Genomic DNA, 57,671 nt, shown 5'->3' with positions numbered 1-57,671 from the left:
GATCGCCGGGGGTGATTCGGCCGATGGCTTCCACGGCGGTCGCTTCGATCACCAGCATGGCGGCGCCGGACAGCGCCATGTTGCCGAGATGGATCATGTGCCAATCGGTGGCGCGCCCGTCCTCAGCGGAATACTGGCACATCGGCGCAATGACGATGCGATTGGGCAGGGTGAGGTCACGCAGCTTGAAGGGGGAAAACAGGGTGCTCATGCAAATTCCAGGGTGGGAGGACCGAATTGCCATGCGCGGGAACGCCGGCCTGCCTGTCCGAGATTGGAACTCGGGGCGCAAAACACAAGATGCCCGCCAAAAGCGACCTCGGCATTGTGCAAAGACGGCGGCTTTCGACAAACACTTTCTTGAAAAGCAAAAGGCACCCCGGTTGCCCGGAGCGCCTCTCGATCTCGTTCGTTCTGCGCCGCAGCGCCTATAACTTAGTACGGGCAGACGACCCGGCCCCAGCGACGGCTGAAATAGCAGCCCGGCGCCACAAAGCGCGGCCCACCGTAGAAGCCATAGCCACGACCGCGGCCCCAGCCGCCGCCACGACCCCAGCCACCACCGCGGCCACGACCTCCGCCGCCCCAGCCACGACCGCCGCCGCCGCGACCACCACCACGGGCCTCGGCCGAGGTGCTGCTCGTGGTGAGCAACACGGTGGACGCGCCGATCAGACCGACACAGTAGACCGACACAAGCGCCAACGCTGCCAGACAGCGGGTCACGATGTTATGGCGCGTCGTTTTGGTTTGAGCCATTCTTAGGATCTCCCATTCTGCAGAAGCACGGCTTTAAAATGCTTCCGGCCTCGAATCGTTCAGCGAGCAATTCTTGATTCACACGAGTGCTGAAACCAGAATAGTAATATGGCCATCACAAGGCGTGCACGGATCAACGGCGTCAGAATAGGGTCAAGCTCGAACGCCGGTCAAGTTGCCGGCAACGCTGTCATTACGGACGAATACGCACCTTCACTCATCACCTCGCTTTTGACCTTCTGCCGTTCATCTTCTCTTCATATTGCCTCGCACTATGCTGATCGCTACGCCTCGCAACTGCGAATATGCGGTCCGTCCCACCCACCGCGTCTGCGTCAGCAGCTCGATCCCATCGTTCGTCCCTTCCCGCGAATTGTCAGAAGCTGATTCATGCCCAAACCCAGCTACATCCTCGGTCTCAACACCTATGATCACGACGTCAGCGCCTGCCTGCTGCGCGACGGCGCACTGGCCTATGCGATCGAGAAGGAGCGGATTACCCGCGAGAAACATGCGACGGGGTTCTACAAGGAAGTGATCGACTATGTTCTCGCGGCGGAAGGCATTACGCTGGACGACGTCGCGCTGGTGGTGAGCAATTGCTACATCCTGCCGGTTCCGGAGATGGAAGACCGCCTGATTTATCAGGACATGCCGGGCTTTCTGCCCGAATATGAACGGCAGGACGCCAGCGTCCATCCCCTGTTCCGCTCGCGTAGCGGCAAGGTCAAAACGATCTCGCATCATCTGGCGCACGCCTATAGCGCGTTTGCCGTCTGCCCCTTCGAAGAGGGGGCGATCATGATCGTCGACGGCGTCGGCAGCTATCGCTCCGATGTGATGGAGGCCTATCCCGGCGACGAGCCAGGCTCGAAGCTCGCCCGGGAATCGGAGAGCTATTACACATTCAAGGGCACGCAGCTCGATTGCCTGAAGAAAGTCTGGATGGAGCCGGATCGCGGCTTTCTCAGCGACGAATTCTACAACATGCCGGGCCTCGGGGCGCTCTACAGCCGGGCCTCGACCTATGTGTTCGGCGACTGGAACAAGTGCGGCGAGCTGATGGGGCTCGCGCCCTATGGTCGTCGCGACCAAGTCAAGCCACTGATGGACATCACCGACAACGTGCTCAGCGTGCCGCGCTGGACCCCCGAATATAACCAGCCCTATATCGCCGATAGCGACGGCAAGTGGGACACCCATCCCTCCATGCGGCATTGGGAAGATCTCGCCTGGCGTGTGCAGGACGACACAGAGAAGGTGCTGCTTGCGCGCGCGCGCTGGCTGCGCGAGACAACCGGCGCGAAGAACCTCTGCATTGCTGGCGGCGTCGCACTGAACTGCGTCGCCAATGGCCGCATCGCCCGCGAAGCCGGTTTCGATAATGTCTGGATTCAGCCCGCCGCCGGCGATAACGGCATCGCCATTGGCTGCGCCTATTACGGCCTGCTCGAGGTACAGAAGCAGCCGCGCTCCTATGTGATGACCCACTCTTACACCGGCCGCGCCTATACAGATCGCGACGTCGAGGCTGCGACGCAACGCACGCTCGTCAAGGCGCAGACCAGTGCGGTGCGCAGCGACAATATCTGCCACGACACCGCCAGGCTGCTCGCCGACCAGAAAGTGATCGGCTGGTTTCAGGGGCGCTCGGAATACGGCCCCCGCGCGCTCGGCAACCGTAGCATCATCGCCGATCCGCGTCGGCCGGAGATGAAGGACATCCTCAATTCACGCGTCAAGCATCGTCAGCCGTTCCGGCCATTCGCGCCGATTGTGCTCGCTGAGCGCGCCAGAGAGATTTTCGAAGGCGATCAGGATTCGCCGTTTATGCTGATCGCCGCCCCGGTGCGACCCGAATGGCGCGAGAAGATTCCGGCCATCGTGCACATCGATGGCACGGCGCGCATCCAGACCGTCACGGAAGACACCAATCCGGTGCTCTATCGGCTTCTGAAGGAATTCGATGCGCTCACCGGTGTGCCGGTGCTGCTCAACACGTCATTCAACGTGAAGGGCGAACCGATCGTCGAGACTCCGCGCGACGCCATGGCATGTTTCATCAATACCGGCATCGACCACCTGATCCTGCACGACACGCTGGTGTCGAAGACTTCAGCGCATCGTTTCATTGCCCCGCTGGTGCGGACCTATATGGATATCGCGGGGCTGGTATCGGCGACCACGAGGTAGAACCTTCGACATTCGCAGGGTGGGCAAAGCGCGCCGTGCCCGCCACCATCATCGGATGCGCTGTGGTGGGCATGGCGCAAGAGCGCCGTTGCCCACCCCACAAGCCATAATCAAGCTGCCCGCACCGCGTTCAGGAACTTGCTGACCTCATCCTTCAGCCGCGTGCTGTCCGGAGGACAGCGATTGCGCTGCAGCGAGAACCTGCGTCGAGGCAGACCCGGTCTCTGTCGCGCCACGCTGCACATCAACGATGTTTGACGAGACCTGCATCGTGCCCTGCGCCGCCTGTTGAACGTTGCGAGAAATCTCCTGGGTCGCGGCGCCCTGCTCTTCGACAGCCGAGGCAATCGTGGACGCGATCTCCGACATTTTGCCGATCGTGGTACCGATCTCGCGGATGGCCGAGACGGAATCGTCGGTCGCGGTCTGGATGCTTGCGATCTGCTGGCTGATCTCGCCCGTCGCCTTCGCGGTCTGCTCGGCGAGCGCCTTCACTTCCGACGCGACGACGGCGAAGCCGCGGCCGGCATCTCCCGCACGCGCCGCCTCGATGGTGGCATTGAGTGCCAGCAGGTTTGTCTGCCCCGCAATGCTGTTGATCAATTCGACCACAGCGCCGATCCGACCGGCAGCCTTCGACAGTTCGCCGACGCGATCGTTGGTCTTCTGCGCTTGATCCACCGCCTCATTGGCAATACGAGCGGATTCCTGCACCTGACGGCCGATTTCGCCGACCGACGACGCCATCTCTTCGGTGGCTGCGCATTCTTCATACTGTTTCGCGAACAGCGTGACATTGTCCTGATCGCGGCCGGCAAAGAACCGCCAATTCGCCATCTGAACCAGCAGGGTTTCTGATTGCAGCGTCGTCGCCCCCTGCGCAAATGGCGAACTGCGGGTCGAGAGCACCAGCTTCTTCAGGTCAGCCTGAAGCTTTTCACCTTCGGTAAGCAGCGCCTTGCGGCTATCGACCATCTCCTTGACGGTATTGCCGAGATCGACGCGCTTGCTCCGATCTTGCACGCCGCGAATCGCACTCGCAGCGCAAGAAGCACTTTCGGTTTTGATCATCGTCAGGTTGTGAGAACTTCGGGTTAATTTCGGCGGCGCAAGCGCTTCAGGATGGAACGACATTTTGTCGCGCGTGCCGTTGTGCAGCTCTTAAAGCAAACAGCCCGGATGCGATGATGCATCCGGGCTGTTTGATAGTTCTGTCTTGGTCGTCAGACGAGCGCGCGCAGTCGCGTGATAATCCTGGTCTATGCCGCGCGAACCGAATCTAGAAATTTACCGACCTCGCGCTTCAACCGCGCGCTTTCGCCGGACAACGATTGCGCGGCGGACAGCACCTGCGACGACGCCGAGCCGGTCTCGCTGGCGCCGCGCTGCACGTCGGTAATGTTCGACGTCACCTGCATCGTGCCCTGCGCCGCCTGTTGCACGTTGCGCGAGATTTCCTGCGTGGCCGCGCCCTGCTGTTCGACAGCAGATGCGATGGTCGAGGCTATCTCGGACATGCGGCCGATGGTGTCACCAATCTCCTTGATGGCGCCGACGGATTCCTGGGTCGCCGCCTGGATGCCGTTGATCTGATGGCTGATGTCGCCGGTCGCCTTGGCCGTCTGTTCGGCCAGTGCCTTCACTTCGGATGCGACGACCGCAAAGCCGCGGCCGGCATCGCCGGCACGCGCCGCTTCGATGGTGGCGTTGAGCGCCAGCAGGTTGGTCTGACCAGCAATGGTGTTGATGAGCTCGACCACGTCGCCGATCCGCGCCGCCGCCTTGGCGAGTTCTGCCACGCGATCATTGGTTTTCCGCGCCTGTGCAACGGCGGAGTTGGCGATATTCGCTGACTCCTGAACCTGCCGGCTGATCTCGTTCACCGACGACGACATCTCCTCGGTCGATGACGCCACCGCCTGCACATTGGTCGACGCTTCGTCGGAGGCCGCAGCTACCATGGCGGTGAGCTGCCGGGATTGTTCCGCAGTCGCGGTCAGTGCACCGGCCGACTCCTCGAGCTGGCTCGAGGCCGATGACACATTCTCGACGATGCTGCCGACAGCGCCCTCGAAATCGTCCGCGAGACGGATCATGTCCCTGCGGCGCTGGATCGCGGCCTGCTGGTCCTGTGTCAATTTGGCTTCGGCTTCCGCCTGAGCTTTCTCCTCCGCTTTCACCTTGAAGGTCTCGACCGCCCGCGCCATGTCGCCGACTTCGTCCTTGCGGGCGAGGCCAGGCAATACCACGCTGAAATCGCCGTCCGCGAGGCGCTTCATGCCTGCCGTCAGGCCCGACAACGGGCCGATGATGCCACGCGCGATCAGGAAGGCGATTGCGAGACCGACCAGGGTGGCAACGCCGGCCACGATCTGCTGCAGCATGCTCGTCGTCGACACGCGGTCACTGGTCGCGGCAACGGTTTGCGACTGCATCTGCTGGATGCTCGACTTGATGGTCTCGACCTTACCGATCGCCCTCACGATGCTCGGGCTAATCGACTTGTTGAAGATACTATCCGCCGTCTGCAGGCTGACGGCCGCTTTTTCGAATTGGGCGGCGTAATTCTTCAGGTTGCTGCGGATGGTGCCGAACAACGCACTGAGCGTCGGCGGCATCTGCATCTTCTCCATCTCGCCAATCTGCTGCTCGGCAATCCGGACGTGATCCTTAAAGGATTCGATATGCTTTTCGTCACGGCTGACGAAGAAGCGCCAATTCGCGATCTGCACCATCAGCGTGTCGGATTCGAGCTTGGTCGAACCCTGGCCATACATGGTGTTGCGCGTGCTGATCACCAGCTTGCGCAGGCTGGATGACAGCTTGTCACCGGCCTCCTGCAGCACTTCCCGGCCGGCGACCACCTGTTTGATCGCATCGCCGAGCGCCTGGCGCTGCGCCTTCACATCGGCCACGTCCTTCTCGATGGTGCGATAGGCTGCGCGGCGTTCTTCGGAACGGCTGCTCTTGATCACTGTGTCCAGGCTGGCGGTGACGCCGGCCAGACGCTTGTCGGCATCCACAAGCCCCGCTTCATCCTGATCGAAGGAATAGCGCAGGACAGCCCCGCGGATCGCATGCAGTTCGGAGGCGATCTCCGAGGCCCGAATCGTGTTGGACGACAGGATGCTCAGAGAATCGACCTGCGTTCCAACTTCCGTCATCTGCCAGACGGCAAAGCCCGAACTGGCGAGACCGAACAGGACCAGCGCACCGAACCCACCATAGAGGCGACCACGGATACGGAGATTGAGCAGCGACATCATTGGCTTCCTAGGTAGGATTTAATCTGGTCTCGGCGGCGGGCGCCGTCTTCGTTACTGCTTTCCCCATTGGGAGAAGCATGAATTTATGCAGCCCGGACGGAGTCCAGGAACTTGCCGACTTCGAGTTTGAGCCGCGCGCTTTCGCCGGACAACGATTGCGCGGCGGACAGCACCTGCGTCGAGGCCGACCCGGTCTCGCTGGCCCCGCGCTGCACATCGGTAATGTTCGACGTCACCTGCATCGTGCCCTGCGCCGCCTGTTGCACGTTGCGGGAGATTTCCTGCGTGGCCGCGCCCTGCTGCTCGACGGCAGATGCAATGGTCGAGGCTATCTCCGACATGCGGCCGATGGTGTCACCAATCTCCTTGATGGCGCCGACGGATTCCTGGGTCGCCGCCTGGATGCCGTTGATCTGATGGCTGATGTCGCCGGTCGCCTTGGCCGTCTGTTCGGCCAGCGCTTTTACTTCGGATGCAACGACCGCAAAGCCGCGGCCGGCATCGCCGGCGCGCGCCGCTTCGATGGTGGCGTTGAGCGCCAGCAAATTGGTCTGACCGGCAATGGTGTTGATGAGCTCGACCACGTCGCCGATCCGGGCCGCTGCCTTCGCGAGTTCTGCCACACGATCATTGGTCTTGCGCGCCTGTGCAACGGCGGAGTTGGCGATGTTCGCTGACTCCTGAACCTGCCGGCTGATCTCGTTGACCGACGACGACATCTCCTCAGTCGAAGACGCCACCGCCTGCACATTGGTCGACGCTTCGTCCGATGCGGCAGCCACGGTGGCCGTCAGTTCCTTGGCCTGTTCGGCCGTCGCCATCAGCGCGCCCGCGGCTTCCTCGAGTTGAGTCGATGCCGACGAGACATTGTCCACGATGTTGCCGACAGCGCGTTCGAATGTATCGGCGAGATCAACCATTTCACGCTTGCGCGACGCCGCAGCAAGACTGTCCTGATCGACGCGCGCCGCTGCCTCGTCGCGCGCCTTCTGTTCGGCATTGGCGCGAATGACCGTAACGGTCTTGGCAATATCGCCGATTTCGTCGCCGCGCTTGGCGCCAGGAATGACGACGTCAAGATCGCCAGCCGCCATCTTGCCCATGGCACCGTTCAGACGCGTCATCGGCCGTGCGACGCCGACGAAGGAGAACACCATGGTGCAGATCAGCACCAGCACGACTGCCAGTCCGAGCGCGAGATTGACCTGGCCGGAACGTGCCATTTCATCGGCAGCCTGCGCCCGGGCCTCTCCAACCGCAGCCTTGGCCGATGATACCGATTCCGCGGCCAGCTGGGACGCCGCCGCAGCAGTAGGGGTGATCCTGGTGCGGACAATATCGGTCTTCTGGTCGTTGTTGCTGATCGCTTCATCGGTGGCCGTCATGAACTTCTTCATGTCGGTACCGAGCTGGATCAAGCCGTTCTGCACGAGTTCGCTGTCCTCGAACACGCTGGCCTTGGCCAGTGCGTCGGTCAGCACCTTGGCCCGGGTGATAATCTGGCCCTTCTGCGTGACTTCATTCATCGATGCGTAGCGCCATGCGGCTGCCTGCACGGCATTGATGGCATTGTCCGCGATCTTGAGCTGTCCATCGACTTCGGGCCAGTTCGTCGCCTCCGTGACAGCGGTGGTAAGGCGCATCTGATCGAGATGGCGGTTCCAGTCGATCACCGCGACATTCCGGTTGCGATAGAGCTCGAGCAGTTTCTTCTGCAGACCGGCGATCTCGTCGGCAGCGGCGACATAGGTCGATGTCAGCGCCTTGATCTTCGCGAAATTGTCCTTGTATTCCGGCCTGGTCGCCAGCGCGGACGCGGCATCGATGATGCGGTCCTGCGCGGCCTTGGCGGCCCTGATCGCGGCAGCGTTCTTGTCGATTTCCGGCGTGGTGATGGCCATGCGCAGGGCCTGACTGGCGAGGCGCATGCCGCGCATCTGGCCCTCGGCCTCCAGCGCGCTGTCGGCGATCTTCTGCTGCACATCTGCCAGCCGATTGACCTCGGAGATCGCGGTCTCGGTTCTCATCTGGTTCGCCACGACGCCCACCGAGAGCAAGATGCCAACGAGACCGGCAAGACCCAATTTGTTGCCGACGCTGTTGAACTTGATCATGCGATGCACTTTCCAGTGAAGGGTCAAGGCAGGACGCGCGCAACATGGCTCGCGCAGTCTGACTCGAGTCGTGGGAAGACGATCAGAGAATTATGCGGGCAGAAACCGAGAGCGTGGCAACACGAGTTGTCCGTGAGGACAAAGACCCAATCACTCCGGTGGAGTTCAATCAGCGGACCAACAGGCCCTCGCCCTCACGGTTGAAGGATACCACTTCATTTCTGACACATTCGTTAATTGCCCCGTCACGCAGCATTCAAGAACCTGCATAAACTTGAGGCACCTGCACGACGCTGTATGCGTCAGTGCGAGAGGATCTTCGACAGGAAGTGCTGCGCCCGATCGCTGCGCGGATGGCCGAAGAAGTCTTCCTTCTGCGCGTCTTCGACGATCTCGCCGGCATCCATGAAGATGACGCGATTGGCGACCTTCTTGGCGAAGCCCATTTCGTGGGTCACGACCATCATGGTCATGCCTTCCTTGGCGAGTTCGACCATGACGTCGAGCACCTCGTTGATCATTTCGGGATCGAGCGCCGAGGTCGGCTCGTCGAACAGCATGCAGATCGGGTCCATCACCAGCGCGCGCGCGATGGCGACGCGCTGCTGCTGGCCGCCGGAGAGCTGGCCGGGATATTTCTGCGCATGCGCCGTCAGGCCGACGCGCTCCAGCATCTTCATGGCCTTGGCTTTCGCTGCATCTTCAGAGCGACCGAGCACGATGGTCTGGCCGAGACACAGGTTCTCGACGATCTTCAAATGCGGAAACAGTTCGAAGTGCTGAAACACCATGCCGACGCGCGAGCGCAGCTTCGGCAGATCCTTCTTCATCGTCGTGACATTCAGCCCGTCCACCATGATGGTGCCCTCCTGCACGGGCTCAAGCGCATTCACGGTCTTGATCAGCGTCGACTTCCCCGACCCCGACGGACCGCAGACGACAACGACCTCGCCCTTTTCGACACTCGTCGTGCAGCTCTTCAGCACCTGGAACTGCGGATTGTACCACTTGCTGACTTTCTCGATGGTGATCATGGGCATGATGAGCGACCGACAGTTGGAGGCAAAAACTGAAAGCGAAGTGACTAGCGGATGATGCTGATGCGCTTCTGCAAGCGCTTCACAAAGAACGAGGCAGTGAAGCAGATCAGGAAGTAGACGAGCGCCGCGAACAGATACATTTCTGTGAGACGACCGTCACGCTGCGCAACCTTGGACGCTGCGCCCAGAAAATCCGTGATCGACAGCACATAGACCAGCGATGTGTCCTGGAACAGCACGATGGTCTGGGTGAAGATCACCGGCAGCATGTTGCGGAACGCTTGCGGCAGCACGACGCGGCGCATCACCTCGCGATAGTTGAGCCCGATGGCGTAGCCCGCCATCACCTGCCCCCGCGGAACCGACTGGATACCGGCGCGCATGATCTCCGAGAAGTAGGCCGCTTCGAACAGCGTGAAGGTGACGATGGTCGAGGCATAGGCCCCGACCTGCACCGGCTGATCGGATCGGATGATCCACTGCCCGACATAGGGCATCAGGAAGTAGAACAGGAAGATCACCAGCACGAGCGGCAGCGAGCGCATCAGATTGACATAGCTCACGGCGAAGCCCGACAGCACGGCACTGGACGACAGCCGCATCATCGCGATCAAGGTGCCGAGGATGAGACCGAAGAAGGTCGCTATCGCCGTCAACGTGAGGGTAAACGCCATGCCCTGCTGAAACAGGTAGGGCAGGCTGCGCCAGATGACGTCGTAATCGAAATTGCTGAACATCGCTTATTTCCCCCCGTTGAAGCCGGGGATCGCCAGGCGCTTTTCGATGATGCGCATTCCGATCGTCACGACGGCACTGAGGACGAGATAGATGGCAGCGGCAGCCGAGAAGGCCTCGAACACCTGGAACGAGAATTCCTGCATGGACCGCGCCCGTGCCGTCAGTTCGAGCACGCCGATGGTCAGCGCCGGCGCCGTGTTCTTGATGGTGTTGAGGAATTCAGAGGTCAGCGGCGGGAAGATGATGCGATAGGCCAGCGGCAGCAGGATGTAGCGATAGGTCTGCCAGGTGGTGAGTCCGATCGCCGTGCCCGCCATGCGCTGGCCTTTCGGCAGTGCATTGATGCCGGCGGTGATCTGCGCGGCGACACGCGATGACATATAGAAGCCAAGCCCAAGCATCGCGGCAATGAACGGCCCGTTGCGCAGCTGCTTGATCCAGATTCCGAGATCGCCGGGCAGCAATTCGGGAACGACGAAGAACCAGATGAATAGCTGTACCAGCAGCGGAATGTTGCGGAACATCTCGATATAGGCATTGCCGACAAACACCGCCCAGCGCGCAGGCAGCGTACGCATGATGCCGATCAGAGAGCCCATCACAAAAGCGATGAACCAGGCGCTGAGTGCGAGCAGGATGGTGACCTGGAGCCCGCTCATCAGCGAGCCGAAATAGGTCCCCGTCGCGTCAGGCGTCTGGTCCCAGAAGATCCCCCAATTCCAGTTATAGTTCACGCCTTCACCCCCACGCGCCGTCCCACGCGAAAACCAGACAACTTCCGGCAAAAACCCATGCAATGGCCGGGCCATTGCTTGTTACCTCTCCCCGCAGGCGGGGAGAGGCAAGCAAGAGTTAATTGGCGGTGTAGGCGTCCGGATCCGGCGAATCCGACGGGCTGGCGAACGCCTTCTTCTGTTCGGCGCCCATCGGAACGTTCAGATTGAGGCCCTTCGGCGGGATCTTCTGCATGAACCACTTGTCATAGATCTTGGCGCCTTCCGGGCTCTTGTAGAGCTCGGCAGTGGCGGCATCGGCGACCTTCTTGAACGGGGCATCGTCCTTGCGCAGCATGATGCCGTAAGGCTCAGGCTTGGAGAATGCATCCTTGGAGATCACATAGGCGCTCGGATCGCGCGCGCCGGCGGCAAGGCTGGCGAGCAGGATGTCATCCATGACGAAGGCTACGGCGCGGTCGGTCTCGACCATCAGGAACGCTTCGGCATGGTCCTTGGCGGGAATGATGTTGATGCCGAGATTGCGGGCGGCATTGACCTCGGTGAGCTGCTTGATGTTGGTGGTGCCGGACGTCGAAACCACCGACTTGCCCTTCAGATCGTCGATCTTGTCGAGCTTGCTGGCCTTCTTCGAAACGAAGCGGCTGGCGGTCAGGAAGTGCGTATTGGTGAAGGACACCTGCTTCTGACGATCGGCATTGTTGGTGGTCGAGCCGCATTCGAGATCGACGGTGCCGTTGGCAATCAGCGGAATACGGGTGGCCGAGGTGACCGGGTTCAGCTTGATCTCGATCTTGTCGTTCTTCAGCTCTTTCTTCACCGCATCGACGATCTTGTAGCAGATGTCCATGGCGAAGCCGACGGGCTTCTGATTGTCGTCGAGATAGGAGAACGGCACCGAAGAATCGCGGAAGCCGATGGTGATGGCGCCGGTGTCCTTGATCTTCTTGAGCGTGCCGGTGAGCTCCTGAGCGCCCGCCTGCGTCGTGCAAACCGCCGCGGCGATCATGCTTCCCAACAGAAAAATTCGTTTCATAGTCCCTCTCCTCAACACAGTCCGATCTCACGCCGAACGACTCTCTTTCCGAGCGCCCTTGCGCGACCGCCCGGGATGCTTGCACAATCGGGGCCAAAACGGAATTGCCCGATCGGACGACAACAGTTTGTTCTGAGCTCCCGTTCCCCGTACAACCCGGTCATGAGCAACGCCCTGCACGCACTTTGTGACGCAGGCGCCGCGGGCGCCACGGAAAAGATTGATGATATCAGCCATCCCCGCCTGGTAATCGCTACCACGATCCTGGCCTCCAGCCTGGCCTTCATCGACGGATCGGTGGTGAATGTCGGACTTCCTGCCATTGCAGCGAGTTTTCAGGCCGATGCCGGCGACCTGCAATGGGTGATCAACGCTTATCTATTGCCGCTTAGTTCACTTCTTTTGCTCGGCGGTGCAGCAGGCGACCGCTTCGGTCGCCGCAGACTTCTGATCTGGGGCGTTGGCCTGTTTGCGCTGGCCTCGTTGGCCTGCGCTGTGGCGCCCAGCCTGCGCTTGCTGTTGGCCGCGCGTTTTCTGCAGGGAGTCAGCGCGGCGATGCTGATGCCGAACAGTCTGGCGATCCTCGGCCAGACATTTTCCGGCGAAGCCAAGGGGCGCGCCATCGGCATCTGGGCTGCCAGCGGTGCCGCAGCGGGCGCGCTCGGCCCTGTGCTGGGTGGATGGCTGATCGACATCGGCAGCTGGCATCTCATCTTTCTCATCAATGTGCCGATCGCCCTGGCGGCGATGGCGCTTGCCTGCCTTGGCATCCCCCGCGATCGACACGACGGCGATCAACCGCTCGACAGTTTCGGTGCCATCCTCGCGACTGCGGGACTTGGACTGACCACCTGGAGCCTGACCGAAGCTACGTCACATGATTGGGCGGGTTTCACGCCTGTCGTGCTTGCCGCAGGCCTCCTGCTCTTGCTTGTGTTCGTGCGGGTCGAAGGCCGCAAAGGTGAACGCGCAATGATGCCGCTTGCACTGTTCGGGTCCGCCAGCTTCGTCGGCCTGACACTGCTGACATTCCTGTTGTACGGCGCACTCGGTGGGCTGTTCGTCCTGATACCTTATCTCCTGATCGAAGCCGCCGGCTACACGGCGACACAGGCCGGTGCCGCGCTGCTGCCCTTGCCACTTGTCATCTCTTTGATATCACCGTTCGCCGGTTCGCTCGCGGCCAGAACCGGCCCACGGATCATGCTGACGCTGGGACCGGTGATTGTCGCGACGGGTTTTTTACTCGCGCTCCGCATCGGTTCCTACACCAGCTACTGGACCGGCGTTCTCCCCGCCATGATCGTCATCGCCATTGGCATGGCCGGCGCCGTTGCACCTCTGACCACGGCCGTACTGATGTCAGTCGATGCGCGTCACACGGGGTCTGCCTCCGGTTTCAACAGCGCGGTCGCACGCACTGGAGGCCTTGTGGTCACGGCGCTGATCGGATCGGTCATAGCGGCAAAGGGACCGGCGCTAATTAGCGCATTTGCAGCAGCGACGATCGGAGGTGCGGCGCTTTGTATCGCAGCAGCGCTCAGCGCATTCCTGCTGATAGCGGCGCGACCGCAGTCCTGAGAAACCACGCTACCTGCGAGCGGCTACCGCCTCGCCGAAAGCCTGAAAGAGCGTGCGATTGATCGGATTGATCTGCGGGTCATATTCCGCGTGCCATTGCACACCGAGCGCAAAGCTCGGTGCATCGGCAATGCGGATGGCCTCGATGGTACCGTCCTCGGCAACGCCCTCGATCACCACCCGCTTGCCGGGGATATCGATGCCCTGGCCATGCAGGGAATTCACCGTGATGGTCTCGCGGCCCAACAGGCTGGCAAAGGTGCCGTTGCTGGTCAGATGCACTTCGTGGCGATCGGCGAACACGACGGCCGGATCGGGATGGATCTCGCCACTCTCGAGCCTGGGCATACGATGATTGATACGGCCGGGAATCTCGCGGATCTCGGGATGCAGCGAACCGCCGAACGCTACGTTCATCTCTTGCAGTCCGCGACAGATGCCAAAGATCGGGACCCCGCGCGTGACACAGGCCTCGATCATGGCCAGCGCCACCGCATCACGGCCATTATCGTAGGGCTCGTGACGGACATGCGCTTCCATGCCGAATCGGGTCGGGTGGACGTTGGCCCGCGCGCCGGTGAGCAGGATGCCGTCGACCAGATCGAGCACCTGACCGACATCTGTGATGTCGGGGGTGCCGGCGAACATCATCGGCAGGGCATTGGCCACTTCGGCGACCGCACGAAGGTTGTTTTCTCCGACCGCCTGGACGGAGAACCTGTTCTCAATGCGATACGCGTTGCCGATCACGCCGATTACCGGCCGGGTCTTCGTTGGCATCAGCTTCCGGTCGAAAAGTCCTGGACCATTGAGCTATAGCCGAGTCACGGCGTGAACACGACTGGTTCCGAAACAAAACTGTCACGAAGCATGACATTTGAGAAAGAAACGCCTCTTCGAACCCATAAGGCGTCAATTCAGCGGTTTCGGAGAGGTCAGGCGGCGGTTTTAGATGGTGGGCGCGACAGGGATCGAACCTGTGACCCCTTCCATGTCAAGGAAGTGCTCTCCCGCTGAGCTACGCGCCCTAAGAACCGGTCGTTACGGGTGTGGGGTCTATAACGGGTCAAACCCGGACAAGCAAGGACGCCGGAGGGGCAATCCTTGCCTCATTTGCAGGAAAATCCAAGAAATTCGGCAAGGAAGCCAGCCGCCCTCAGGCCGCCAGCATCTTGTTCACTTCGCTGACCAATTCACGCAGGTGGACCGGCTTGGCCAGCACCTTGGCGTTTTTCGGCGCTTCGGAGTCCGAATTCAGCGCCACAGCCGCAAAGCCGGTGATGAACATGATCTTGATGTCGGGGTCGAGTTCGCTGGCGCGACGCGCCAGTTCGATCCCATCCATCTCCGGCATCACGATATCCGTCAGAAGCATTTCAAAGGGCTCCTCGCGGAGTCTCTGATAGGCCGACATCCCGTTATCGTGGTGCGACACCTGAAAACCGGCGTTTTCCAACGCCTTCACCAGGAAGCGGCGCATGTCGTTGTCGTCTTCGGCGAGAAGGATTTTGTGCATGGCGGTTGGACGTCGAACCCGAATGAGAGGACCTGTTCGCCCACTAAGCCCGAGGTCTGGTAAATTTCGGGTGAAGGTGATCAGCGCAGGCTGTGCATAAGCGTCTCAAGATGGTGCGCCAGAACGCCGTGAAACACAACAAATGAGCGCATTTCTCGTGATCGTCACGCCTGCGGAAGTTTTTAACTTGGCAGACCTGTTTCGGTTATCGACAATGCGGCCTCACAAAGCGCCGGTTTTCTGCCAGACTGGGCAAACCGAAGAACGTGGCTGCAGGGACGATGCGCGACGATGACCCAGTTTGACGGTGAGCTGTCGCCTCCCTTCGAGATCGTCGAGCCTGCCAACTGGCGCGCCCCGATCATTTTCAATTCCCCGCATTCCGGCTCGGTCTATCCGGCAGACTTCCTGAGCGCCTCCCGGATCGACGTGACGGCGCTGCGCCGCTCCGAAGATTCGTTCATGGACGAATTGATCGCCGGATTGAGCGATCGCGGCTTCCCGGTGGTCCGGGTGCATTTTCCGCGCTCCTATGTGGACGTTAATCGCGAGCCCTACGAGCTCGATCCGCGGATGTTCAACGGCCGGCTGCCCAGTTTTGCCAATACCCGCTCGATGCGAGTGGCCGGCGGCCTCGGCACGATTCCCCGGGTGGTCGGCGACGGTCAGGAGATCTACCGTGAGCGACTGGACGTCGATGACGCCCTCACCCGCATCGAGGCGCTGTACAAGCCGTACCACCGCGCCCTGCGCCGCCTGATCAACAAGGCGCACCAGACATTCGGCACGGTGATCCTGGTGGATTGCCACTCGATGCCCTCCATCGGAATTTCCCGCGAGGAGCCGCGCCGCCCGGACGTCGTCGTCGGTGACCGCTATGGCACGAGTTGCGCGAGCGTCCTTGCCGAAGTGGTCGAAGACACGTTCGGCGGCCTCGGCTATTCGCTGGGCCGTAACAAACCCTATGCCGGCGGCTTCATTACCGAGCATTACGGCAACCCGGCCAGCGGGCTGCACGCTATCCAGATCGAGCTGAACCGGGCGATCTATATGGATGAGCGCCGCCGCGAGAGGACCGCGCGCTTCGATCAGATTGCTGCCGATTTTACCGTCCTGGCGGATGCATTGGCCACGATCCCGCTGGACAGCCTCGGTCCATTCCAGGCCGCTGCCGAATAGGCCGGGCCCGAAAGCCCTGCCCGGACTCAAACCGTCAACTCAATCAGATGTGGTATTTTGGAACCGTGACCGCAGAGTCATAGGTGCTTATTTGCTGCGGCATATTGGCATTTATTGTCGGACGCAGAGATAGGGCGGGGTTTTACCGTCGGGATTCATACAACTTTAGGTTATTCCCACCAGCGTGATGCCGCGGATTGGAACCGCGCAACATGACAGGAGAGAATATGAAGAGCATGATCAGGAAATTCTGGTCGGACGAATCGGGAGCGACTGCGATCGAATACGGGCTGATTGCCGCCGGCATCTCGCTGGCCATCATTGCCGTCGTCAACGGCCTCGGCACAAACCTCAATGGCAAGTTCACCGAGATCAACTCGTCACTGAAGTAACCTTCGCGACGTGGACACCGGCTTGAGGTTCTCAGCCGAATAAGTCTTGCTTGATGACTGACGTCGTCATGGGCCCGAAGCTGTCGGGGTGCCAGACGACCAACAGGTCAGGTGACACAAGACAATCGCCGGCGACCACGTCGGGCCGCTTGATGCAAAAACTCCTCCGACAAGAAAAAAGGGCCGCTTGCGATAGCAAGCGGCCCAAGTCTAGGGAGGAAACGCCCAAGGAGGGCAGCGATAGCGCAAGCGCTACCGCACCGCAACAATATGCAGCCGCGACGCACCAAGTGCAAGAGTTTTCGGGCAAATTTCCATGCAAATTTCGCATGGTGATCGCACCGTTCAGGCATAGGCGTCATAATTTTGGTAAGCAAAATCAATATGATACAAAAACGACAGTAGATCTGACCTATTTATGAAATGATTTTATGTTCATTTCATTGTCCAATTTCTGATGTCGGACATCAGAAATCTTAGGGAAATCGCAACCCGATTCAGCGCTGTGGTTTAGGGGAATCGCAGAGGGAATTCGATCAGCGCAGATGCGGGTCGTTCTCCCGCCCTGTATAGGAAGCGACACGCGCCCATTCAGCCGCCGCAACAAAGGACCTCTCCGTGACGGTCATCGACTTCAACGCCTTCATTGGTCGCCTTGCGACCTCGTCGGGCGAGACCATCCTGCCGTTCTTTCGCACCTCGCTGAGCGTCGACAACAAGAACAGCGCCGATTTCGACCCGGTCACGGAAGCCGACCGCGCGGCCGAGGCGGTAATGCGCCGGCTGATCAAGGCCAACTTCCCGCAGCACGGTATTGTCGGCGAGGAATTCGGCACCGAGCGCGAAGACGCTGAATATGTCTGGGTCCTCGACCCGATCGACGGCACCAAATCCTTCATCTCCGGCTTTCCGATCTGGGGCACGCTGATTGCGCTGCTGCATCGGGGCACACCGGTCTATGGCATGATGCACCAGCCCTATATCGGCGAACGCTTCAGCGGTGACAGCGGCTCGGCGCGCTACCAGGGCGCCAACAACACCAGCCGCAAATTGGCCGTCCGGCGCTGCGCCTCGCTGACGGATGCGACGCTGTTCACCACCAGCCCGCGGCTGATGGGCGATGCCGATCGCGCGAAGTTTCACGACGTCGAAAAAGACGTCCGGCTGACGCGCTACGGCGGCGATTGCTATTCCTATTGCATGCTCGCCGCGGGCCATCTCGATCTCGTCATCGAGACCGAGCTGAAGCCCTACGATATCGCAGCGCTGATCCCGATCATCACCGGTGCCGGCGGCGTGGTGACCACCTGGGAGGGCAAGCCCGCGCAGAATGGCGGCCGCATCGTCGCTGCCGGCGACCCGCGCGTGCATGAGGCCGCGCTGAAGATCCTGAACGCCTGATCGGGCACTGCTACGCCCGCGCTGCGGTTCGCAAATGCTCGATCATCTGCTGCGCGGGACGGGATAACGTCTTCAGGCTGCGAAAGCAGATCGCCAGCTTGCGGTTCGCCCAGGGATCGCGAATCCGGATCAGCGCCAGCGCTGTTGACCGTGCGCAGCGCCGCGCGGCGACCTCCGGCACGATGGCGATCCCGACGCCCGCCGCCGCCATCTGGCACATCGCATCGAAATCCCGCATCTGTGCCCGATAGCGCAGCCGCGCGCCGAGCTGCGCCGCATATTTGCCGATGTGGTTCTGCAGCGCGGTCGCATTGGTCAGCCCGACAAAGTCGCGGTCGATGATCTCATGGAAATCGATGTGACGCCGGCCGGCCAGATCGCTGCGCGGCGCCGTCACCAGCATCAGGCGGTCTTCGTTGAAAGTGAAGCGTTCAAGGCTGTCCGGCAGCGTATGCTCGGCGGCGAAGCCGAAATCGGCGATGCCCGCGGCGATCGCCTGGGCGATATCGGCGCTCTCGCGCTCCTCGACCTCAAGACTGACATTGGGGTGCTCGCGCAGGAAACTTGCCAGCGCCTTCGGCAGATGTTCGGACAGACCCACTGTATTGGCCAGCATCGACACACTGGCCTTCATGCCATTGGCATAGGCGGCCATGTCGCCGCGCATGGTCTCGATATTCTGCAGGATGATGCGGGCGTGGCCGAGCAGGCTTTCGCCGGCGGTCGTCAGCGTGACGCCGCGTCGGCCCCGTTTCAGCAGCGGCACACCGACCGTCGCTTCCAGGCCCTTGATCCGGGCGCTTGCCGAGGCCAGCGCCAGATTGGCCGCATTTGCGCCGCCGGTGATGCTGCGCGCTTCGGCGACCGCCACGAAGAGTTTGAGATCGACCAGATCGGCATGCATCCTTGGCCCTCCAGCCTTCGCTACAGCCGAAGGCAATCTCCGTAACCTTCACATTGTGCCGGCCGCGCCGATCGGTCAATCTGCCGCACATGATCGATTCCATGCTCATTCTGATTGCTGCTGTTTTTGCGCTCGCCGGCTTCGTCAAAGGCGTCATCGGCCTCGGCCTGCCCACCGTGTCGATGGGCCTGCTGGCGGTGACCATGACGCCGGTGCAGGCGCTGACCATCGTCATCGTCCCCGCCATCGTCACCAATATCTGGCAGACCTTTGTCGGTCCCTATCTGCGCGACATCATCCGCCGGCTGTGGCCGCTGCTGCTCGGCACCGCGATCACCATCTGGCTGTGCGGCAGCCTGATGACCGGTCCCTATGCCAAATATGGTTCGATCGTGCTCGGCGTCCTGCTGGTGATCTATGCCGTGGTGACGCTGGTGAAATTCCAGTTCAAGACGCCACCGCAAAACGAGAAATGGGTCGGCGGCATCGCCGGCCTGCTGACCGGCGTGGTCTCCGCCGCCACCGGGGTGCAGGTCATTCCGTCGATGCCGTTCATGCAATCGATCGGCATGGAGAAGAACGAGCTGGTGCAGGCGCTCGGCCTGTACTTCACCGTCGCCACGATGGCTCAGGCCTTCAACCTCAGCAGCGCCGGCTTGCTCACCGCCGCCACGGCGGTGCCCGGCATCGTCGCGATGATCACCGCTTTTGCCGGCATGTTCATCGGTCAGGCGGTGCGCGATCGCATGGAGCCCGAGCAGTTCCGCCGCTGGTTCCTGATCGCGATGCTGCTGCTCGGCATCTATCTTGCCGTCACCGCGACCTTCACGGTGCTGAAGTAGGATGGGCAGAGCGCAGCGAAACCCATCCATCAAGAAACATGACAGTGATGGGTTTCGCGAAGACGCTCTACCGTCCTCCGCTTAACGCGCCTCCAGCATTGCCACGCGGATGCCGAGATAGATGAACACGCCACCCAGCGCGCGGTTGATCCAGACCATCGCCTGACTGGATTGCCGGACGCGGCTGGCGGCCTTGGCCGCGACAATGGCCGTGCCAAGCCCCCAGATCGTGCCCGTGCTGATGAAGATCAGCCCCAGTACGATGAAGGCCAGCGCCTTGCTGGGCGCATCCACGTCGACGAATTGCGGCAGGAAGGCGAGAAAGAACAGCGCCACTTTCGGGTTCAGCGCATTGGTGAAGACGCCCTGCCGGAACACCTGCCGCAGCGATAGCGGCGCCCTTTCGGCAAGGTCATCCGTCGCCACTGACGCCCGCGCCCGCAGCATCTGGAAGCCGGTATAGAGCAGATAGGCCGCGCCGATCCATTTGACCGCAGTGAAGGCGTAGGACGATGCCGCCAGCAACGCCGACAGTCCGACTGCCGCGGCGAACACATGGACCAGACATCCCGCACTGATCCCCAGTGCCCCCGCCACGCCGCCGCGCCAGCCCATCTGCACGCTGCGCCCGACGATATAGGCCGTGTCCGGTCCCGGCGTGATGTTGAGCAGGATGCCGGACAGGATGAAGAGCCAGAGGCCGTGGATACCGAGCATGCAGTGTCCTTCACTATTTGAACAGAGGCGTGCCCGGCACGAATGCGTCGAACGCCGCCCAGAACTGCTGCCGGTAGCGATTCTGCTCCTGCAGAATCTCGTGGCGGGAGCCGGCGATCACCAGATGCGAGCCGGCACGCAGATGATAGGCGAATTCCTCGATGGCCGGCGTCGACACCACCTGATCGCTGCTGGCAGCCAGCATCAGGATCGGCTGACGGATCTTCACGGGATAGCTGGCCTCGCGAAAGCCGTGCATCCCGCGGATCGCCGTATCGGCCCAGGCCACCGTGGGCGAGCCGATGCCGAGTGTCGGATCCTCTTCGAGAATCGCCGCATTGCGCGCATAGCGCACGGGATCGCTGGTCAGTTTGTTGTTGGGGAATGACGCGGTGCCGACCAGTTCGCCATTGCCGCCGGGAATGTAGTTGCCGCCCTGCCCGGTAAAGCGCATCACGCGCAGCAACAGGCGCGCCGGCAACGAGGTCGAGCGGCCGGGCAGATCGATCATCGGCGCCGACAGCACCATGCGGTCGAACCAGCGCTTGCCGGAATGCGCCACGCGCAGCATCACCGCGCCGCCCATCGAATGAGCCAGCGCGAAGTAAGGTGGCGGACAATCCGGCATCACCACCTGCTGCACGAAACTTTCGACGTCGATCTCGAAATCGGAGAAACTGCGCACATATCCCTTGCGGCCATCCCGCAACTGCCGAGACGAATGGCCCTGCCCGCGCCAGTCGATCATCGCCACCGCAAAACCGCGGTCGCGCAGGTCGCGCACGGTCTCGAAATACTTCTCGATATATTCGCCGCGCCCGCTGAACACGCAGACCGTGCCCTTGCGCCCGGTGGTCGGCGCCCAGCGCGCAAAGCGCAGGTCGACGCCGTCCGGCGTCTTGATGGTGCCGGACACGGCACCCTCGGGAACAGGGTTGGCGGGAATCGAGACAAGCGTCATGGCGGGGGACCGGCTAGGCGAAAAACGCGGGATTTCAAGGGCGGGAGACAGATCAGCGCGAATCTTTCGGCCCCCCTTGCGAGCCGCCAGACCCCTCCCATATCAGTTTCGTGCAGGCCTCTCTAGGCTGCATGACACGAAAGCCCGGCCCTATGGCGGGCGGGTTATTGCAACAGTCGCTCAATGGAGGACTACCGAATGCGTAGCTATGATCTCACCCCGTTTTATCGTTCCACCGTCGGCTTCGACCGCCTGTTCAATCTGCTGGATCAGACCACAGGTGACGCAGCGCCGGGCTATCCGCCCTATAATATCGAACGCACCGGCGAGAACGAATACCGCATCAGCGTAGCCGTTTCCGGCTTCGCGCAGAACGAGCTCTCCATCGTCGCGAAGGAAAATACGCTGACGATCAAGGGCGAGAAAGCCGCCAACGAAAACGGCAGCAAGGCCGAGGTACTCTATCGCGGCATTGCCGCCCGTGCCTTCGAACGCGCCTTCCAGCTTGCCGACTTCGTGCAGGTGAAGAACGCCTCGCTCGAGAACGGCCTGCTCCACGTGGATCTCGTTCGCGAGATTCCGGAAGCCAAGAAGCCACGCAGCATTCCGATTTCCACCAGCGCCGTCAGCGCGCCGCAGGTGGTCGACGGCTCGGCCGAGAAAGTCGCCGCGTAAGCGGGACTTTGTAAAGTAAGTGTAGCTGTATGCGAAACGCCCCGGAGCAATCCGGGGCGTTTTGTTATTTGACGATGGTTGCTTCCTGGTCCCTCCCCCGCTCTCGCGTGGGGAGGAAAGCCATTGGCTTCATCGCCGACTATTCCAGCCCCTGGGCAGGCGGCGGCGTTTCTGCAGCAGGCGGCGTCGCGGGCTTTGCTTCTATTGCCGGCGGAGCGACCGTCGGTGCGGCAGTGTCCTTCTTCTCGGGCGCAGCCGGTGTTGCCGGTGCGGTGCCGGACGTTTCCGGCGGTTTCGTCTCGGCCGGCTTCTGCTCCGTCACGGCCGACTGCTGCACCGGTGCTGCGGCCGGCGGCGTTTCGGGTGGCTTGACGGCGACGGGCCTGGTTTCGGCCGGAGCCACAGGCTTCGCCGGCGCCGCGACCGCGCGCACCGGCGGCCGCTTCGGCAGCGGCACGCTCGTTGCACGGCTGGCAACTTTCGGCGCGGGTGTTGCCGTCCCGGCCGTGAACGGCGGACGGCGATATTGCGGCAGGGTCGGTACTGCGCCCTGCGGGCCGTAACGTGTGTCGATTTCCTCGCTCATCCGGTCGCCCATGCGATAGGCCGGGATGAAGCGCAGGATGCGTCCACTCCGCGCATCGATCACCAGCCGGCCATCCTCGCCGTCGAGGTCGATGGCCGACACTGTGTAGATGAGGCCGCGCTGCTGGGGCATGCCGAGAGCGGAGAAGCCGGCTTCGCGCAGGATCGAATAGACCTCCCGCAGCGGCAGCACCGCCAGATCATAGCCGCGGCGCAAGACGCCATAGGGCCGCGGCTCCGCATATTCCACCGGCGGCATGGCCGCATAGGGACCGCCGACATCCGATACGCGCGCCACGGCGGCAACGTCGCCGCGCATCGGCGGCAGTGCCTGTGCCTGTGCAGCGCCACTCGCCAGCAACAGCCCGGCCGAGGCCAGACATCCCACAAGTACCTTCATTGCATGCTCCTTCGACGCCCCCGCGCCCGGAGTGTGTTCAGCACCCTGAACCTCACGCTCTCGTCCGTCCCGCCACAGCAACCAGCGCCGCCACAAGCGTTAACGGACAATGCGCAACCTCACCGCTGAATCCGGCAGCCCTTGGGCCAGCCTTTGGCCGGCCTTGGGCCGGATCACGGCACCACCCGCCTGAATGTGTCTTCGCGGCATGGACGATTTGGCATGCGTTGTTGCCATGCGACGACGGACTCACACGCGCTTGTGTGCTAGATAAAAATTTGGCAAAGTCTTGGTTAGGACAGCATCACTGTCGCAATTTTTGGTGGCAAATCCGGCACAGGGTTTGCAACATAAGCAGGCGTCGCGACCAAAAACACGCCTGCTACGACGCGAGCCGAATAAGGCAGGATCCTTATAGGCAAGACATGGGGCGGCCGCCGGGGACGACGGGCACCACCAGTCTGAATTCTGAAATCGAGGCGCGCTATGCGCGAGCGGTGACCCTTAGGGTTCCGCTTGCGCCAAAAGTGCGCCGACGAGGGTGGCAGAACCCCGGTTGGGGTTGAGAGGACGAAGATGAGCGGATCAGAGCACGAGCGCCAATTGATCGAAACCGGCACGCATTCGGCGGCCCCGGCTATCAAATCGGCTCACGTGAAAGACACCGCCATCAAACCGGAACTCCATACCTACCGTCCGCCGGCGCTGGGCCTCTATGACCCGTCGCAGGAGAAGGATGCCTGCGGCGTCGGCTTCATCGCCAACATCAAGGGTCACAAGTCGCATCAGATCGTGTCTGACGCGATCAACATCCTCTGCAACCTCGAACACCGGGGTGCGACCGGCGCGGATCCGCGTTTTGGCGACGGCGCCGGTATTCTGGTGCAGATCCCGCACAAGTTCTTCACGCGCAAGGCATCGGAACTCGGCTTCAGCCTGCCCGCGCCGGGCCAATACGCCATCGGCGCGCTGTTCATGCCGCGTGATACCGCGTGGCGGAAAGTTATTCAGGGCATCATCGGTGATCAGATCAAGGCCGAAGGCCTGAAGCTGCTCGGCTGGCGCGACGTGCCGACGGACAATTCGTCGCTCGGCGAGAGCGTGAAGCCAACCGAGCCCGCCAACATGCAGGTCTTCATCGGCATCGGCAAAGCCAAGATCGCCGACGAGGACGAGTTCGAGCGCCGTCTCTACATCCTCCGCAAGTCGATCTCGCAGGCGATCTATCAGCGCCGCGAGCGCGGCCTCGCGGGCTATTACCCGTGCTCTATGTCGTGCCGCACGATCATCTACAAGGGCATGTTCCTCGCCGACCAGCTCGGCAGCTACTATGCCGATCTGCACGAAGAGGACTTCGAAAGCGCGCTGGCGCTGGTGCATCAGCGCTTCTCGACCAACACGTTCCCAACCTGGTCGCTGGCGCATCCCTACCGCATGGTCGCGCATAACGGCGAAATCAACACGCTGCGCGGCAACGTCAACTGGATGGCGGCGCGTCAGGCCTCCATCGAGTCCGAGCTGTATGGCAAGGACATCAGCCGTCTGTGGCCGATCTCCTATGAAGGCCAGTCCGACACCGCCTGCTTCGATAACGCGCTCGAATTCCTGGTGCAGGGCGGCTACTCGCTGCCTCACGCCGTGATGATGATGATTCCGGAAGCCTGGGCCGGCAATCCCTTGATGGATGAGCAGCGCCGCGCCTTCTACGAATATCACGCCGCGATGATGGAACCGTGGGACGGTCCTGCCGCGCTCGCCTTCACCGACGGTCGCCAGATCGGCGCGACGCTGGACCGTAACGGTCTGCGCCCCGCACGTTATCTCGTCACCAAGGACGACCGCATCGTGATGGCGTCCGAAATGGGCGTGCTGGCAATTCCGGAAGAAGATATCGTCACCAAGTGGCGCCTGCAGCCCGGCAAGATGCTGCTGGTCGATCTCGTCCAGGGCCGTCTGATTCCCGATGACGAGATCAAGGCGACGCTGGCCGCAAGCCATCCGTACAGCGAGTGGCTCGAACACACCCAGATCGTTCTGGAAGAGCTGCCGGACGCGCCGGCCAAGGGCCAGCGCTCCAACCTGCCGCTGCTCGATCGCCAGCAGGCCTTCGGCTACACCCAGGAAGACGTCACCATCCTGCTGACGCCGATGGCGTCGCAGGGCGAGGAAGCGTCGGGCTCCATGGGCACCGACACGCCGATCTCGGCGCTGTCGAGCAAGCCGAAGCCGCTGTTCACATATTTCAAGCAGAACTTCGCGCAGGTGACCAACCCGCCGATCGATCCGATCCGCGAAGAGCTCGTCATGAGCCTCGTCTCGATCATCGGACCGCGGCCGAACCTGTTCGACCTGCAGGGCGTCGCCACCACCAAGCGCCTTGAAGTGCGTCAGCCGATCCTGACCGACCAGGATCTCGAAAAGATCCGCTCGATCACGGATGTCGCCGAGTCGCACTTCGTTTCGCGCACCCTCGACACCACCTTCCATGCCGGTTTCGGCGCGGCGGGCATGGAGCAGGTGCTGGACGAACTCTGCGCCCGCGCGGAAGCTGCCGTGCGCGAAGGCGTCAACATCATCATCCTGTCGGACCGCATGGCCGGCTCGGATCGCATTCCGATCCCGTCGCTGCTGGCCTGCGCCTCGGTGCATCACCACCTGATCCGCACGGGTTTGCGCACCTCGGTGGGCCTCGTCGTCGAATCCGGCGAACCGCGCGAAGTGCATCACTTCGCCTGCCTCGCCGGCTATGGCGCGGAAGCGATCAACCCGTATCTGGCCTTCGAATCCATCATCGCCATGAAGGACCGGCTGCCGGTGCAGCTCGACGACTATGAAATCGTCAAGCGCTTCATCAAGTCGATCGGCAAGGGCCTGCTCAAGGTCATGTCGAAGATGGGCATCTCGACCTACCAGTCCTATTGCGGCGCGCAGATCTTCGACGCCGTCGGCCTGCGTCAGGAATTCGTCACCAAGTACTTTACGGGCACCCACACCAAGATCGAAGGCGTCGGCCTCGCCGAAATCGCCGAGGAGACCGTGCGTCGCCACAACGAGGCGTTCGGCGAGATCCAGATCTACAAGACCGCCCTCGATGTCGGCGGCGAATACGCCTATCGCAGCCGTGGTGAAGACCATGCCTGGAACGCCGAGTCGGTATCGCTGCTGCAGCATGCCGTGCGCGGCAATTCGCAGGATCGCTACAGGGCCTTCGCCAAGATCCTCAACGAACAGTCCGAGCGTCTGCTGACACTGCGCGGGTTGTTCAAGATCAAGAGTGCCGAGGACGAGAAGCGCAAGCCTGTGCCGCTCGAGGAAGTCGAATCCGCCGCGGACATCGTCAAGCGCTTTGCGACCGGCGCCATGTCCTACGGTTCGATCTCGCGCGAGGCGCATACCACGCTGGCCATCGCCATGAACCGGATCGGCGGCAAGTCGAACACAGGCGAAGGCGGCGAGGAGTCGGATCGCTACAAGCCGATGCCGAATGGCGACAGCATGCGCTCCGCGATCAAGCAGGTCGCGTCGGGACGGTTCGGCGTCACCACGGAATATCTCGTCAATTCCGACATGATGCAGATCAAGATGGCGCAGGGCGCAAAGCCCGGCGAAGGCGGTCAGTTGCCCGGCCACAAGGTCGACGCGACGATTGCCGCCGTGCGCCACTCGACGCCGGGCGTCGGCCTGATCTCGCCGCCGCCGCATCACGACATCTATTCGATCGAAGACATCGCGCAGCTGATCTACGACCTCAAGAACGTCAATCCGACGGGTCAGGTCTCGGTCAAGCTGGTGTCGGAAATCGGCGTCGGCACGGTCGCCGCGGGCGTCGCCAAGGCGCGCGCGGATCATGTCACCATCGCCGGCTTCGAAGGCGGCACCGGCGCTTCGCCGCTGACCTCGATCAAGCATGCGGGTTCGCCGTGGGAAATCGGCCTCGCCGAAACCCATCAGACCCTGGTGCGCGAACGGCTGCGTAGCCGCATCATTGTCCAGGTCGACGGCGGCTTCCGCACCGGCCGTGACGTGGTCATCGGTGCGCTGCTGGGGGCCGATGAGTTCGGCTTCGCCACCGCGCCCTTGATTGCTGCTGGCTGCATCATGATGCGCAAGTGCCATCTCAACACCTGCCCGGTCGGCGTCGCCACCCAGGATCCCGTCCTGCGCAAGCGCTTCACCGGCCAGCCCGAGCACGTGATCAACTACTTCTTCTTCGTCGCCGAGGAAGTTCGCGAGATCATGGCGCAGCTCGGCTATCGCACCTTCGACGAGATGGTCGGCCAGGTGCAGATGCTCGACCAGTCGGCCCTCGTGTCGCACTGGAAGGCCAAGGGTCTCGACTTCTCCAAGCTGTTCGTGCGCCAGCCCGAACTGCCCGGCCAGAAGATCTATCACACCGAGGATCAGGACCATCACCTGGAAGCCGTGCTCGATCGCGAATTGATCAAGCAGGCGCAGCCCGCGCTCGACCGCGGCGCGCCGGTGAAGATCGACATCAAGATCAACAGCACCAACCGTTCGGCCGGCGCCATGCTGGCGGGCTCGGTGGCCAAGATCTACGGCCATGCCGGCCTGCCGGACGACACCATCAAGGTGTCGCTGAAGGGTACCGCCGGTCAGGCCTTCGGCGCCTGGCTGTGCAAGGGCATCACTTTCGATCTCGAAGGCGAAGGCAACGACTATGTCGGCAAGGGCCTCTCGGGCGGCAAGATCATCGTGCGTCCGCCGGCTCATTCCGCCATCGTTCCGGAAGAGTCGATCATCGTCGGCAACACCGTGATGTATGGCGCGATCGAGGGCGAATGCTACTTCCGCGGCGTCGCCGGCGAACGCTTCGCCGTGCGTAACTCCGGTGCGGTGGCCGTCGTCGAAGGCGCCGGCGATCACTGCTGCGAATACATGACCGGCGGCATCGTCGTGGTGCTGGGCAAGACCGGCCGTAACTTCGCGGCCGGCATGTCCGGCGGCGTGGCTTACGTGCTCGACGAAACCGGCGACTTCCCCAAGCTGTGCAACATGGCGATGGTCGAGCTCGAGCCCGTCCTCTCGGAAGAGATGATTGCCGAGAATACCTATCACCACTCCGGCGATCTCGAAGCCCATGGCAAGGTCGACGTGTTCGCCAACCTGCTCGACTCCGATATCGAGCGCCTGCATGTGCTGATCACGCGTCACGCGAAATATGCCGGCTCGGCCAAGGCCGCAATGATCCTCGCGGACTGGAAAACCTGGTTGCCGAAATTCCGCAAGGTGATGCCGGTCGAGTACCGCCGTGCGCTGCGCGAGTTGAAAGCGAAAGGCGCCGAGGCCGAACCGCAGATCGCGATCGGCGCCTAGGACACGGACTGAACCGCCGCCCAAAGGGCGGCGGGGATGGAGATCGAAACAAGCAAATCATCCTTCGAGGCGCGCCAATGCGTAACGCTCGGGATGATGGTGGGACAGACTGCAGAGGCGTCAGTTGTAATGGGCAAGATCACGGGTTTTCTGGAAATCGATCGTCACGACCGCAAATATGCGCCGGTTGCCGAGCGCCTGAAGGGCTATAGCGAGTTCGTCATTCCGCTCAGCGAGAAAGACACCCGCGATCAGGCCGCGCGCTGCATGAATTGCGGCATTCCCTATTGCCACGGCACCGGCTCGGTTCAGCCCGGCACGCCCGGCTGCCCGGTCAACAACCAGATCCCGGACTGGAACGACCTCGTCTATACCGGCAACTGGGAAGAAGCCTCGCGCAACCTGCACTCGACCAACAACTTCCCGGAATTCACCGGCCGCATCTGCCCGGCACCGTGCGAAGCGTCGTGCACGCTGAACATCGATGACAACCCGGTCACCATCAAGACCATCGAATGCGCCATCGTCGACAAGGCATGGGACAATGGCTGGCTGAAGCCGCAGGTCTCCGCCGTGAAGACCGGCCGCAAGGTCGCCGTGATCGGCTCAGGTCCCGCCGGCATGGCCTGCGCGCAGCAGCTCGCCCGTGCCGGACACGACGTCCATGTCTATGAGAAGTTCGCCAAGGCCGGCGGCTTGATGCGTTACGGCATTCCCGACTTCAAGATGGAAAAGCACATCATCGATCGGCGCGTCGCGCAGATGGAAGGTGAAGGCGTCACCTTCCATTACGGCAAGGCTGTTGGCGGTACGTCGCCCGGCGCCATCGATCCCGCCGAACTGCTCAAGGAATATGAGGCGATCGCGCTGACCGGCGGTGCCGAGCATGGCCGCGACCTGCCGATCCCCGGCCGCGAATTCGACGGCATCCATTTCGCGATGGATTTCCTGCCGCAGCAGAACCGCCGCGTCGCCAACGAGCCGCTCGGCGACGTGAAAGAGATTCTCGCCGGCGGCAAGCATGTCGTCGTCATCGGCGGCGGCGACACCGGCTCCGACTGCATCGGCACCTCGCTGCGTCAGGGCGCGCTGTCCGTGACCCAGCTCGAAATCATGCCGGCTCCGCCGGAGCATGAGAACAAGGGCCTGACCTGGCCGAACTGGCCGCTGAAGATGCGGACCTCATCGAGCCAGGCCGAAGGCGCCAAGCGCGAATTCGCCGTGCTGACGCAAAGCTTCGAAGGCGTGGACGGCAAGGTCACTAAGCTGAACTGCGTGCAGGTCGACGACAAGTTCAAGCCGATCCCCGGCTCGGAATTTTCGCTGCAGGCCGACCTCGTGCTGCTGGCGATGGGCTTCGTCCATCCCGTCCATGAAGGCATGCTGAAGACCCTCGGCGTCGACCTCGACCAGCGCGGTAACGTTCGCGCCGCGACGACCGACTTCGCGACCTCGCTGCCGAAGGTATTCTCCGCCGGCGACATGCGCCGCGGCCAGTCACTGGTGGTCTGGGCGATCCGTGAAGGTCGCCTGTGCGCCCGCGCCATCGATCAGGCGCTGATGGGAAGCACGACGCTGCCGAGGTAAGGGCATCAACATCGCCACAGTTTGAAGGGCTCCGCACTTATGTGTCGGAGCCCTTTTTCTTGTCGTCAGCCTCTGGCCCGGCGGCTCGAACTTCAATTGGTCAACAGACGCTCGATCGCCGAAGCAAGTGGCTTCTCGTCGCCATCGAAGCTCGCAATCATAGCCTCGAGCCATTCGTCCGGGTCAAGCTTCTCATGGTCGAAGTCATGACCAGCCTCTGCGGTCAACAGTGCCAGAAATGCGGACTGAGTACGGCCATTTCCCTCCCCAAAAGCATGAATGGCATTCAGTTCGCCGGGGCGCGGGACAGACGACGCGTGCGCGCATCATCCGGAACATGACGTCATCCAAAACAATACAAAGACTCGCACAGCGCGACCGGACGCGCGGCGCATCTCAGGGTGGGTAGCCAGCAACCTCCGGACACGCTAAGCGGATGTCGTCTCGCCGGTTCGTCCTTCCAAACGTGTTGTCTCTCCCCGCATGAAATTCCTGCTTCTTCCGCTCGGCCTCGTGGCGTTCGTCCCACAGGCCCATGCCAGCGATGCCCGCTTCATGGCGGCCCTCGGCAAGCTCGATCCCAAGACCCGGCTGGAACAGGTCTGCGACTTCGAGGCCATGCGCCGGATCAGCAAGGGCGGCCCGCGCGTCGAGCGCGCCAAATCCGACGCGCTGATACCGCCCCAGCATCTCGGCAATACGCTGATCGCCAAGGGCGGCGCCTATCGCGCAGGCGGCAAATGGATGCAGGTCGCCTTCACCTGCAAGGCGACGCCGGACCACAAGACGGTGCTGGATTTCACCTACAAGACGGGCACGGCGATTCCGCCGGCGAAATGGCAGTCTTTAGGGCTCTGGAAGTAATCCAGGCCGTCCGGCGTTCACCCTGCCTCTATCTTTTTGGTGGGACGCGTTTTTCTTCACGCGAACCGGAAGCCACTTCGCTCGAAAACGCTATGAAAGTTCCGGGATTTGCTTGACGTTAACGCCGGGCGGCGCTTGATGGCGGAATCGCGGCTGCCCGCTTGCGGCCCGAATCCGGTAGTATGTCCGTTGAATAGGTTCCTTGGGGAACCCGGGTCTGCGGACCCTGCGATTGCGGTCGAGGCGCATGTCACAGAAGCCCAATATGCCGAGATGGCGGATCGACCACTGGCGTGCCGAAAAGGGCACGCTGATGGTGCTCGCCGTGGCATTGGGCCTGCTGATCGGCATCGTGGCTCCCGCGTCGGCGCAATTTTTCGGTTTCGGCGGTCCGCAGCAACCGCCGCCGCGTCCGCAGCGCAATGTGCCGCAAGGCGGCGGTGGCGGCTTCGGCTGGTTCGGCGGCGGCAATGACAGTCCGTTTTTCGCGCCGTTCCAGCAACAACAGGCGCCGAAGCGGGCCGCTCCACGCGAGGACTATTCGCGCGCACCGTCGCCGGAAAAACGCGATGCCCCGGCCGAGCGCAACGTGCTGGTGCTCGGCGACAGCATGGCCGACTGGCTCGCTTACGGCCTCGAGGACGCCTATGCCGAACAGCCCGATATGGGCGTGATCCGCAAGCACAAGACCGTCTCCGGCCTGCTGCGCTATCAACCGAAGGGCGATCCTGCGGATTGGGCAGCGGCGGCCAAGGGCATTCTCGCCACCGAGAAGCCCGATGCCATCGTCGTCATGCTCGGCCTCAATGACCGTGTCGCGATCCGCGAGCCCGACAAGGCCGTCGAGAAGAAGAGCGCCAAGAAGGACGAAAAGAAAGACAGCGCCGCCGAAGTGAAGCCCGGCGACAAGCCGGCGGAACCGGAAGCTGACGATGCGGACATTCCCGATCCCGGCTCGATCGTCACCGAACGCGGCGCACGCACCGGCGGCATGGTCGATTTCCGCGACGAGCGCTGGGGCGAGCTCTACTCGAAGAAGATCGAGGAGATGATCAATGTCGTGAAGGCGAAGGGCGTGCCAGTACTGTGGGTCGGCCTGCCGGCGGTGCGCGGCACCAAGGCGACCTCCGACATGCTCTATCTCGACAACCTGTATCGCGACGCCGCGACCAAGGCTGGCATCACCTATGTCGATATCTGGGACGGCTTCGTCGATGAAGCCGGCCGCTTCCTGCAGCAGGGCCCGGATTTCGAAGGCCAGATCCGCCGACTGCGCTCGGCCGACGGCGTCTATTTCACCAAGGCCGGCGCCCGCAAGATGGCGCATTACGTCGAGCGCGAGATTACCCGCTTGCTCTCCGGCCGCTCCGCGCCGATCGCGCTGCCGAGCGAGCCTGCGACGCCCGACCTCAATGCCGTGCCCGGCGCGCCGCCGCCGCGTCCGCTGGCCGGGCCCATCGTGCCGCTCGTCGCCTCCTCCGTCGGCACCGATCAGCTGCTCGGCGGCCCCGGCGTCAAACCGGTGAGTGTCGATGCGCTGGTGGCACGCGTGCTGGTGAAGGGCGAGCCGCTCGCCGCACCCGCCGGCCGCGCCGATGACTTCGCCTGGCCGCGCCGCGAGATCGGCCGCGAACAGGCCAAGGGCGATGTGCCCGTGGCCGCGGTTACCCCGGCCACATCAGGCACCAGCGGCACAACTGCTGCGGCGACCGGACCGGATGGCGTTGTTCCCGTCACGGCGCCGCCGACCGCGCCGAAGAAAAAGCCGAAGCCCGTCATCGCCACCGAAACTCCGTCATCCTTCGGTAGCTTCTTCGGGTTCGACGAGCCGCGCCGCGCGCCCGTCCAGTTGGCGCCGCAGCGCCCCCGCCCGGCCCAGGCACCCGGTCCGCGCCCGCCGGTCAATGTCGGCCCCGCCGCCTCCGCCCCCTCCGGTTTCTTCACGCGCTAACCGCGCGAAAACCCAGCGATAAAAAAATCCCTCAGCCTTTTCAGGATGAGGGATTTTGCTCTTTGATATTTTCAAGAACGTTTTCTCGAACACGGCTGCTGATGCTTCTGCGGCGCCTGTTACTCAGCCGCGATACGCAATCAATAGCCGAAACGGTTCGGACGACGACGCGGTGGACGCGTCATCAGCATCGCCAGCGCAAAGCCGATACCGCCTGCGATCAGCAGCGAGCCCAGCGGATTGTCGCGGACCTTGTCGGAGATCGCCTGCGTGCCGTCGCGATAGACGTCGCTATCGAGCGCATCCTTGGCGTAGCTGGTGGCGGCTTCCGATGCATCGCGCACGGCGTCCTTCGCCTGACCGTACAGGTTCTGCACGGTGCCCGCCGCTTCGCGCGCGCGGCCCGAGGCTTCAGTCCGCTCGTCGCCCGTGGCTCGGCCGATCGCACCTTCAACCTTGCCGGCTGCATCCTTGGTTGCGCCCGCAATACGGTCCTTGTCCATGTCCATTACTCCGTGAGGAAATTCTCGCCGGTGTAATGCCTGAAGCCAGTACTGGTTCCGTCAGGATACGGATGCGATGATTTTAAAGAATCAAACCGCCATCGACGACCAGCGTGTGACCGCAAACATAGGATGACAGCGGCGACGCCAGGAACAATGCGGCGCCAGCCATATCGGCAGGCGTGCCGAGACGCTGTAGCGGGATCCGCGCAATCGCGCCTTCCAGCCGCTTCGGATTGGCGGTCGTGACCCTTGTCATCTTGGTGTCAACGAGCCCCGGCGCGATACCGTTGACGCGAATGCCGTCTTCCGACCATGCCTGCGCCAATGTACGCGTGAGGCCAACCGCACCGGTCTTCGACGCATTGTAGGATGGATTGCCCTTGGTAGCGTGATAGGCCGCGGTCGAGCTGACGATGATCAGGCGCCCGTTGCTTGCTTTCAGCTGCGCATGAAACTTCGTCGCGCAGCCCATCAGGCTCATCAGGTTGACTTCCATCACCTTGCGAAAGCCGTCCATTTCGAATTCGCCGCGGCGATAGATCACCGCACCCTGCGCGAGGATCAGCACATCGACCCGGTCGAGTTTCGGATCGAACGCCTCGATCGCCGATGCACTGCTGACATCCAGCTGGCTGTAGCCGAGCCCGTCGAGATCGGAGCCCTCATCGATGGAATAGTCGCTGGCCTTCGCGCGCGTACCGCACACATGCACGCGTGCACCGCGCGCACGAAACGCCTGCGCCATGCCGTTGCCGATGCCGCTGGATCCGCCGACGATCAGCACCTGCTGTCCGCTGAAATCGAGTTCGTTCATCCCTGATTGTCCTTCTTGATTTTATCAGCGCATGTTTGACCGCGCCGGCGATCAGTGCAAGCCTTCAATCAAGCCTCATCATGAAGGCGCACAATTCGGAGGAAGCCTTGTCGGATTTCAAACAGCTCAGCCGCTCGGTGCGCGGCCTCACGGTACTCGTCACCGGCGCCGCAAGCGGCATGGGTCGCGCGACGGCGCGCGTGTTCGGCGACGAAGGCGCCAATGTCGCCGTCACCGATATTTCGGCGGACGGGATTGCAGCAGTCGCGAGCGCGATCACATCAGGCGGCGGCAGCGCACGCGCCTGGACGCTCGACGTCGCCGATGCCGATCGCATCCGCACGGTAGTCAACGCCGTCGCCGGGCATTTCGGCGGCCTCGACATCATCGTCAACAATGCCGGCATCTCGGTGAACACTGGGATCGACCAGGACGGCTACGACGACGCGTGGGATCGCGCTATCGCCGTAATGCTGACCTCGCATCAACGCATCATCCGCGCCGCGCTGCCGCACCTGCGTAAATCACCCTCGCCGCGGATCGTGAATATTGCCTCGACCGAAGCGCTGGGGGCGACCGCATTGCACAGTCCGTATTCCGCAGCGAAAGCCGGCGTCACCGGACTTACGCGCTCGCTCGCGGTGGAGCTCGGCCGTGACGGCATCACGGTGAACTGCATCTGTCCCGGACCGATCACGACGGGGATCACCGAGCGCATCAGCGACGAGCACAAGGTGATCTTCGCCAAGCGCCGCACCGCGCTGCGGCGCTATGGCGATCCCGAAGAGGTCGCGCATGTCACGCTCAGCCTGTGCCTGCCGGCGGCGTCCTACGTCACCGGCGCGGTGATCCCTGTCGATGGCGGGCTGCTGGCACGCAATGCGTAACGGCATTTGCGCCGGTTGACTTCGCAGCTTTCGGGCGTAGCATTTTTCTCAAGCGGCACGGCAATGATCGAACGCCGCAATCGAATGGGTCAACCATTCCACACGGAGGAAATTTGCAATGCCCGTGACGATCCGCAAACTGCACCCCTTGTTCGTCGGCGAAGTGACCGGCGTGGATCTGACCAAGCCGGTCAGCCCCAACGACGCCGCAGCCATCGAGCGCGGCATGGATGACTACGCGGTCCTGATATTCCCGAAGCAGGATATCACCGACGAACAGCAGCTCGCTTTCGCGCAAAATTTCGGCGAGCGCGAGAATCGAAAAGGCGGCTCCCTCACCAAGAAGGAAGACTACCGGCTGACATCGGGTCTCGCCGACGTGTCCAATCTCGGCAAGGACGGCAAACCGCTGCCGAAAGACAGCCGGGCGCACCTGTTCAACCTCGGCAACTGCCTATGGCATTCAGACAGCTCTTTCCGGCCAATCCCTGCAAAATTCTCGCTGCTGTCGGCGCGCGTGGTCAACCCGAAGGGCGGCAATACCGAATTCGCCGACATGCGCGCTGCCTATGATGCGCTCGACGATGATACCAAAGCCGAGATCGAGGACATGATCTGCGAACATTCGCTGATGACCTCGCGCGGTGCCCTTGGCTTTCTCGACTACACCGATGAAGAAAAGGAGATGTTCAAGCCGGTGCTGCAGCGACTGGTGCGCACGCATCCGGTGCACGGTCGCAAGTCGCTGTATCTGTCATCCCATGCCGGCGCGATTCAGGGCATGTCGGTTCCGGAAGCCCGCGTGCTGTTGCGCGATCTCAACGAGCACGCCACGCAGCCGCAATTCGTCTATGTCCACAAATGGACGCTGCATGATCTCGTGATGTGGGACAATCGCCAGACCATGCATCGCGTCCGCCGCTACGACCAGTCGCAGCCGCGCGACATGCGCCGCGCCACCGTCGCCGGCAATGCGCCGACCGTGGCGCAGCAGGCCGCGGAGTAGAGCCTGCTATCCAGGAAGCCCGGCTATAGCGCGTAGCCGAGCTTCCTCTGGCCGTCAGGTCGCAAGTGCTGACCCTTGTAGCGCGGTCACCCCATATCTTTGAGGCGGATGCTACACCTCCACTTTCGAACAAGCGATGCGCTGGTCAATCAACGTTGCCAGGGCGCTGTCGATCGCCGTCATCGGCAAACGAACTTCCGGACTGTCGATCAACCCACAGCGCCACAGCCAATGCTTCAATGGCGCGGGAGACGGTTCGGCAAACAGCAGGCGCGCGATGTCCGATAACTCCCGCCATTGCATGGAGGCCCGCAATGCGTCGCCGGACAAGATGATTGACCGCAGCGCGGCGAAGTCCCGGGTATGGACATGCGCCGAGGCCAGAATGCCGCCGTCACTGCCGCGGATCAAAGCACCATAGAATAGTGAGTCCTCACCAGTCAGCACGGCGAAGCCGGGCGGCCGCCGATGCAGCAATTCTACCGACTGCAGCGTATTCGCCGAACAATCCTTGACGCCAATAATGTTGGGACGTTCAGCCAGTCGCAGGATCGTCTCATTGTCGAGATTGACGCCTGTCCGGTAGGGAATGTTGTAGAGCATGATCGGTCGCGCGGTGCTATCGGCCAGTGCCCCAAAGTGCTGCAACAGGCCACGCTGCGACGGCCGCGAGTAGTATGGGCTGGCGATCAGGTAGCCGTCGACCGACCAGCTCGCGGTCCGCGCCATCACGGCGACAAGCCGGCGCGTGTCGCTGCCGGAGAGGCCGAGATAAAGCGGGCACCGCATGCCGAATTCATGCAACGCCTGCGCCGTCACGGTCACAAGCTGCGCAAGTTCGTCTTCGTCGATCGTCAATCCCTCGCCGGTAGTTGCGCCGAGAATCAGTCCGTCGATCGGCTTGTCAGCATAGTGGCGGATCAGCCGGCGCAGCGACGCCTCATCAAGAGCGCCATCGCGAAATGGCGTGACGAGAGGCAACCATAGACCGCTGGGCGGTCCGGAAGCGGCAAGCATAAGCGTGTCTCCTGTCTGGGCCGGCGACGGAGACGCATAAAAAAACCCCGTCGAAACCGGCGGGGTCATGGTGAATATGCGGAAGCTACATCAATCTATCGCGCACAAATCCCCGTCCCCCGAAGAGGCACGACGTTTGCTATTGAGACGAGCGGCGCGATTATTCATAACCTCAAAGTGCGCCTCTCGAACTACACTTGTCAAGCGCGAGCCAACACGCGCCATCAATTATCTGCCCCGCAGCCGGTCCAACATCTCCGACGAAGCGAACCCGTCGGCGGGCGCGCCGACGGAAGCCTGGAAACTACGCAAGGCTTCGCGGGTCTGGCCGCCGAACTGGCCGTCCGGTGTGCCCTTGTAGAAGCCGCGCTGTGCCAGCAGCTGCTGTAGCTCGAGCCGCTCGGCGCGGGACAGCACGCGCTCCTGACGCGGCCATGGCTGCACGAAGGGCGGACCGCCGCGCAACCGATCGGCGAAATGGCCGATGGCCATCGCGTAGGCTTCAGCCGGATTGTATTTCATGATGACGCGAAAATTCGTCAGCATCAGGAAGCCCGGCCCCTGCGCGCCGGCGGGTGCGAGCAGATAGGCCTTCTCCGCCATCTTCGGAAATGGCTGGTTGTTGGCCCGCTTGAGGCCGAGATGCTCCCATTGCGGCAGCGTCATCGCCTTGGCCTTGTCGGCCAGCATGTAGTTGAAGCCCTGCGGAACCACGACTTCGTAGCCCCAGGTCTGGCCGCTTTGCCAGCCATCCTTCTTCAGATTGTTGGCGGTCGAGAAAATCAGGTCGGTCGGATTGTCGACCACGTCGCGGCGGCCGTCGCCGTCACCGTCCACCGCGAAGCGCTTGAACGCGGTCGGCATGAACTGGGTCGGACCGAATGCGCCAGCCCACGAACCGCGCATTTGTTCGGGCCTCAAATCGCCACGATGCAGGATTTCCAGCGCGACCAAAAACTCGTCCTTGAAATAGGCCTGACGGCGACCAACACAGGCCAGCGTCGCTGTCGAACGCAGCACGCTGCGATCGCCGATCATCGTCGAGTAGTTGGACTCAATGCCCCAGATCGACGCAATGATGTAGCGATCGACGCCATAGGCCTTCTCGGCCGCATCGAAGATCGTCTTGTACTTCGCCAGCACCTCGCGGCCCTTGGCCATGCGGTTGTCGCTCACCAGGATGTCGAGATAGTCCCAGATCGCCTTGGTGAATTCCGGCTGCGAATCCATCAGATCCATGATTCGCAGATCCGGGGTCAGCCCGGCCGTGAAGCGCTGATAGCTGTCCTGCGAGATGCCACGGCGTGCGGCATCAGGCCACAGTCCGGCAATACAGTTGTCGAAGTTATTGGCAGCTTCGCGGATCGCCTGTGCGGTCATCAGCGGATGGCCGGATGCGCCATCCTCGCCGCTCCAAGGCTGCACACCCTGTGCTCCGGGCACGGCCGCCTGCGGCGGCGGATCCTGGGTCTGGGACGATCCCGTGAAGATGTTGTCGAACAGGCTGAAAGGGCCGCTCTTGCCTTGCGCCCGCGCCGCATCGGGCCATCCGCCCGCGAGCAAAACCACGCCCAAAGCCGCTACACCGCATGTCAGGCCACGCGCCATCTTCGTCGCAGATTTCATCATGATCCATCTCAAGAGGCCGGCCGGAATCCGGCCATGACTGTGCGATGACAGGAGGCCCGGTCGGGGTTTCCATCCGCTTAACACTATCCAATTTCAGCCACCCCGGCGAATGCGGCATCGGGCCCGACAGGATAATTGCAGACACGTAGCCCGACACCACACATCCGCCTTTGTTCCCGGTTGCAAACGGAACCAGCAAGCGCAATCTTCGTTTGCTAGCCTGCATCGTTCCCCTCCAAGGTCATTGCAAAGTTCCTGATGAAAATTCGCAAAGCTGTCTTCCCGGTCGCCGGTCTCGGCACCCGAGTCCTTCCAGCCACCAAGGCGATGCCGAAGGAGATGCTAACCATCGTCGATCGGCCGTTGATCCAGTATGTGGTCGACGAAGCCCGCGAGGCTGGCATCGAACACTTCATTTTCGTCACCGGCCGCAACAAGGGCGTCATCGAAGATCACTTCGACCGCATGTTCGAGCTCGACGAGACACTGAAGAGCCGCAACAAGTCTGCCGAGATCGAACAGCTGGCGCTGTCACAGCCAGCCGCCGGCGCCATGAGCTTCACGCGCCAGCAGGCGCCGCTCGGGCTTGGCCATGCTGTCTGGTGTGCCCGGGATATCGTTGGCAATGAGCCCTTTGCCGTGGTGCTACCGGACGAGCTGGTGCTGAATTCCCCGGGCTGCCTGAAGCAGATGGTCGATATCGCCAATGCCCTCGGCGGCAAATCCAACTTCGTCGCCGTCGAGGAAGTCCCGATGGATATGACACATCAATACGGCATCTGCGGCGTCGGCGAGCGCCACCCCACCCTCACAGCTGCTTTCGCCATCGACGGCATGGTCGAGAAGCCACCAAAGGGCACGGCTCCGTCCAACCTGTCGATTACTGGCCGCTACATCCTGCAGCCGGAGATATTCAAAATCCTGGAGACCCAGGAGCGGGGCGCGGGCGGCGAAATCCAGCTCACCGATGCGATGATCGGCCTCGCCAAGAGCCAGTCGTTCTACGGCGTGGAATTCGAAGGCGAGCGTCACGATTGCGGTTCGAAGTCCGGCTTCCTGCGCGCCAATATCGCGTTCGGCCTGCAGCGCCCCGATCTTCGCGAGGGCCTGCGCGCCGAAATGCTTCGTTATCTCGGAAAATAAGCGCTAGGCCGCAATCGACAGGTGCGCATCGCATGCGATGACGCACTGGTTGCGGCCCGCGGCCTTCGCCGCATAGAGCGCCTTGTCGGCCGCCTCCACCAGCCCCGTCCACTCCATCGTCACCAGCGGCTTCATGCTGGCGACGCCAATGCTGACCGTGAGCATCGCAGGATCGGCCGGCACCTGCTCGACGCGCCGCCGAATGGTCTCGGCAACCTCATGGGCATCCTGCGCCGTTGCACCGGGCAGCAGCACGGCGAACTCCTCGCCGCCATAGCGCGCAGCGCAATCACCTGCCCGCTTCGCCGAGGCGGCGATACAGTTGGCGATCGCGATCAGGGCCGTGTCTCCGGATTGATGGCCGAAGCTGTCGTTGAAAACCTTGAAATGGTCAGCGTCGATCAGCAGCAGCGCCATCGGCCGTGAATGCCGGATTGCACGACGCCACTCCAGCTCCATCGCCGTATCGAATTTGCGGCGGTTGCGCAGCCCGGTGAGACCGTCTGTGGTGGCCAGTTCCTCGAGCTTGTGTTCGGCGCGTGCACGGCGCCCGATTTCGCGGGCCAGGAACAGCGTCACTGCCGTGATGAAGACGATCAGCGCCAGCATGATGCCGCCGATCTTGATCGCCTGCTGATACCAGAGGCTGTAGATGCCGGACCACGGCCTGCCAACGATCACCACCAGCGGCCGGCCGCTGTCGCGCCAGACATAAAGACGCTCGATCTTGTCGACGACACCGACGCCTGAATACGACCCGCTGGAGCGCTTCAGCACACGCATCACGCCCGCGCTCTTGCTCAGATCCCTGCCGATCACATCGAGATCGAACGGCGTGCGCATGACGATGACGCCGTCGCGGCGGATCACCGTGATGTTGTCGTCCTTGTTCAGCTTGAGACGGCCGAACAGCTCGTGAAAATAGGCGAACCGGATCGCACCCACCGCGACACCCGCAAAATTGCCGTCGCTGTCGGTGATGCGTCGGCTCAGCACGACGGAATAGGCGCCCCGATGCAGCATCGGCTTGCTGATATACAATCCGCGCTCGCCGTCGAGCTTGTGCACCTGAAAGAACTCTTCTTCGGCGCTGTTCTGCTTGATCGGATCCAGCGACGCCGCATCGATGGTGAGATCGCCATGGGCATCGAACACCTGAATGGCAGCGAACTGGCGTGACGACGCCGCGTTGTCGAACAGGATCAGCTGGCGTATTTCCTTGCTGAGCTGTCCGATCTCGGGCGTGTTGACGCCGGAGACGACGGCACGGAGCGACAGATCATATTGTTCGACGGTCCGGCCAATATCGGAATCGATTGAGGTGGCGAGGTTCTCGGCGGTCTGCTGCGCCAGCGCTTCCTCGCCGCGGCGCATATCGAGCATCACGCTGCCGCAAACGGCCGAGAAACCGAGGATCGTGACCAGCGACGACAGAATCAACAGCTTGGCCGATAACGGCCAGCGTCGAATTCCCGTGCTCGCATTCCCCGACATCATCATGTGCTCCGTACCCCACGGATCGCACGCGAATGCTTGCCGAGCGCTTAAGTACCGCCTTTGGGTTCCCCACGGCGTTAACGAACGGTTGCGGAAAATCCTCGGATGAGGCGCTCCCGGTGCTCATTTACCGAATCCGCCCTGTAGCGCCGGATCGCGAGGGCGCGTAAGACGATTGCGAGATTATTCCGAGGACAATTCCGTGCCTGACTACGACCTGCTCCGCGCCTACCTGGCCAGCCAGACCAAGGATGAATTCGTGCTGACTATGGATGCGATCGAGGAGATCATCGACGATGCACTGCCGCGCGCATCGCACCGGGCCTCGTGGTGGGAAACCGAACGCGCCCCCGACGAGCACATGCCGCAACGCGAGGCCTGTATCGCAGCCGGCTTCATCGCCACGCGATTGCCGGATGGTTCAGGTGTGAAATTTCGCCGGAAGACGGCCAAATTCATGCGGAAGTGGAATTAAGACGAGCGACGCGGCTCCCGGCGGTTATCGCTGCAGTCTCACGCCCAGCATCACCACCGTCGATGCGGTACTCGCGCCGAGAATGTTGGAATCCAGGATATCGCGGCGCACCTGTGCCTTGAGCTGGATTTCGCGGTTCAGCTTGTAAACGAGATCGCCCTGCAACGAATAGATCTTATCGAAGCGGAAGTTCTCCTGATAATCCTGCGTGACGTAAGTGAACTTGCCCGTGGCCGTGAGCCAGCGCCGGAAGTCGTGATTGACCTCGATCGTGTAGGTACGCGTGAGAATGCCGGGAACGCCGGGCACGGTCGTCTCGTCGATCGACGTGGTCGAAACGAATTTCGCGGTCGTCAGCGGCGTGGCTGTCCAGATCAGCGACGCTGATGTCAGCAGACCTTTGAGAACCTCCAGCCGCGTATCCGTATAGCTGCGTGCCGCATAGCCGATCGAGGCTTCGCCCGTCAGCAAACGCGTGAATTCGAAGGTCGTGCCGGCCTTGATATAGCCGCCGCTGGAATCCCTGAGATAGCCGAAGCGATCCGCCGGCACATCATGCACGCGTACATCGCCCTGGACTTCGGCGAACGGACGCAGGCCCGGAAGCACTTCGTAACTGGCGCGACCGATGCCACCATACTGGTTGAAATTACGATCGATATTGGTGGTCTGGGTGCCGTCGGTCAGTTTCGAATCCTGATAGACGGTGCGATCGACGAGGCCGTCGACCTTGATCTGAAGGCGATTGAAATCCTTCTCGATCCCCAGCGAACCGCCGGTGGTGGTGAACAGCGGGAAATCCTTCAAACCGGCCTGAATGTTCGGACTGCCCGGATTGTCCGCACCGACGCGCATGCGCGCCTCGCTGTTGACCCGCAGGTCGCGGGCGACATCGAGACGGCCGGCGATCTTGCCATTGAACTCGGCGCGGTCGACATTCTCAGGTGCCGGTGAAATCTGGAATGGCGCCGCCGGGAACTCCTTCTCGTAGCCGGTAAAGGAGCCGCGCAGATCGACCACGATCGAATGCCGCGTCCAGTCGGTCGCGGCCAGCAATTCCGGCGCAACCTTGTAGAACGACGACCCCTTCGGCTGCACGAAGCGCGCCGGGTTGTTGTCGTAACCGCCATAGATTTCCACGGCCGACTTCACAAGGAAGCTGCCGACGCGCACGCCGGTCGGGGCATATGGATCGGGATCGACCGGCAATCGCCGGCGCGTCGGTTGACCGACCACCGTGCCGGCGACTGATGGCGCGACTGGCGGCTTCGCAGCCTTGGCCGACGGCGGTGACGGCCGAGTTTCGGGCACCAGCGGCGGTGGCGGACTGCCGGGCCCCACCGGCCGTTTCGGCTTCTTCGCGCCAGGGTAATATTTGATCTGCTGCCGCTTGCGGTTGAGTGCATCGAAACCGGTGCTTGCAGCGCCCGATGCAGCGGGCACCGGCGGCGTGATGATCGACTGCGGGATGCGATCCGGCGACAGCTGGCTAGTCTGCAGCGTTCCATTTGGCTGGAGCGGCGCATCGGTCGTCCGGCGCGTCGGCAGATTCTGCGGCGACACAAAACCACCGGGGATCGGCGCCAGCAGGTCAGAGGTCAGCGCCTGTGCGAAAACCGGCGAAGGCGCGAGGAGGCTCAGGCACAGGCAAGCCGACACCGCGCCGTTGGCCCAGGCGCGGTTCCGGCGGTCGCGTGCTCGACCTGTCCTCACGATCAGAAAAACTCCAACGCCATCAAACTCTTAAAAGCGGTCAGCAAAACTGCGCCGTAGGCGCGCACGACAACTCATGGTTAAGGGAGTTAAAACGCTTATGGTTAATGGCCCGTTGAGATCGTCATCGGCGGGGTTTCACGAGGACCGCCCTGCCGTGCTAAGAAGAGGGTGATACAGCCGGGCAATTTCCGGCCCCAGGATGCGATTGATGCCCCTCTCCAAGACACCCGGCCTTCCGACGAAAACGACGGCAGCGATGAGCGATCAGGCCATTGAAGCGATTGCCTCGGCGCTCCGTACGCTGGAGGCTGAAGCCAGCGGCGTCACCGCGCTGGCCGCCGCGCTGCAATCCGATCTCGGCCCGGCCTTCGTTGCCGCCGCCGACCTGATCCTCAAGGCTCGGGGCCGCCTGATCATCACCGGCCTCGGCAAGTCCGGCCATATCGGCCGCAAGATCGCCGCGACCTTCGCCTCGACGGGAACACCGGCTTTTTTCGTCCATGCCGCGGAAGCCAGCCATGGCGATCTCGGCATGATCACGCCCGACGATGTCATCATGGCCCTGTCGTGGTCCGGCGAGCAGCCGGAGATGAAGAACCTCATTACCTATGCCAAGCGCTTCAGGATCGGCGTGGTCGCGATCACCTCCGAGGCCACCTCGACGCTGGCCGAGGCCGCCGATGTCGCGCTGACGCTGCCGAAGGCGCGCGAGGCCTGTCCGCACAATCTCGCTCCCACGACCTCGTCGCTGATGATGCTGGCGATGGGCGATGCGCTGGCGATCGCGCTCCTGGAAGGGCGCGGCTTCACCTCGGTGGATTTCAGCGTGCTACATCCCGGCGGCAAGCTGGGTGCGATGCTGAAATACACCCGCGACCTCATGCATTCGGGCAACGCCGTGCCGCTGAAGCCGCTCGGCACCAAGATGTCTGATGCGCTGGTGGAAATGTCGTCGAAGGGTTTTGGCTGCGTCGGCATCACCGACGGCAACGGCCATGTGGTCGGCATCGTCACCGACGGCGATTTGCGTCGTCACATGCGCGCCGACCTGATGACCGTCTCGGTTGACGAGGTCATGACCAGGAATCCCAAGACCATCAGCCGCGACCTGCTCGCCGGCGAAGCGCTGGAAATCCTCAACTCGTCAAAGATCACCGCGCTGCTAGTGACGGATGCCAGAAAGCCCGTCGGCATCGTGCATCTGCATGATCTGCTGCGGGCGGGCGTGGCTTAACGCCGAGCTTGCCGCAATCGACGGACGGCATGGGTTCTCGCTGCACTCAACCCATTCTACCGCGCCGAGCGCTACGCCACATCCACCGTCAAACTCGCACCATCGGCCTTCACGATCTTCACCTTTGTCCCCGCGGCCGTATCAGGCCCGCTGACGCGCCAGACCGTGTCGTCGATGCGCACGATGCCCTCGCCGTCTATGATCGGCCGATCCAGCGTGCAGACGCGGCCCACCAGCGCATCGGAGCGCTTGTTGAGGAACGGGTTGGGATTGGCGCCGGGCTTCTGACGCGCAATCCGTCGCCACAGCGGCACGGCAGCGACGGCGAACACTCCGAACAGCAGCATCTGTACTTGCCAGGACGGCGTGACGACGAAGGACAGCACGCCAACGAGAAATGCGGACAACCCGAGCCAGAACATGAAGACGCCGGGCGCCAGCAGCTCCAGCGCCATCAGCAACACGCCGAAGATCAGCCAGTTCCAGCTACCCAAGGTGACGAACATATCGGCCATTGCGGAATTCCTAGCTGCGCGGCGGCGTTGTACCCGCCGGGGGCACCGATCCGCCGCGGCGTGCCGCAGCAGCCTGCGCCGAGGTCGAATTCTCGCCGAAGGTCGCCTTGGCAATCTCGCCGATACCGGCCAGCGAGCCCAGCATGCTCATGGCTTCCACCGGCAGCATGATGACCTTCTGGTTCGGCGATTCCGCGAGCTGTCCGAACGCCTTGATGTATTTGTCGGCGATAAAGTAGTTCAGCGCTGCGACGTCGCCCTTGGCAATGGCCTCCGAGACCATCTGCGTCGCACGCGCTTCGGCCTCTGCAGAACGCTCGCGGGCCTCTGCGTCACGGAACGCAGCCTCACGGCGACCTTCGGCCTGCAGGATCTGGCCCTGCTTGGCGCCTTCAGCACGCAAAATCTCCGACTGGCGCTGGCCCTCGGCCTGCAGAATGTCGGCGCGCTTGACGCGCTCGGCCTTCATCTGCCGGCCCATGGCTTCGACGAGGTCGGCCGGCGGGACGATATCCTTGATCTCGATGCGGTTGACCTTGAGGCCCCATGGGGAGACGGCGGCATCGACGACGCGCAGCAAACGCTCATTGATCTCGTCGCGATGCGACAGCACCTGGTCGAGATCCATTGAGCCCATCACCGAACGGATATTGGTCATGGTCAGCACGATGATCGCCTGATTGAGATCGGAGACCTCGTAGCTTGCCTTCGCCGCATCAAACACTTGATAGAACGCGACGCCGTCCACGGTCACGGTGGCGTTGTCCTTGGTGATCACTTCCTGCTCGGGAATGCTGATCACCTGCTCCATCATGTTCATCTTGCGACCGACGCGATCGAAATACGGGATGATGAGGTTGAGTCCCGGTGACAGCGTGCGCGTGAACTTGCCGAAGCGCTCGATGGTCCAGTCGTAGCCCTGCGGCACGGTCTTCACGCCGGCAAACAGCGTGAAAATGATCAGCAGCACAACGGTGATGGCGAAAATGTCGTAACCGGACATCAAAGTCTCCCTGCGGCAAAATGGACGCGCAACACATGGCGCCTCATCGTTTTGTCGGCATGGAGGATTTTAAGGTTCGAAATCGGGAAAAGCGAGAGCGCGCCGGAACGATGCCCGGAAGCTCTCTAAATCAGGCCGTCAAATCCAGCCCTGCAGCTCGCGCAGTACCAGCTGGCGGATCGTGTCCATGCCCTCGTCGCTGTCATTGAGACAGGGGATCGCAGAGAACTGCTCGCCACCATTGTGCATGAAGATCTCGCAATTCTCCTGGGCGATTTCCTCCAGCGTCTCCAGGCAATCGGCCGAGAAGCCTGGCATTACGACGGCAATGCGACGCACGCCGTCCTTGGCGAGCTGCTCGATGGTCTTGTCGGTATAGGGTTGCAACCATGCGTCGAAGCCGAAACGCGACTGGAACGTCAGCAGCAGCTTCGGTGCGTCCGGTCCGAGCCGCTTGCGCAGCGCTTCGGTCGTGGCCACGCACTGCGCCTGATAGGGATCGCCCTTGTCGATATATTTCTGCGGCATGCCGTGGAACGAGGCCACGATCATTTCCGGCACGAATGACAGCGTCGCCAAGTGCTTCTCGATCGAGATCGCCAGCGCGCCGATATAATCCGGCTCGTCATAATAAGGCGGCGTGACACGTAGCGTCGGCTGCGCACGCATGGTGCCGAGCACGCGGAACACTTCGTCGCAGACGGTCGCAGAGGTCGCCGCCGAATATTGCGGATAGAGCGGCACCACCAGAATCCGGTCGCAGCCCTTTGCGGTGAGTTCAGCGATGCGCGAGCGAATGGACGGATTGCCGTAGCGCATCGCCCAGTCCACCACGAGATGGGTATGGCTATCGAGCGACGCCGCAAGTTTGTCGGACTGCGCGCGGGTGATCGTCTTCAACGGAGACTCGTTTTTCTCCGTGTTCCAGATCTTGAGATAGTCCTTGGCTTTGCGGCGCGGCCGCGTGGTCAGGATGATGCCGTTGAGGATCAGCTTCCACAGCAAGCCCTGGTTCTCGATCACGCGCGGATCGGACAGGAACTCGCGAAGATAGACCCGCACACCGCGGGTATCCGCGGTATCGGGAGTTCCCAGATTGACCAGCAGAACGCCGACGCGCTCCGGCGTCTCCGCGACGGAGGTCGGTGGCTGCTCAAGGGAAACGACATTTGTCATGATGCCGGTTGCTTCGCGCTTTGGCTGGACCTTGTCAATACGATGGACTGTCCATGAGGGGCAGGACAGCGATCAGAAACAGGTGACGCGTTCAGCCGCGACATAGCCCAGCAGCAGGCCGACGCCGAACAGCATCACCAGCGCCGCAGCACCGAATTCGATCCCGCGCATCACGAGCGCACCGCTGCCGTCGCGGCCGCCGGCCAGACGACCGGCGAGGCCCTTGGCGGAGACGGCGATGACCGCAATGGTGGCCACGGTTATTGCGGTTCCCAGGCCCATGATGAAGGTGGCGGCGATGCCGGCCCAGAACATGCCCTGCGCCAGCGCAAACACCAGCACCAGGATCGCGCCGGAACATGGGCGAATGCCTACGGTAAACACCGCCGACAATCCGCGCGCCCAGCCGCCGGGACCGGCGAGTTGATCGGGCGTCGGGCCGTGGGAATGGCCGCAATGTTCGTCATGGACGTGACCATGATCATGGTGGGTATGATCGTGATGCGCATGCGCTGAGGCCGTCGCCTCGGCATGCGCCGCATGGGCATGAGTATGCGCGTGGCCATGATGGTGATCGTGGTGACGGTCATGCCCATCATCGTGCGCATGCGCGGACGCGCTGGCATGCGCCATTGCGAGTAGCGGCCCGGCAGCCGGCAGCGACGGCCGCAAGGCACGAACAAAGCCGCGCCCCTTGCTCCAGACCAGCCGTGCGCCAAAGGCCGCGATCAGGCCGTAGCTGGCGATCTCCACCCAGCGTTCGGTGCTGCACATGGTCTTGGCCGTGACATTCAGCAGCCATGCGCCGATGCCGACGATCAGCACCGCGACGAGCGCCTGCATCAGCGCCGAGACGAAGGAAAGCGCGATGCCGCGTCTGGCGGTCTCTTCATTGGCAACCAGATAGGACGAGATCACTGCCTTGCCGTGGCCCGGGCCGGCAGCGTGAAAAATGCCATAGGCGAACGAGATCGCCAGCAGCGTCCACACGGCGCTGCCGTCGGACTTTGCGGCGCGAATGGTCGAGGACATCGCCCGATAGAATTCGGATTGCTTGGTGAGCAGCCAGCCGATGATGCCGCCGACCTGCGAGTCCGGCACGCCCTTCGGCGCACCGAACGGATTCTGCGCCAACACGTCATGCAGCGCGCCATCGGCGACCACCGACATGGCTGCCAGCACACCGCAAGCCAGCAGCAGGCGGCAAATCGTCATTTTCCGGCACATCATGGGCAATCGACCGTGATCTTGTTGGCGAACATGGCGCCGTAATTACTGTTCTCGCCATTCATGAAGGTGTCTTCATTCATGGTCTGCGCCTTGGCTGCACCATCGCTCGGGCGCTGGATCGCCATGGTGCAGGTGGCGGGCGCGCCGGCCAGCTTGATGGGGTCTTTCTTCTCCAGACCGAAATCGACGAAGAAGCTCGGATCGAAGATCTCCAGCTCCATCTTTTTAGCCTTGAACGGAGTCTTGAACGGCAGCGTAAAGTGCAGCACCAGCGCCGCGTCGCGTTTCTCCAGATAGTAGTCGACGGGATCGTTGAAGCGCTGCTTCTTGCCCTCCACCTTGGCGAAGGTGAAGAAGGCAAATTCCTTCAGCGACTCCACATTGGTCTGGGCCAGCGGCGCCAGCTCCTCGCGCGTATAGACGCCCTTGGTCTTGCTCTCGATGCCCTGCAGCGCATAGGTTGAGAACATGTCATCGAACACCCAGGCGTGGCGCACGCCGGTGATGGTGCCGTCCGGCGCGTAGAGCAGCTCGCTCGATGCGGTGACGAAGACGTGGGGATGAGCAGAGGCAGCGGTGATGCCGCCGGCCAGCGCAGCCAGGATCGCGATCAGCCCCAAAAAGCGGTTCATCAGAAGTATCACCTCACGCCGCCTCAGGCTCTTCCAGCAATCCGCGCCGCCGCAGCAGCGCATCCGGCGCCGGGGCACGCCCGCGGAACGCGATATAGGCGGCTTCCGGATCGACAGAGCCACCCGACGAATAGATGTCGTCATGCAGCCGCCTGGCCACCGCAGGATCGAAGATGTTGCCGGCCTCCTCGAAGGCGCCGAAGGCGTCGGCATCCATCACTTCCGACCACATGTAGCTGTAGTAGCCGGAGGCATAATGATCCCCAGAGAAGATATGGCCGAACTGGGTCGGGCGATGTCGCAATGCGATTTCCTCGGGCATGCCGATCTTCTCCAGCTCCTTCTTCTCGAAGGCAGCCACGTCAGCGCTCGCCGAAGCAGGCTGAGTATGGAATTCCAGATCGATCAGCGCCGAGGAAACGAACTCCACCGTGGCAAAGCCCTGGTTGAACTTGCGGGCGGCTATGAAGCGCTTGAGCAGATCGTCCGGCAGCGGCTCGCCGGTCTGGTAGTGCCTGGCGAAGGTCTGCAGCACCTGCGGCTGCTCCTGCCAGTGTTCATAGAGCTGCGACGGCAGCTCGACGAAGTCGGTGAATACCGAGGTGCCCGACAGTGAAGGATAGGTGACGTTGGAGAGCATGCCGTGCAGGCCATGGCCAAACTCATGGAACAGCGTCCGCGCATCGTCCGGCGACAGCAATGACGGCTGGCCGTCGGTGCCCTTGGCGAAATTGCAGATGTTCAGCACCAGCGGCGCCACGTCGCCATCGAGCTTCTGCTGGTCGCGCAGCGAGGTCATCCAGGCGCCGGAACGCTTCGACGGCCGCGCGAAATAGTCGCCGTAGAAGATCGCCTTGAGCGCACCCGAGGCATCCTTGACCTCCCAGACGCGCACATCCGGATGCCAGACCGGGATATCCTTGCGCTCCGCAAAAGTGATGCCGAACAGCCGCGTTGCGGTGTCGAACTGCGCGGCAATCATGTTGTCGAGGGTCAAATACGGCTTGATCGCCGCATCATCGAAATTGGCGCGGCGCTGGCGCAGTTTCTCGGCGTAGTAACGCCAGTCCCAGGCGGCGAGCTTGAAGTTGCCACCCTCTTCCGCGATCAGCTCTTGCAAGGCGTCGCGGTCGGCGAGCGCGCGTGCGCGTGCCGGCTTCCAGACGCGCTCCAGGAGCCCGCGCACGGCCTCCGGCGTCTTCGCCATGGAATCCTCGAGGCGATAGGCCGCGAAGGTCGGGAAGCCCAGGATCTTCGCCGTCTCCTCGCGCAGCTTCAGGATTTCAACGATGGTGTCGTTGTTGTCATTGGCATTGCCGTTGTTGCCGCGCTGGATGAAGGCCTTGTACGCCTTCTCGCGCAGGTCGCGCCGCGCCGAGCTCTTCAGGAACGGCTCCATCGAGGACCGCGACGTAGTGATGATCGCCTTACCGGTCATGCCGCGCTCGTCCGCCGACGCCCTGGCCGAGGCAACGAAGCTCTCGGCAAGCCCATCGAGATCACCTTCGCCCAGCTCCATGAACCACTCCTGCTCGTCGCCGAGCAGGTGATGGCTGAAAGTGGTGCCGAGATGCGCCAGCCGCTCGTTGATCTCGGCCATCCGGGCCTTGGCGTCCTCGTCGAGGCCGGCGCCGGAGCGATGGAAGCGGGTATAGGTCCGCTCCAGGAGGCGCATCTGCTCGGTGGTGAGGCCGAGTTCGGCACGCCTGTCGTGCAGCGCCACGATGCGGCCGAACAGCACGGCATTCATCATGATCGGATTCCAGTGGCGCGCCATCCGCGACGACACATCCTTGTCGATCTCCAGAATCGCCGGATTCGAATGCGCCGACACCAGATCGTAGAACACCGAGGCGACCCGCGAGAGCAGCTTGCCGGAACGCTCCAGCGCCGTGATCGTATTGGCGAAGTCCGGCACGGCCGGATCGTTCACTATCGCCGCGATTTCCGCTGAATGGTCGAAAAACGCCTGTTCGAAGGCCGGCATGAAGTGTTCGGGCTTGATCTCGTCGAAGGGCGGGGTCTCGAACGGTGTCTGCCATGCCTTCAACAAAGGATTCGCCTTCAGAAGCGGATTTTCGAGACCTTTCGACGCAACCGGCGAGACCGACGTTCCTGACATAAGAAATCCTGCTTTGAAGCCCAGAGAATGCGTCGATCTATACCACGCGATAGGGCTTTTTTGGGCCCTTTAGTGCTTGCCGCAGCAGGCTTTTTCGGAGAGATTGCGGCCCGAAACAGGACCTTGAGATTATGACCACCTCCACCGCCCCCCGCCGCATCTACTGGCCCAACGTCATCACCGTCATCTCGGCGGCGATCCTGATCGGCGCGGAAGTGTTCGGCGCCGCCTTTGCAGGCGGCTGGGCGCTGTCGATCCTGTTCGGCCTCTCCACCACTGGCGAGCACATCCTGCAGGTCTGCCTGTTCCTGGGCGGCGTCGCCATCATGGTGGCTTTCCTGCGCACTGCGCAACGCGTCGAGCCGTTCACCCGCCGCGGCTGAGCGCTGCGCACGCAACTGCTCCACTTTCCGGCTGTCTCACCTCAACTGTCATCGCCCTGCCACGCGCGCCGTTACGAGCTTGAACCAGGCGTCCCGGTCCGGCACGGTTCGCGATTCGTCGCTGACGACAGCGCTTGTTGGATTCTCCGCTTTCGCGGTGGACGACAAGGAGAGCGAGATGACAGCAGGACGAGAGGACGACGACAGAGCCATGACGCTGGTGTAGTTCAACGCTCCGCGCCAGCTTCAGACAGCTCCAATTCCTTAACCGAACTTAACATCCGTTCATGTTGAGCGCGCTGGGTGCGTCTCGTTTGCAACGCCGCAAGAAGGTGTTGAATAAAATGCCCTGCAGCCTAAAAAAAATGTTGCGTAGCAGGGTCAAAGAACCTATTTCCGGTCTTGCCCAATTTCGCACGTGCCTGTGGTCGTGTGTCAGTCGGTAGGTATCCGGACAAGAGGCCGGACAGCCGCCAAGGGATGAAGAAGCCGAGGGTCGTTCGCGGAGTTTTGCGAAAGGCCAGCATCTCTCTCCAGAGATGCCGTTGAAGGTGACTTTGTTCTTTGCAACCGTGACTGGCAGCCGGAGGCGAACCGGCGCACCTCGTTCTCAACGGGGGACGCGACTTAAAGCAACGACGGATCGGGCTTTTTTGGTCTCTGCTGGCTTTCCAACAGCCAGCGCGAATACCGAAGAGGCTTGTCCTTCATTGCCAGGTGTGCGGTAGGGTCACCCCAACCAATCCACGGCAGCACTTACGGTCGGTACTTTTGGCTTTGTCACGCCTCCATCGCGTGTCCGGGTCCGAAAGCGCTGAGCCGTCATCATTTTTTGAACGTGTTCCCGAGTCGGGCCGTTTGGGAGAGTGCTATGACCGAACGTATTCAGGAATTCCTCCGCGCCCGCCGCAACGAGGGCACCGATGTCGAGCCGTGTCTCGTCGTCGATCTCGAAGTCGTGCGCGACAACTTCCAGAGCTTTGCGAAGGCTTTGCCCGACAGCCGCGTGTTCTACGCGGTGAAGGCAAACCCGGCGCCGGAAGTGCTGTCGCTGCTGGCCTCGATGGGCTCGTGCTTCGACTGCGCATCGGTGCAGGAAATCCAGATGGCGCTCGCCGCGGGCGCCACCCCGGACCGCGTCTCGTTCGGCAACACCATCAAGAAGGAGCGCGACATCGCGCGCGCCCACGCGCTGGGCATTGGCCTGTTCTCGGTCGATTGCGCCGCCGAGGTCGAGAAGATCGCGCGCGCCGCTCCCGGCGCCCGCGTGTTCTGCCGCATCCTCTACGATTGCGCCGGCGCCGAGTGGCCGCTGTCGCGCAAGTTCGGCTGCGATCCGGAAATGGCTGTCGACGTGCTGGACCTCGCCAAGCGTCTTGGCCTGGAGCCCTATGGCATTTCGTTCCATGTCGGCTCGCAGCAGCGCAAGGTGAAAGCATGGGACCGTGCGCTGGCGATGGCCTCGTCGGTGTTCCGTGATTGCGCCGAGCGCGGGATCAACCTCTCCATGGTCAACATGGGCGGTGGCTTCCCGACCAAGTACCTCAAGGAAGTCCCGGCGATCGTGCAGTACGGCCGTTCGATCTTCCGCGCACTGCGCAAGCATTTCGGTAACGCGATTCCGGAGACCATCATCGAGCCAGGTCGCGGCATGGTCGGCAATGCCGGCATCATCGAAGCCGAAGTCGTTCTGATCTCGAAGAAGAGCGACGAGGACGAGGTGCGCTGGGTGTATCTGGACATCGGCAAGTTCGGCGGTCTCGCCGAGACCATGGACGAGTCGATCCGCTACGCCATCAAGACGCCGCATGACGGCGCCGAGATGACGCCCTGCGTGCTCGCTGGCCCGACCTGCGATTCGGCCGACGTGATGTATGAGAAGCTGCCATATCCGCTGCCCGTGACTCTCGAGATCGGCGACAAGCTGCTGATCGAAGGCACCGGCGCCTATACGTCGACCTACTCGGCAGTGGCATTCAACGGCTTCCCGCCGCTGCGCACCTTCCATATCTGAGCGTTGCATATCTGAGCTCGCTTACTATATCCGGACCCTGCCCCGGATATGACTAATCGGAGAGCCGGCCCGCCGGCTCTCATCCCGTCACCTTCCAATTCTGGATGACAACACTCCGTGTGAAAAACGGAGTGGGGACCGACATGCCATGACCGATCTGCACGAGACCGCCACTAACAACACTGTTGCCCTGCCCATCGCAGCCCCTTCGTACGAGATCCGTGCGGAACGTGGCTCCGACGTCGCCGCCCGTGAATCTCTGCTGGATGTGTGCTTCGGCGCTTCGCGCCATGCCCGCACCTGCCAGCGACTGCGTGACGGACGACTGCCCGCTGAAGGACTTGCCTTCTCGGTGGTGCATCAGGGCCGGCTGGTCGGCACGATCAGGCTTTGGCACGTCGATGCCGGGGGCCGAGCCGCTTTGATGCTCGGCCCCCTGGCGGTCGATCCGGGAGTCCGCGACCTTGGCCTTGGCGCCGCGTTGATGAATCACGCGATCGCCGAGGCCTCGGCGCGCGGCCATGGCGCTATCATCCTGCTCGGTGATGCGCCCTATTATGCCCGCTTCGGCTTCATGCCCGACAACATGACCGCGCTTGCGCTGCCCGGCCCATTTGAAAAGGACCGTCTGCTCGGCCTTGAGCTACGCGCGGGCGCTCTCGATGGCGCTAACGGTGTGATCATGGCGACCGGCAAGACCTTATCCGCGAAACCGGCCGGAGCAGCCGCAGTCAACGCGGCACACGCAGCCTGATCTGATCATCGACAAGGCCGCCCGCGCGGCTTTGTTTGACCGGGAGACATTCACGATGACCCGCCGCCTGATTTCCACCGGATCGCCATTCGAGAAGACGGCCGGCTATAGCCGCGCGGTGGTCGATGGCGACTTCGTGTTCGTCGCCGGCACAACCGGCTACGACTACACCACGATGACGCTGCCCGCCGATATCACCGCGCAGGCACAGAACTGCTTCAAGACCATCGGCGCGACCCTGACCGAAGCCGGCTTCGCCATGGCCGATATCGTGCGCGCAACCTACTACATCACCGACGCCCGGGACGCCGACGCCGTGTTCGCCGTCTGCGGCGAACATCTCGGCGAGATCAGACCCGTCGCCACGCTCCTCGTGGTCGCCGGGCTCTACAAACCCGAAATGAAGATCGAAATCGAAGTCACCGCGAAGCGCCGCAACTGATCGTCAGGCACGCATCACGCATCCCCGCCGGGCGTTCCAGCATACCGTGCTGCACTATCGCCGGTTGACTTTCACCGCAGGATACATAGGTTTCGCTCATCATGACGAACCTGCCCCGCAACCGCTTACTGCTCCGCGCCGGTCACCTTCAAGCAGGAATGTGACCCGGGCGCACGCGTGCGTGCCGTCCGGGCTTGTTCGATTTCAGCATCCTCATCATTTTTGCATGCTCGGGCGCTTTGCGCGCCGGGCGTCATTTGGCTGTGAAACCCATGATTCATTCCCTTCGCACTGAGCTGCCGCCCATCACACTCCGCCGCAGCGACCGTGAGCGTCTCGGTGTGCTGGCCGAGGCCGCTGCAGAGAAGTACCCTGTGACCGCCGACTTTCTGGCCGGCGAGATTGAGCGCGCGACGATTGTGCCGGACGCAGACCCGTTGCCGGGGATCGTCGGCATGGAGTCCGACGTGACATTCCGCGACGATATCAGCGGGCAGGAAAAGCATGTCACACTGGTCTATCCGACTGCGGCTGACGTCGACGCCGGCCGAATTTCGGTATTGACCCCGATCGGAGCCGCGCTTATCGGCCTTTCTGCAGGGCAGTCCATCACATTCGAGACGCCCTCGGGGGAACCGCGTTCGCTGACCGTGCTCGAGGTCAGCGCACGGATTTGAGCGTAAGATAATACTGACATCGAGATTTCGGCCCCAAGATTCATTCGCGGGATTCATTCCGATGTCACATCGTCACTGTCCATTCTCAACCGCGCGCGAAGCAGCGCGTCCATCTCGATCCCTGTCCGGAGTGTCTCACTAATGCCGTCATCCCCCCCCTCGCAAATCTATGCGAAAATCACCGGCCCCATCGTGATGGTCGGCTTCGGCTCCATCGGCAAAGGCACGCTGCCGCTGATCGAACGGCATCTCGACTACGACAAGTCGCGCATCACCGTGCTCGATCCCAAGGACGAGGGCCGCAAGGCGCATTGCGAGAAGCACAATGTCCGCTTCATCCAGCAGGGACTGACCAAGGAGAACTATCGCGAGCTGCTGACGCCGCTGCTCACAGAGGGCGGTGGCCAGGGCTTCTGCGTCAACCTGTCGGTCGATACGGGCTCGAAGGACATCATGGAGCTCTGCAACGAACTCGGCGCGCTCTACATCGACACGGTCAACGAGCCCTGGCTCGGCTTCTATTTCGACTCGTCGAAGGGCGCGGCCGCACGCTCCAACTACGCTTTGCGCGAGGCAACGCTGGCCGCCAAGAAGGCGCGTAAACCCGGCTCGACCACGGCCGTTTCCTGCTGCGGTGCCAATCCCGGCATGGTCTCCTTCTTCGTCAAGCAGGCGCTGCTGAATGTCGCCGCTGACATGCAGCTCAACGCTCCCGAGCCCAAGACCAGGGCGGAATGGGCGGACCTGATGCGGCAGACCGGCGTCAAGGGCATCCACATCGCCGAGCGCGACACGCAGCGTTCCAAGAAGCCGAAAGAGCCGGACGTGTTCGTCAACACCTGGTCGGTCGAGGGCTTCCTGTCGGAAGGCGTGCAGCCGTCCGAGCTCGGCTGGGGCACCCATGAAAAATGGATGCCGGCGAACGCCCACACCCACGAGACCGGCTGCGGTGCGGCGATCTACCTGATGCAGCCCGGCGCCAACACGCGCGTGCACACCTGGTGCCCGACGCGCGGCGCGCAATACGGCTTCCTCGTCACTCATAACGAGTCGATCTCGATCTCCGATTATTTCACGGTGCGCGACGCATCGGGCACGGCGGTGTACCGGCCAACCTGCCACTATGCCTACCATCCGGCGGATGATGCCGTGCTCTCGCTGCACGAAATGTTCGGCCGCGCGGCGAAGATGCAGGTAAAGCACCACATCCTTGAAGAGGACGAAATCGTCGACGGCATCGACGAACTCGGCGTCCTCCTTTATGGCCACGGCAAGAATGCCTACTGGTTCGGCTCGCAGCTCTCCATCGAAGAGACACGTGAACTCGCGCCCTATCAGAACGCCACCGCCCTGCAGGTAACCTCCGCCGTGCTCGGCGGCATGGTCTGGGCGCTGGAAAACCCGACCGAAGGCATCGTCGAGGCCGACGAGATGGATTTCCATCGCCTGCTGGAAATCCAGGGGCCCTATCTCGGCCCGGTGAAGGGCTATTACACCGACTGGACCCCGCTGGAAGGCCGCCCGGGCCTATTCCCGGAAGACCTCGACACGTCGGATCCGTGGCAGTTCAAGAACGTGCTGGTGCGGTAATTAGCACTCAGCCCTCATCCTGAGGAGAAAAGGCGGCTGCATCTTCGCAGCCGCCTTTTTCGTCTCGAAGGATAGCAGCAGGCGGCGGCGTTTTGGGGTTCGAGACGGCGCCAGAAAAGGCGCTTCCTCACGATGAGGGCCTGGCTGTCGCGCATTCGCCGTATTTTCCTCAGCCTGCGCCTCTCATCCTAAGGAGCCGCGCCCTTGCGCGGCGTCTCGAAGGATGGCCGCAAACTGCGACACCGTGGCCTCATGGTTCGAGACGGCGCTGAAGAAGCGCCTCCTCACCATGAGGGTCTGGCGGCAGTGCGTGTGAAAGCAGTCGTCGTCACTTCGCCAAATAATCAAACGCCACTTCGCCCAGCCCCAGCGTCAGGTCGCACTTGAAGTGCAGTGCTGACACGATTTCCTTCACCGGCAGCCGCGCCACATCCGCGAGT

Annotated in this window: 49 protein-coding genes, 1 tRNA gene and 1 pseudogene (2 of these 51 cut by a window edge); 22 read left to right on the top strand and 29 right to left on the bottom strand. The window is 62.3% G+C overall.

The features are described 5' to 3' along the window. Together AC1RLZ_RS24325 and AC1RLZ_RS24320 are read right to left on the bottom strand one after the other, a co-directional pair. A protein-coding gene (locus AC1RLZ_RS24325) for an NADH:flavin oxidoreductase/NADH oxidase (protein WP_493190693.1) crosses the window boundary here: on the bottom strand, positions 1-211 show its 5' portion. The gene continues 902 nt to the left of window position 1, outside the view; the window shows 211 of its 1,113 coding nt (coding positions 1-211); it begins with the start codon at positions 209-211; its stop codon lies beyond the left edge, outside the window. Positions 212-435: 224 nt separating this feature from the next. Further along, positions 436-759: a hypothetical protein gene (locus tag AC1RLZ_RS24320; RefSeq protein ID WP_493190692.1), complete on the bottom strand. Its 324-nt coding sequence runs from the start codon at positions 757-759 to the stop codon at positions 436-438. Between the two features lie 390 nt (positions 760-1,149). Between AC1RLZ_RS24320 and AC1RLZ_RS24315 the strand changes: the two genes are divergently transcribed. Continuing rightward, entirely contained in the window at positions 1,150-2,952 is a 1,803-nt protein-coding gene (locus AC1RLZ_RS24315; RefSeq protein ID WP_493190691.1) for a carbamoyltransferase family protein, read from the top strand. Between the two features lie 110 nt (positions 2,953-3,062). Here the strand turns inward: AC1RLZ_RS24315 and AC1RLZ_RS24310 are convergent. The 7 genes and pseudogenes from AC1RLZ_RS24310 to AC1RLZ_RS24280 form a co-directional block, all read right to left on the bottom strand. Further along, positions 3,063-3,714, bottom strand: a pseudogene (locus AC1RLZ_RS24310) (methyl-accepting chemotaxis protein); the annotation flags it as partial. Between the two features lie 497 nt (positions 3,715-4,211). After that, the gene (locus tag AC1RLZ_RS24305) at positions 4,212-6,215 is read right to left on the bottom strand and encodes a methyl-accepting chemotaxis protein (RefSeq protein ID WP_493190690.1); all 2,004 of its coding nucleotides are present in this window, start codon (positions 6,213-6,215) and stop codon (positions 4,212-4,214) included. A gap of 86 nt (positions 6,216-6,301) precedes the next feature. Then, a complete protein-coding gene (locus AC1RLZ_RS24300; RefSeq protein ID WP_493190689.1) occupies positions 6,302-8,332 on the bottom strand; it encodes a methyl-accepting chemotaxis protein in 2,031 nt (676 codons plus the stop codon). Positions 8,333-8,634: 302 nt separating this feature from the next. Further along, positions 8,635-9,366: an amino acid ABC transporter ATP-binding protein gene (locus tag AC1RLZ_RS24295; RefSeq protein ID WP_371420210.1), complete on the bottom strand. Its 732-nt coding sequence runs from the start codon at positions 9,364-9,366 to the stop codon at positions 8,635-8,637. A 50-nt stretch (positions 9,367-9,416) separates the two neighbouring features. Next, positions 9,417-10,109: an amino acid ABC transporter permease gene (locus AC1RLZ_RS24290; protein WP_371420120.1), complete on the bottom strand. Its 693-nt coding sequence runs from the start codon at positions 10,107-10,109 to the stop codon at positions 9,417-9,419. 3 nt (positions 10,110-10,112) lie between these two features. After that, positions 10,113-10,844 carry an amino acid ABC transporter permease gene (locus AC1RLZ_RS24285; RefSeq protein ID WP_493190705.1) on the bottom strand — a complete coding sequence of 244 codons (732 nt, stop codon included), beginning with the start codon at positions 10,842-10,844 and terminating at the stop codon, positions 10,113-10,115. Positions 10,845-10,962: 118 nt separating this feature from the next. Further along, positions 10,963-11,880 (bottom strand): amino acid ABC transporter substrate-binding protein, encoded by a 918-nt coding sequence (locus AC1RLZ_RS24280; RefSeq protein WP_493190688.1) that lies wholly within the window; start codon positions 11,878-11,880, stop codon positions 10,963-10,965. A 162-nt stretch (positions 11,881-12,042) separates the two neighbouring features. Between AC1RLZ_RS24280 and AC1RLZ_RS24275 the strand changes: the two genes are divergently transcribed. Continuing rightward, entirely contained in the window at positions 12,043-13,461 is a 1,419-nt protein-coding gene (locus AC1RLZ_RS24275) for an MFS transporter (RefSeq protein WP_493190687.1), read from the top strand. Between the two features lie 9 nt (positions 13,462-13,470). Here AC1RLZ_RS24275 and AC1RLZ_RS24270 read toward each other — a convergent pair whose 3' ends face one another. The 3 genes from AC1RLZ_RS24270 to cpdR form a co-directional block, all read right to left on the bottom strand. After that, positions 13,471-14,241: a gamma-glutamyl-gamma-aminobutyrate hydrolase family protein gene (locus AC1RLZ_RS24270; RefSeq protein ID WP_493190686.1), complete on the bottom strand. Its 771-nt coding sequence runs from the start codon at positions 14,239-14,241 to the stop codon at positions 13,471-13,473. A gap of 173 nt (positions 14,242-14,414) precedes the next feature. After that, a tRNA-Val gene (locus tag AC1RLZ_RS24265) sits at positions 14,415-14,489 on the bottom strand. Positions 14,490-14,617: 128 nt separating this feature from the next. Then, complete coding sequence (gene cpdR / locus AC1RLZ_RS24260; protein WP_092145876.1) at positions 14,618-14,977, bottom strand: cell cycle two-component system response regulator CpdR; 360 nt, start codon at positions 14,975-14,977, stop codon at positions 14,618-14,620. Positions 14,978-15,268: 291 nt separating this feature from the next. Between cpdR and AC1RLZ_RS24255 the strand changes: the two genes are divergently transcribed. The 3 genes from AC1RLZ_RS24255 (at position 15,269) to hisN (ending at position 17,949) form a co-directional block, all read left to right on the top strand. Continuing rightward, positions 15,269-16,156 carry an N-formylglutamate amidohydrolase gene (locus AC1RLZ_RS24255; protein ID WP_371420124.1) on the top strand — a complete coding sequence of 296 codons (888 nt, stop codon included), beginning with the start codon at positions 15,269-15,271 and terminating at the stop codon, positions 16,154-16,156. A gap of 227 nt (positions 16,157-16,383) precedes the next feature. Beyond that, positions 16,384-16,548 carry a Flp family type IVb pilin gene (locus tag AC1RLZ_RS24250; RefSeq protein WP_371420125.1) on the top strand — a complete coding sequence of 55 codons (165 nt, stop codon included), beginning with the start codon at positions 16,384-16,386 and terminating at the stop codon, positions 16,546-16,548. Between the two features lie 618 nt (positions 16,549-17,166). After that, positions 17,167-17,949 (top strand): histidinol-phosphatase, encoded by a 783-nt coding sequence (gene hisN / locus AC1RLZ_RS24245; protein WP_493190685.1) that lies wholly within the window; start codon positions 17,167-17,169, stop codon positions 17,947-17,949. Between the two features lie 10 nt (positions 17,950-17,959). Here the strand turns inward: hisN and AC1RLZ_RS24240 are convergent, their stop codons facing one another. Then, positions 17,960-18,853, bottom strand: coding sequence for a LysR substrate-binding domain-containing protein (locus AC1RLZ_RS24240; RefSeq protein WP_493190684.1), 894 nt, complete (start codon positions 18,851-18,853; stop codon positions 17,960-17,962). Positions 18,854-18,942: 89 nt separating this feature from the next. Here AC1RLZ_RS24240 and AC1RLZ_RS24235 point away from each other — a divergent pair, with 89 nt between their 5' ends. Then, positions 18,943-19,695 carry a sulfite exporter TauE/SafE family protein gene (locus AC1RLZ_RS24235; protein ID WP_493190683.1) on the top strand — a complete coding sequence of 251 codons (753 nt, stop codon included), beginning with the start codon at positions 18,943-18,945 and terminating at the stop codon, positions 19,693-19,695. Positions 19,696-19,776: 81 nt separating this feature from the next. On the opposite strand, the gene AC1RLZ_RS24230 is transcribed toward AC1RLZ_RS24235, so the two are convergent. Further along, positions 19,777-20,412 carry a LysE family translocator gene (locus AC1RLZ_RS24230; RefSeq protein WP_493190682.1) on the bottom strand — a complete coding sequence of 212 codons (636 nt, stop codon included), beginning with the start codon at positions 20,410-20,412 and terminating at the stop codon, positions 19,777-19,779. A 13-nt stretch (positions 20,413-20,425) separates the two neighbouring features. Continuing rightward, positions 20,426-21,373 carry an alpha/beta fold hydrolase gene (locus AC1RLZ_RS24225; RefSeq protein ID WP_493190681.1) on the bottom strand — a complete coding sequence of 316 codons (948 nt, stop codon included), beginning with the start codon at positions 21,371-21,373 and terminating at the stop codon, positions 20,426-20,428. A gap of 198 nt (positions 21,374-21,571) precedes the next feature. On the opposite strand from AC1RLZ_RS24225, the gene AC1RLZ_RS24220 reads away from it, so the two are divergent. After that, a complete protein-coding gene (locus AC1RLZ_RS24220; protein WP_493190680.1) occupies positions 21,572-22,048 on the top strand; it encodes an Hsp20 family protein in 477 nt (158 codons plus the stop codon). A 139-nt stretch (positions 22,049-22,187) separates the two neighbouring features. On the opposite strand, the gene AC1RLZ_RS24215 is transcribed toward AC1RLZ_RS24220, so the two are convergent. Beyond that, positions 22,188-23,033, bottom strand: coding sequence for a hypothetical protein (locus AC1RLZ_RS24215; RefSeq protein WP_493190679.1), 846 nt, complete (start codon positions 23,031-23,033; stop codon positions 22,188-22,190). A gap of 576 nt (positions 23,034-23,609) precedes the next feature. Here AC1RLZ_RS24215 and gltB point away from each other — a divergent pair. The 4 genes from gltB to AC1RLZ_RS24195 all read left to right on the top strand — a co-directional run bounded on the left by gltB (position 23,610) and on the right by AC1RLZ_RS24195 (position 32,769). Further along, entirely contained in the window at positions 23,610-28,367 is a 4,758-nt protein-coding gene (gltB, locus tag AC1RLZ_RS24210; protein ID WP_493190678.1) for a glutamate synthase large subunit, read from the top strand. Between the two features lie 129 nt (positions 28,368-28,496). Further along, positions 28,497-29,954 carry a glutamate synthase subunit beta gene (locus tag AC1RLZ_RS24205; RefSeq protein ID WP_493190704.1) on the top strand — a complete coding sequence of 486 codons (1,458 nt, stop codon included), beginning with the start codon at positions 28,497-28,499 and terminating at the stop codon, positions 29,952-29,954. Positions 29,955-30,437: 483 nt separating this feature from the next. Then, complete coding sequence (locus tag AC1RLZ_RS24200) at positions 30,438-30,818, top strand: DUF930 domain-containing protein (RefSeq protein ID WP_493190677.1); 381 nt, start codon at positions 30,438-30,440, stop codon at positions 30,816-30,818. A gap of 247 nt (positions 30,819-31,065) precedes the next feature. Then, on the top strand, positions 31,066-32,769 hold the full coding sequence (locus tag AC1RLZ_RS24195) for an SGNH/GDSL hydrolase family protein (protein WP_493190676.1): 1,704 nt from the start codon (positions 31,066-31,068) through the stop codon (positions 32,767-32,769). 140 nt (positions 32,770-32,909) lie between these two features. Here AC1RLZ_RS24195 and AC1RLZ_RS24190 read toward each other — a convergent pair whose 3' ends face one another. Together AC1RLZ_RS24190 and AC1RLZ_RS24185 are read right to left on the bottom strand one after the other, a co-directional pair. Continuing rightward, positions 32,910-33,272, bottom strand: a complete 363-nt coding sequence (locus AC1RLZ_RS24190; RefSeq protein ID WP_493190675.1) for a CsbD family protein — start codon at positions 33,270-33,272, stop codon at positions 32,910-32,912. Between the two features lie 82 nt (positions 33,273-33,354). Beyond that, the gene (locus AC1RLZ_RS24185) at positions 33,355-34,089 is read right to left on the bottom strand and encodes an SDR family NAD(P)-dependent oxidoreductase (RefSeq protein ID WP_493190674.1); all 735 of its coding nucleotides are present in this window, start codon (positions 34,087-34,089) and stop codon (positions 33,355-33,357) included. A 107-nt stretch (positions 34,090-34,196) separates the two neighbouring features. Between AC1RLZ_RS24185 and AC1RLZ_RS24180 the strand changes: the two genes are divergently transcribed. Continuing rightward, the gene (locus AC1RLZ_RS24180; RefSeq protein WP_493190673.1) at positions 34,197-34,976 is read left to right on the top strand and encodes an SDR family NAD(P)-dependent oxidoreductase; all 780 of its coding nucleotides are present in this window, start codon (positions 34,197-34,199) and stop codon (positions 34,974-34,976) included. 118 nt (positions 34,977-35,094) lie between these two features. Next, the gene (locus tag AC1RLZ_RS24175; protein WP_493190672.1) at positions 35,095-35,982 is read left to right on the top strand and encodes a TauD/TfdA dioxygenase family protein; all 888 of its coding nucleotides are present in this window, start codon (positions 35,095-35,097) and stop codon (positions 35,980-35,982) included. 111 nt (positions 35,983-36,093) lie between these two features. Here the strand turns inward: AC1RLZ_RS24175 and dapA are convergent, their stop codons facing one another. Both dapA and AC1RLZ_RS24165 read right to left on the bottom strand, forming a co-directional pair. Continuing rightward, positions 36,094-36,999: a 4-hydroxy-tetrahydrodipicolinate synthase gene (gene dapA / locus AC1RLZ_RS24170; protein WP_493190671.1), complete on the bottom strand. Its 906-nt coding sequence runs from the start codon at positions 36,997-36,999 to the stop codon at positions 36,094-36,096. 228 nt (positions 37,000-37,227) lie between these two features. Then, positions 37,228-38,628, bottom strand: a complete 1,401-nt coding sequence (locus AC1RLZ_RS24165) for a lytic murein transglycosylase (protein WP_493190670.1) — start codon at positions 38,626-38,628, stop codon at positions 37,228-37,230. Positions 38,629-38,886: 258 nt separating this feature from the next. Here AC1RLZ_RS24165 and AC1RLZ_RS24160 point away from each other — a divergent pair, with 258 nt between their 5' ends. Next, positions 38,887-39,771: a UTP--glucose-1-phosphate uridylyltransferase gene (locus AC1RLZ_RS24160; protein WP_493190669.1), complete on the top strand. Its 885-nt coding sequence runs from the start codon at positions 38,887-38,889 to the stop codon at positions 39,769-39,771. 3 nt (positions 39,772-39,774) lie between these two features. On the opposite strand, the gene AC1RLZ_RS24155 is transcribed toward AC1RLZ_RS24160, so the two are convergent. Beyond that, positions 39,775-41,268, bottom strand: coding sequence for a sensor domain-containing diguanylate cyclase (locus AC1RLZ_RS24155; protein WP_493190668.1), 1,494 nt, complete (start codon positions 41,266-41,268; stop codon positions 39,775-39,777). A 202-nt stretch (positions 41,269-41,470) separates the two neighbouring features. Here AC1RLZ_RS24155 and AC1RLZ_RS24150 point away from each other — a divergent pair, with 202 nt between their 5' ends. After that, positions 41,471-41,743, top strand: coding sequence for a hypothetical protein (locus AC1RLZ_RS24150; protein WP_116663138.1), 273 nt, complete (start codon positions 41,471-41,473; stop codon positions 41,741-41,743). Between the two features lie 24 nt (positions 41,744-41,767). Here the strand turns inward: AC1RLZ_RS24150 and AC1RLZ_RS24145 are convergent, their stop codons facing one another. Beyond that, positions 41,768-43,456 (bottom strand): outer membrane beta-barrel protein, encoded by a 1,689-nt coding sequence (locus AC1RLZ_RS24145; protein WP_493190667.1) that lies wholly within the window; start codon positions 43,454-43,456, stop codon positions 41,768-41,770. Between the two features lie 259 nt (positions 43,457-43,715). On the opposite strand from AC1RLZ_RS24145, the gene AC1RLZ_RS24140 reads away from it, so the two are divergent. After that, positions 43,716-44,693 (top strand): KpsF/GutQ family sugar-phosphate isomerase, encoded by a 978-nt coding sequence (locus AC1RLZ_RS24140; RefSeq protein ID WP_493190703.1) that lies wholly within the window; start codon positions 43,716-43,718, stop codon positions 44,691-44,693. A gap of 71 nt (positions 44,694-44,764) precedes the next feature. On the opposite strand, the gene AC1RLZ_RS24135 is transcribed toward AC1RLZ_RS24140, so the two are convergent. The 6 genes from AC1RLZ_RS24135 to AC1RLZ_RS24110 form a co-directional block, all read right to left on the bottom strand. Continuing rightward, positions 44,765-45,208 (bottom strand): NfeD family protein, encoded by a 444-nt coding sequence (locus AC1RLZ_RS24135; RefSeq protein WP_493190666.1) that lies wholly within the window; start codon positions 45,206-45,208, stop codon positions 44,765-44,767. 10 nt (positions 45,209-45,218) lie between these two features. Beyond that, on the bottom strand, positions 45,219-46,211 hold the full coding sequence (locus AC1RLZ_RS24130) for an SPFH domain-containing protein (RefSeq protein WP_371420151.1): 993 nt from the start codon (positions 46,209-46,211) through the stop codon (positions 45,219-45,221). 138 nt (positions 46,212-46,349) lie between these two features. After that, positions 46,350-47,387: a ferrochelatase gene (gene hemH / locus AC1RLZ_RS24125; RefSeq protein WP_371420152.1), complete on the bottom strand. Its 1,038-nt coding sequence runs from the start codon at positions 47,385-47,387 to the stop codon at positions 46,350-46,352. Positions 47,388-47,459: 72 nt separating this feature from the next. Next, positions 47,460-48,602, bottom strand: a complete 1,143-nt coding sequence (locus AC1RLZ_RS24120; RefSeq protein WP_493190665.1) for a nickel/cobalt transporter — start codon at positions 48,600-48,602, stop codon at positions 47,460-47,462. Between the two features lie 11 nt (positions 48,603-48,613). After that, complete coding sequence (locus AC1RLZ_RS24115; protein WP_493190664.1) at positions 48,614-49,249, bottom strand: DUF1007 family protein; 636 nt, start codon at positions 49,247-49,249, stop codon at positions 48,614-48,616. A gap of 13 nt (positions 49,250-49,262) precedes the next feature. Next, the gene (locus AC1RLZ_RS24110) at positions 49,263-51,371 is read right to left on the bottom strand and encodes a M3 family metallopeptidase (protein WP_493190663.1); all 2,109 of its coding nucleotides are present in this window, start codon (positions 51,369-51,371) and stop codon (positions 49,263-49,265) included. 131 nt (positions 51,372-51,502) lie between these two features. On the opposite strand from AC1RLZ_RS24110, the gene AC1RLZ_RS24105 reads away from it, so the two are divergent. The 6 genes from AC1RLZ_RS24105 to AC1RLZ_RS24080 all read left to right on the top strand — a co-directional run bounded on the left by AC1RLZ_RS24105 (position 51,503) and on the right by AC1RLZ_RS24080 (position 57,231). Continuing rightward, positions 51,503-51,754 (top strand): hypothetical protein, encoded by a 252-nt coding sequence (locus AC1RLZ_RS24105; RefSeq protein WP_493190662.1) that lies wholly within the window; start codon positions 51,503-51,505, stop codon positions 51,752-51,754. Positions 51,755-52,625: 871 nt separating this feature from the next. Continuing rightward, positions 52,626-53,768, top strand: a complete 1,143-nt coding sequence (locus tag AC1RLZ_RS24100) for a type III PLP-dependent enzyme (protein ID WP_493190661.1) — start codon at positions 52,626-52,628, stop codon at positions 53,766-53,768. Positions 53,769-53,916: 148 nt separating this feature from the next. Then, positions 53,917-54,522: a GNAT family N-acetyltransferase gene (locus AC1RLZ_RS24095; RefSeq protein ID WP_493190660.1), complete on the top strand. Its 606-nt coding sequence runs from the start codon at positions 53,917-53,919 to the stop codon at positions 54,520-54,522. A 55-nt stretch (positions 54,523-54,577) separates the two neighbouring features. After that, positions 54,578-54,964 (top strand): RidA family protein, encoded by a 387-nt coding sequence (locus AC1RLZ_RS24090; protein WP_493190659.1) that lies wholly within the window; start codon positions 54,578-54,580, stop codon positions 54,962-54,964. 272 nt (positions 54,965-55,236) lie between these two features. After that, positions 55,237-55,641, top strand: a complete 405-nt coding sequence (rnk, locus tag AC1RLZ_RS24085; RefSeq protein WP_371420212.1) for a nucleoside diphosphate kinase regulator — start codon at positions 55,237-55,239, stop codon at positions 55,639-55,641. 141 nt (positions 55,642-55,782) lie between these two features. After that, positions 55,783-57,231, top strand: a complete 1,449-nt coding sequence (locus AC1RLZ_RS24080) for a homospermidine synthase (protein ID WP_493190658.1) — start codon at positions 55,783-55,785, stop codon at positions 57,229-57,231. Positions 57,232-57,559: 328 nt separating this feature from the next. On the opposite strand, the gene AC1RLZ_RS24075 is transcribed toward AC1RLZ_RS24080, so the two are convergent. After that, positions 57,560-57,671: the 3' portion of an acetoacetate decarboxylase gene (locus AC1RLZ_RS24075; protein WP_493190657.1), read on the bottom strand. The gene runs 629 nt beyond the window's last position; 112 of the gene's 741 nt are visible here — the last part of the coding sequence; its start codon lies off the right edge, out of view — the gene reads right to left on this strand; the stop codon is at positions 57,560-57,562.

It is taken from the genome of Tardiphaga sp. GW822-FHT04G09, from assembly GCF_058800725.1.
This window is presented reverse-complemented; position numbering and strand designations above follow the sequence as displayed.

Bases quoted from the DNA above. Each gene is read 5' to 3' on its own strand.
- AC1RLZ_RS24320 (WP_493190692.1), bottom strand. From the start codon at position 759: ATGGCTCAAACCAAAACGACGCGCCATAACATCGTGACCCGCTGTCTG.
- AC1RLZ_RS24315 (WP_493190691.1), top strand. From the start codon at position 1,150: ATGCCCAAACCCAGCTACATCCTCGGTCTCAACACCTATGATCACGAC.
- AC1RLZ_RS24305 (WP_493190690.1), bottom strand. From the start codon at position 6,215: ATGTCGCTGCTCAATCTCCGTATCCGTGGTCGCCTCTATGGTGGGTTC.
- AC1RLZ_RS24300 (WP_493190689.1), bottom strand. From the start codon at position 8,332: ATGATCAAGTTCAACAGCGTCGGCAACAAATTGGGTCTTGCCGGTCTC.
- AC1RLZ_RS24295 (WP_371420210.1), bottom strand. From the start codon at position 9,366: ATGATCACCATCGAGAAAGTCAGCAAGTGGTACAATCCGCAGTTCCAG.
- AC1RLZ_RS24290 (WP_371420120.1), bottom strand. From the start codon at position 10,109: ATGTTCAGCAATTTCGATTACGACGTCATCTGGCGCAGCCTGCCCTAC.
- AC1RLZ_RS24280 (WP_493190688.1), bottom strand. From the start codon at position 11,880: ATGAAACGAATTTTTCTGTTGGGAAGCATGATCGCCGCGGCGGTTTGC.
- AC1RLZ_RS24275 (WP_493190687.1), top strand. From the start codon at position 12,043: ATGAGCAACGCCCTGCACGCACTTTGTGACGCAGGCGCCGCGGGCGCC.
- AC1RLZ_RS24270 (WP_493190686.1), bottom strand. From the start codon at position 14,241: ATGCCAACGAAGACCCGGCCGGTAATCGGCGTGATCGGCAACGCGTAT.
- cpdR (WP_092145876.1), bottom strand. From the start codon at position 14,977: ATGCACAAAATCCTTCTCGCCGAAGACGACAACGACATGCGCCGCTTC.
- AC1RLZ_RS24255 (WP_371420124.1), top strand. From the start codon at position 15,269: ATGACCCAGTTTGACGGTGAGCTGTCGCCTCCCTTCGAGATCGTCGAG.
- AC1RLZ_RS24250 (WP_371420125.1), top strand. From the start codon at position 16,384: ATGAAGAGCATGATCAGGAAATTCTGGTCGGACGAATCGGGAGCGACT.
- AC1RLZ_RS24240 (WP_493190684.1), bottom strand. From the start codon at position 18,853: ATGCATGCCGATCTGGTCGATCTCAAACTCTTCGTGGCGGTCGCCGAA.
- AC1RLZ_RS24235 (WP_493190683.1), top strand. From the start codon at position 18,943: ATGATCGATTCCATGCTCATTCTGATTGCTGCTGTTTTTGCGCTCGCC.
- AC1RLZ_RS24230 (WP_493190682.1), bottom strand. From the start codon at position 20,412: ATGCTCGGTATCCACGGCCTCTGGCTCTTCATCCTGTCCGGCATCCTG.
- AC1RLZ_RS24225 (WP_493190681.1), bottom strand. From the start codon at position 21,373: ATGACGCTTGTCTCGATTCCCGCCAACCCTGTTCCCGAGGGTGCCGTG.
- AC1RLZ_RS24220 (WP_493190680.1), top strand. From the start codon at position 21,572: ATGCGTAGCTATGATCTCACCCCGTTTTATCGTTCCACCGTCGGCTTC.
- AC1RLZ_RS24215 (WP_493190679.1), bottom strand. From the start codon at position 23,033: ATGAAGGTACTTGTGGGATGTCTGGCCTCGGCCGGGCTGTTGCTGGCG.
- gltB (WP_493190678.1), top strand. From the start codon at position 23,610: ATGAGCGGATCAGAGCACGAGCGCCAATTGATCGAAACCGGCACGCAT.
- AC1RLZ_RS24205 (WP_493190704.1), top strand. From the start codon at position 28,497: ATGGGCAAGATCACGGGTTTTCTGGAAATCGATCGTCACGACCGCAAA.
- AC1RLZ_RS24200 (WP_493190677.1), top strand. From the start codon at position 30,438: ATGAAATTCCTGCTTCTTCCGCTCGGCCTCGTGGCGTTCGTCCCACAG.
- AC1RLZ_RS24195 (WP_493190676.1), top strand. From the start codon at position 31,066: ATGTCACAGAAGCCCAATATGCCGAGATGGCGGATCGACCACTGGCGT.
- AC1RLZ_RS24190 (WP_493190675.1), bottom strand. From the start codon at position 33,272: ATGGACAAGGACCGTATTGCGGGCGCAACCAAGGATGCAGCCGGCAAG.
- AC1RLZ_RS24185 (WP_493190674.1), bottom strand. From the start codon at position 34,089: ATGAACGAACTCGATTTCAGCGGACAGCAGGTGCTGATCGTCGGCGGA.
- AC1RLZ_RS24175 (WP_493190672.1), top strand. From the start codon at position 35,095: ATGCCCGTGACGATCCGCAAACTGCACCCCTTGTTCGTCGGCGAAGTG.
- dapA (WP_493190671.1), bottom strand. From the start codon at position 36,999: ATGCTTGCCGCTTCCGGACCGCCCAGCGGTCTATGGTTGCCTCTCGTC.
- AC1RLZ_RS24165 (WP_493190670.1), bottom strand. From the start codon at position 38,628: ATGATGAAATCTGCGACGAAGATGGCGCGTGGCCTGACATGCGGTGTA.
- AC1RLZ_RS24160 (WP_493190669.1), top strand. From the start codon at position 38,887: ATGAAAATTCGCAAAGCTGTCTTCCCGGTCGCCGGTCTCGGCACCCGA.
- AC1RLZ_RS24155 (WP_493190668.1), bottom strand. From the start codon at position 41,268: ATGATGTCGGGGAATGCGAGCACGGGAATTCGACGCTGGCCGTTATCG.
- AC1RLZ_RS24140 (WP_493190703.1), top strand. From the start codon at position 43,716: ATGAGCGATCAGGCCATTGAAGCGATTGCCTCGGCGCTCCGTACGCTG.
- AC1RLZ_RS24135 (WP_493190666.1), bottom strand. From the start codon at position 45,208: ATGGCCGATATGTTCGTCACCTTGGGTAGCTGGAACTGGCTGATCTTC.
- AC1RLZ_RS24130 (WP_371420151.1), bottom strand. From the start codon at position 46,211: ATGTCCGGTTACGACATTTTCGCCATCACCGTTGTGCTGCTGATCATT.
- hemH (WP_371420152.1), bottom strand. From the start codon at position 47,387: ATGACAAATGTCGTTTCCCTTGAGCAGCCACCGACCTCCGTCGCGGAG.
- AC1RLZ_RS24120 (WP_493190665.1), bottom strand. From the start codon at position 48,602: ATGACGATTTGCCGCCTGCTGCTGGCTTGCGGTGTGCTGGCAGCCATG.
- AC1RLZ_RS24115 (WP_493190664.1), bottom strand. From the start codon at position 49,249: ATGAACCGCTTTTTGGGGCTGATCGCGATCCTGGCTGCGCTGGCCGGC.
- AC1RLZ_RS24110 (WP_493190663.1), bottom strand. From the start codon at position 51,371: ATGTCAGGAACGTCGGTCTCGCCGGTTGCGTCGAAAGGTCTCGAAAAT.
- AC1RLZ_RS24105 (WP_493190662.1), top strand. From the start codon at position 51,503: ATGACCACCTCCACCGCCCCCCGCCGCATCTACTGGCCCAACGTCATC.
- AC1RLZ_RS24100 (WP_493190661.1), top strand. From the start codon at position 52,626: ATGACCGAACGTATTCAGGAATTCCTCCGCGCCCGCCGCAACGAGGGC.
- AC1RLZ_RS24095 (WP_493190660.1), top strand. From the start codon at position 53,917: ATGACCGATCTGCACGAGACCGCCACTAACAACACTGTTGCCCTGCCC.
- AC1RLZ_RS24090 (WP_493190659.1), top strand. From the start codon at position 54,578: ATGACCCGCCGCCTGATTTCCACCGGATCGCCATTCGAGAAGACGGCC.
- rnk (WP_371420212.1), top strand. From the start codon at position 55,237: ATGATTCATTCCCTTCGCACTGAGCTGCCGCCCATCACACTCCGCCGC.
- AC1RLZ_RS24080 (WP_493190658.1), top strand. From the start codon at position 55,783: ATGCCGTCATCCCCCCCCTCGCAAATCTATGCGAAAATCACCGGCCCC.